Annotated in this window: 57 protein-coding genes and 1 other annotated feature (1 of these 58 running past the window's edge); of the genes, 46 read left to right on the top strand and 11 right to left on the bottom strand. The window is 41.4% G+C overall.

Translation table 11 applies throughout. The features are described from left to right. Positions 1–413, bottom strand: partial view of an ABC-F family ATP-binding cassette domain-containing protein gene (locus tag ACXM1Q_RS01485; RefSeq protein WP_458515528.1) — the 5' portion only. It extends 1,210 nt beyond the left edge of the window; the window shows 413 of its 1,623 coding nt (coding positions 1–413); its start codon is at positions 411–413; the stop codon falls past the left edge of the window. A gap of 85 nt (positions 414–498) precedes the next feature. Continuing rightward, positions 499–670, top strand: a binding site (T-box leader). A 56-nt stretch (positions 671–726) separates the two neighbouring features. Between ACXM1Q_RS01485 and trpS the strand changes: the two genes are divergently transcribed. Further along, the gene (gene trpS / locus ACXM1Q_RS01480) at positions 727–1,749 is read left to right on the top strand and encodes a tryptophan--tRNA ligase (RefSeq protein ID WP_458515527.1); all 1,023 of its coding nucleotides are present in this window, start codon (positions 727–729) and stop codon (positions 1,747–1,749) included. A 99-nt stretch (positions 1,750–1,848) separates the two neighbouring features. Then, positions 1,849–3,330 carry an IMP dehydrogenase gene (guaB, locus tag ACXM1Q_RS01475; RefSeq protein ID WP_135036749.1) on the top strand — a complete coding sequence of 494 codons (1,482 nt, stop codon included), beginning with the start codon at positions 1,849–1,851 and terminating at the stop codon, positions 3,328–3,330. Positions 3,331–3,369: 39 nt separating this feature from the next. Here guaB and recF read toward each other — a convergent pair whose 3' ends face one another. Together recF and yaaA are read right to left on the bottom strand one after the other, a co-directional pair. Further along, entirely contained in the window at positions 3,370–4,470 is a 1,101-nt protein-coding gene (recF, locus tag ACXM1Q_RS01470; RefSeq protein ID WP_458515526.1) for a DNA replication/repair protein RecF, read from the bottom strand. Between the two features lie 2 nt (positions 4,471–4,472). Then, on the bottom strand, positions 4,473–4,829 hold the full coding sequence (gene yaaA / locus ACXM1Q_RS01465) for a S4 domain-containing protein YaaA (protein ID WP_458515525.1): 357 nt from the start codon (positions 4,827–4,829) through the stop codon (positions 4,473–4,475). A 122-nt stretch (positions 4,830–4,951) separates the two neighbouring features. Between yaaA and yfmF the strand changes: the two genes are divergently transcribed. From yfmF to ACXM1Q_RS01425, 8 genes are all read left to right on the top strand, one after another. Then, positions 4,952–6,208, top strand: a complete 1,257-nt coding sequence (yfmF, locus tag ACXM1Q_RS01460) for an EF-P 5-aminopentanol modification-associated protein YfmF (protein ID WP_458515524.1) — start codon at positions 4,952–4,954, stop codon at positions 6,206–6,208. Continuing rightward, positions 6,205–7,470 (top strand): EF-P 5-aminopentanol modification-associated protein YfmH, encoded by a 1,266-nt coding sequence (gene yfmH / locus ACXM1Q_RS01455; RefSeq protein ID WP_458515523.1) that lies wholly within the window; start codon positions 6,205–6,207, stop codon positions 7,468–7,470. The genes yfmF and yfmH overlap by 4 nt, the downstream gene beginning before the upstream one ends. An 18-nt stretch (positions 7,471–7,488) precedes the next feature. Then, positions 7,489–8,388, top strand: a complete 900-nt coding sequence (locus ACXM1Q_RS01450) for a helix-turn-helix domain-containing protein (protein ID WP_458515522.1) — start codon at positions 7,489–7,491, stop codon at positions 8,386–8,388. A gap of 7 nt (positions 8,389–8,395) precedes the next feature. After that, a complete protein-coding gene (gene pgsA, locus ACXM1Q_RS01445; protein WP_135038536.1) occupies positions 8,396–8,935 on the top strand; it encodes a CDP-diacylglycerol--glycerol-3-phosphate 3-phosphatidyltransferase in 540 nt (179 codons plus the stop codon). Next, positions 8,935–9,762, top strand: coding sequence for an energy-coupling factor transporter ATPase (locus ACXM1Q_RS01440; protein ID WP_458515521.1), 828 nt, complete (start codon positions 8,935–8,937; stop codon positions 9,760–9,762). The genes pgsA and ACXM1Q_RS01440 overlap by 1 nt, the downstream gene beginning before the upstream one ends. Beyond that, positions 9,738–10,577 (top strand): energy-coupling factor transporter ATPase, encoded by an 840-nt coding sequence (locus ACXM1Q_RS01435; RefSeq protein WP_458515520.1) that lies wholly within the window; start codon positions 9,738–9,740, stop codon positions 10,575–10,577. Before ACXM1Q_RS01440 ends, ACXM1Q_RS01435 begins: the two co-directional genes overlap by 25 nt. Beyond that, positions 10,570–11,364, top strand: coding sequence for an energy-coupling factor transporter transmembrane component T family protein (locus ACXM1Q_RS01430; protein ID WP_458515519.1), 795 nt, complete (start codon positions 10,570–10,572; stop codon positions 11,362–11,364). Before ACXM1Q_RS01435 ends, ACXM1Q_RS01430 begins: the two co-directional genes overlap by 8 nt. A 116-nt stretch (positions 11,365–11,480) precedes the next feature. Beyond that, the gene (locus ACXM1Q_RS01425; protein WP_458515518.1) at positions 11,481–12,167 is read left to right on the top strand and encodes a lysozyme family protein; all 687 of its coding nucleotides are present in this window, start codon (positions 11,481–11,483) and stop codon (positions 12,165–12,167) included. A 301-nt stretch (positions 12,168–12,468) separates the two neighbouring features. Here the strand turns inward: ACXM1Q_RS01425 and ACXM1Q_RS01420 are convergent, their stop codons facing one another. Then, positions 12,469–13,092 (bottom strand): HAD hydrolase-like protein, encoded by a 624-nt coding sequence (locus ACXM1Q_RS01420; protein WP_458515517.1) that lies wholly within the window; start codon positions 13,090–13,092, stop codon positions 12,469–12,471. A gap of 159 nt (positions 13,093–13,251) precedes the next feature. Between ACXM1Q_RS01420 and apf the strand changes: the two genes are divergently transcribed. The 11 genes from apf to ACXM1Q_RS01365 all read left to right on the top strand — a co-directional run bounded on the left by apf (position 13,252) and on the right by ACXM1Q_RS01365 (position 23,849). After that, on the top strand, positions 13,252–14,043 hold the full coding sequence (gene apf / locus ACXM1Q_RS01415) for an aggregation-promoting factor (RefSeq protein WP_458515516.1): 792 nt from the start codon (positions 13,252–13,254) through the stop codon (positions 14,041–14,043). A 142-nt stretch (positions 14,044–14,185) separates the two neighbouring features. Then, positions 14,186–15,307, top strand: coding sequence for a tRNA 2-thiouridine(34) synthase MnmA (gene mnmA, locus ACXM1Q_RS01410; RefSeq protein ID WP_458515515.1), 1,122 nt, complete (start codon positions 14,186–14,188; stop codon positions 15,305–15,307). 130 nt (positions 15,308–15,437) lie between these two features. Further along, the gene (gene mnmG, locus ACXM1Q_RS01405; protein WP_458515514.1) at positions 15,438–17,366 is read left to right on the top strand and encodes a tRNA uridine-5-carboxymethylaminomethyl(34) synthesis enzyme MnmG; all 1,929 of its coding nucleotides are present in this window, start codon (positions 15,438–15,440) and stop codon (positions 17,364–17,366) included. A gap of 355 nt (positions 17,367–17,721) precedes the next feature. Beyond that, positions 17,722–19,695, top strand: coding sequence for a GGDEF domain-containing protein (locus ACXM1Q_RS01400; protein WP_458515560.1), 1,974 nt, complete (start codon positions 17,722–17,724; stop codon positions 19,693–19,695). Next, positions 19,692–20,144, top strand: a complete 453-nt coding sequence (rplI, locus tag ACXM1Q_RS01395; protein ID WP_135035857.1) for a 50S ribosomal protein L9 — start codon at positions 19,692–19,694, stop codon at positions 20,142–20,144. Before ACXM1Q_RS01400 ends, rplI begins: the two co-directional genes overlap by 4 nt. A gap of 22 nt (positions 20,145–20,166) precedes the next feature. Beyond that, positions 20,167–21,516: a replicative DNA helicase gene (dnaB, locus tag ACXM1Q_RS01390; RefSeq protein ID WP_458515513.1), complete on the top strand. Its 1,350-nt coding sequence runs from the start codon at positions 20,167–20,169 to the stop codon at positions 21,514–21,516. A gap of 2 nt (positions 21,517–21,518) precedes the next feature. After that, a complete protein-coding gene (locus tag ACXM1Q_RS01385) occupies positions 21,519–21,794 on the top strand; it encodes a Veg family protein (RefSeq protein ID WP_458515512.1) in 276 nt (91 codons plus the stop codon). 443 nt (positions 21,795–22,237) lie between these two features. Beyond that, complete coding sequence (gene rpsD / locus ACXM1Q_RS01380) at positions 22,238–22,849, top strand: 30S ribosomal protein S4 (protein WP_135035848.1); 612 nt, start codon at positions 22,238–22,240, stop codon at positions 22,847–22,849. A gap of 183 nt (positions 22,850–23,032) precedes the next feature. Then, a complete protein-coding gene (locus tag ACXM1Q_RS01375) occupies positions 23,033–23,329 on the top strand; it encodes a DUF4298 domain-containing protein (protein WP_458515511.1) in 297 nt (98 codons plus the stop codon). A gap of 64 nt (positions 23,330–23,393) precedes the next feature. Then, positions 23,394–23,684 carry a hypothetical protein gene (locus ACXM1Q_RS01370; protein ID WP_135035841.1) on the top strand — a complete coding sequence of 97 codons (291 nt, stop codon included), beginning with the start codon at positions 23,394–23,396 and terminating at the stop codon, positions 23,682–23,684. A 9-nt stretch (positions 23,685–23,693) separates the two neighbouring features. Further along, the gene (locus ACXM1Q_RS01365; RefSeq protein WP_458515510.1) at positions 23,694–23,849 is read left to right on the top strand and encodes a hypothetical protein; all 156 of its coding nucleotides are present in this window, start codon (positions 23,694–23,696) and stop codon (positions 23,847–23,849) included. Between the two features lie 92 nt (positions 23,850–23,941). Here the strand turns inward: ACXM1Q_RS01365 and ACXM1Q_RS01360 are convergent, their stop codons facing one another. After that, positions 23,942–24,493 carry a TetR/AcrR family transcriptional regulator gene (locus tag ACXM1Q_RS01360; protein ID WP_458515559.1) on the bottom strand — a complete coding sequence of 184 codons (552 nt, stop codon included), beginning with the start codon at positions 24,491–24,493 and terminating at the stop codon, positions 23,942–23,944. 85 nt (positions 24,494–24,578) lie between these two features. Between ACXM1Q_RS01360 and ACXM1Q_RS01355 the strand changes: the two genes are divergently transcribed. After that, positions 24,579–26,996 carry a YhgE/Pip family protein gene (locus tag ACXM1Q_RS01355; protein WP_458515509.1) on the top strand — a complete coding sequence of 806 codons (2,418 nt, stop codon included), beginning with the start codon at positions 24,579–24,581 and terminating at the stop codon, positions 26,994–26,996. 52 nt (positions 26,997–27,048) lie between these two features. On the opposite strand, the gene ACXM1Q_RS01350 is transcribed toward ACXM1Q_RS01355, so the two are convergent. The 5 genes from ACXM1Q_RS01350 to ACXM1Q_RS01330 all read right to left on the bottom strand — a co-directional run bounded on the left by ACXM1Q_RS01350 (position 27,049) and on the right by ACXM1Q_RS01330 (position 32,540). After that, positions 27,049–28,038 (bottom strand): LacI family DNA-binding transcriptional regulator, encoded by a 990-nt coding sequence (locus tag ACXM1Q_RS01350; protein WP_135035829.1) that lies wholly within the window; start codon positions 28,036–28,038, stop codon positions 27,049–27,051. Positions 28,039–28,049: 11 nt separating this feature from the next. Then, positions 28,050–28,841 (bottom strand): hypothetical protein, encoded by a 792-nt coding sequence (locus tag ACXM1Q_RS01345; protein ID WP_458515508.1) that lies wholly within the window; start codon positions 28,839–28,841, stop codon positions 28,050–28,052. Positions 28,842–28,881: 40 nt separating this feature from the next. Continuing rightward, a complete protein-coding gene (locus tag ACXM1Q_RS01340) occupies positions 28,882–29,724 on the bottom strand; it encodes a sugar ABC transporter permease (RefSeq protein ID WP_458515507.1) in 843 nt (280 codons plus the stop codon). Further along, complete coding sequence (locus tag ACXM1Q_RS01335) at positions 29,724–31,016, bottom strand: sugar ABC transporter permease (protein WP_135035820.1); 1,293 nt, start codon at positions 31,014–31,016, stop codon at positions 29,724–29,726. The genes ACXM1Q_RS01340 and ACXM1Q_RS01335 overlap by 1 nt, the downstream gene beginning before the upstream one ends. 270 nt (positions 31,017–31,286) lie before the next feature. Next, positions 31,287–32,540 carry an extracellular solute-binding protein gene (locus ACXM1Q_RS01330; protein ID WP_458515506.1) on the bottom strand — a complete coding sequence of 418 codons (1,254 nt, stop codon included), beginning with the start codon at positions 32,538–32,540 and terminating at the stop codon, positions 31,287–31,289. Between the two features lie 318 nt (positions 32,541–32,858). Between ACXM1Q_RS01330 and malQ the strand changes: the two genes are divergently transcribed. The 24 genes from malQ to ACXM1Q_RS01210 all read left to right on the top strand — a co-directional run bounded on the left by malQ (position 32,859) and on the right by ACXM1Q_RS01210 (position 57,064). Next, on the top strand, positions 32,859–34,367 hold the full coding sequence (gene malQ / locus ACXM1Q_RS01325; RefSeq protein ID WP_458515505.1) for a 4-alpha-glucanotransferase: 1,509 nt from the start codon (positions 32,859–32,861) through the stop codon (positions 34,365–34,367). 20 nt (positions 34,368–34,387) lie between these two features. After that, positions 34,388–35,491 (top strand): ABC transporter ATP-binding protein, encoded by a 1,104-nt coding sequence (locus ACXM1Q_RS01320; RefSeq protein ID WP_458515504.1) that lies wholly within the window; start codon positions 34,388–34,390, stop codon positions 35,489–35,491. A 39-nt stretch (positions 35,492–35,530) separates the two neighbouring features. Continuing rightward, positions 35,531–37,798, top strand: coding sequence for a glycogen/starch/alpha-glucan phosphorylase (locus tag ACXM1Q_RS01315; protein ID WP_458515503.1), 2,268 nt, complete (start codon positions 35,531–35,533; stop codon positions 37,796–37,798). Positions 37,799–37,923: 125 nt separating this feature from the next. Beyond that, positions 37,924–38,418: a DUF6287 domain-containing protein gene (locus tag ACXM1Q_RS01310; RefSeq protein ID WP_458515502.1), complete on the top strand. Its 495-nt coding sequence runs from the start codon at positions 37,924–37,926 to the stop codon at positions 38,416–38,418. 72 nt (positions 38,419–38,490) lie between these two features. Continuing rightward, positions 38,491–40,389, top strand: coding sequence for a DNA mismatch repair endonuclease MutL (gene mutL / locus ACXM1Q_RS01305; protein WP_458515501.1), 1,899 nt, complete (start codon positions 38,491–38,493; stop codon positions 40,387–40,389). 14 nt (positions 40,390–40,403) lie between these two features. Then, positions 40,404–40,988, top strand: a complete 585-nt coding sequence (ruvA, locus tag ACXM1Q_RS01300; RefSeq protein WP_458515500.1) for a Holliday junction branch migration protein RuvA — start codon at positions 40,404–40,406, stop codon at positions 40,986–40,988. Between the two features lie 11 nt (positions 40,989–40,999). Beyond that, a complete protein-coding gene (locus tag ACXM1Q_RS01295) occupies positions 41,000–42,253 on the top strand; it encodes a competence/damage-inducible protein A (RefSeq protein WP_458515499.1) in 1,254 nt (417 codons plus the stop codon). A 36-nt stretch (positions 42,254–42,289) separates the two neighbouring features. Continuing rightward, positions 42,290–43,465, top strand: a complete 1,176-nt coding sequence (gene recA, locus ACXM1Q_RS01290) for a recombinase RecA (RefSeq protein ID WP_458515498.1) — start codon at positions 42,290–42,292, stop codon at positions 43,463–43,465. A gap of 228 nt (positions 43,466–43,693) precedes the next feature. Further along, positions 43,694–44,092: a transcriptional regulator Spx gene (gene spx / locus ACXM1Q_RS01285; RefSeq protein WP_458515497.1), complete on the top strand. Its 399-nt coding sequence runs from the start codon at positions 43,694–43,696 to the stop codon at positions 44,090–44,092. Positions 44,093–44,180: 88 nt separating this feature from the next. Continuing rightward, positions 44,181–44,759, top strand: coding sequence for an SP0191 family lipoprotein (locus ACXM1Q_RS01280; protein ID WP_458515496.1), 579 nt, complete (start codon positions 44,181–44,183; stop codon positions 44,757–44,759). Positions 44,760–44,828: 69 nt separating this feature from the next. Beyond that, positions 44,829–45,098 carry an IreB family regulatory phosphoprotein gene (locus ACXM1Q_RS01275; protein WP_135035784.1) on the top strand — a complete coding sequence of 90 codons (270 nt, stop codon included), beginning with the start codon at positions 44,829–44,831 and terminating at the stop codon, positions 45,096–45,098. Next, positions 45,095–45,514 carry a Holliday junction resolvase RuvX gene (ruvX, locus tag ACXM1Q_RS01270; protein ID WP_458515495.1) on the top strand — a complete coding sequence of 140 codons (420 nt, stop codon included), beginning with the start codon at positions 45,095–45,097 and terminating at the stop codon, positions 45,512–45,514. Before ACXM1Q_RS01275 ends, ruvX begins: the two co-directional genes overlap by 4 nt. A gap of 9 nt (positions 45,515–45,523) precedes the next feature. After that, entirely contained in the window at positions 45,524–45,826 is a 303-nt protein-coding gene (locus ACXM1Q_RS01265) for a DUF1292 domain-containing protein (protein ID WP_135035778.1), read from the top strand. A 251-nt stretch (positions 45,827–46,077) separates the two neighbouring features. Continuing rightward, positions 46,078–47,292: a bifunctional folylpolyglutamate synthase/dihydrofolate synthase gene (locus tag ACXM1Q_RS01260; RefSeq protein ID WP_458515494.1), complete on the top strand. Its 1,215-nt coding sequence runs from the start codon at positions 46,078–46,080 to the stop codon at positions 47,290–47,292. A gap of 65 nt (positions 47,293–47,357) precedes the next feature. Then, positions 47,358–47,744: a hypothetical protein gene (locus ACXM1Q_RS01255; RefSeq protein ID WP_458515493.1), complete on the top strand. Its 387-nt coding sequence runs from the start codon at positions 47,358–47,360 to the stop codon at positions 47,742–47,744. Between the two features lie 36 nt (positions 47,745–47,780). Further along, positions 47,781–49,286, top strand: coding sequence for a cardiolipin synthase (gene cls, locus ACXM1Q_RS01250; protein WP_458515558.1), 1,506 nt, complete (start codon positions 47,781–47,783; stop codon positions 49,284–49,286). Between the two features lie 88 nt (positions 49,287–49,374). Next, positions 49,375–50,904 carry a heme transporter CcmD gene (locus tag ACXM1Q_RS01245; protein ID WP_458515492.1) on the top strand — a complete coding sequence of 510 codons (1,530 nt, stop codon included), beginning with the start codon at positions 49,375–49,377 and terminating at the stop codon, positions 50,902–50,904. A gap of 4 nt (positions 50,905–50,908) precedes the next feature. After that, positions 50,909–51,058 carry a hypothetical protein gene (locus tag ACXM1Q_RS01240; RefSeq protein WP_167758453.1) on the top strand — a complete coding sequence of 50 codons (150 nt, stop codon included), beginning with the start codon at positions 50,909–50,911 and terminating at the stop codon, positions 51,056–51,058. Between the two features lie 167 nt (positions 51,059–51,225). Beyond that, positions 51,226–52,677, top strand: a complete 1,452-nt coding sequence (gene cpsA, locus ACXM1Q_RS01235; protein WP_458515491.1) for an LCP family glycopolymer transferase CpsA — start codon at positions 51,226–51,228, stop codon at positions 52,675–52,677. Between the two features lie 2 nt (positions 52,678–52,679). Continuing rightward, on the top strand, positions 52,680–53,411 hold the full coding sequence (gene cps4B, locus ACXM1Q_RS01230) for a capsular polysaccharide biosynthesis protein Cps4B (protein WP_458515490.1): 732 nt from the start codon (positions 52,680–52,682) through the stop codon (positions 53,409–53,411). Positions 53,412–53,419: 8 nt separating this feature from the next. Continuing rightward, positions 53,420–54,115 (top strand): Wzz/FepE/Etk N-terminal domain-containing protein, encoded by a 696-nt coding sequence (locus tag ACXM1Q_RS01225; RefSeq protein WP_458515489.1) that lies wholly within the window; start codon positions 53,420–53,422, stop codon positions 54,113–54,115. A gap of 13 nt (positions 54,116–54,128) precedes the next feature. Beyond that, complete coding sequence (locus ACXM1Q_RS01220; RefSeq protein WP_135038717.1) at positions 54,129–54,908, top strand: tyrosine-protein kinase; 780 nt, start codon at positions 54,129–54,131, stop codon at positions 54,906–54,908. A gap of 16 nt (positions 54,909–54,924) precedes the next feature. After that, the gene (galE, locus tag ACXM1Q_RS01215; protein WP_458515488.1) at positions 54,925–55,944 is read left to right on the top strand and encodes a UDP-glucose 4-epimerase GalE; all 1,020 of its coding nucleotides are present in this window, start codon (positions 54,925–54,927) and stop codon (positions 55,942–55,944) included. 136 nt (positions 55,945–56,080) lie between these two features. Continuing rightward, complete coding sequence (locus tag ACXM1Q_RS01210; RefSeq protein WP_458515487.1) at positions 56,081–57,064, top strand: YeiH family protein; 984 nt, start codon at positions 56,081–56,083, stop codon at positions 57,062–57,064. 109 nt (positions 57,065–57,173) lie between these two features. Here ACXM1Q_RS01210 and ACXM1Q_RS01205 read toward each other — a convergent pair. Next, a partial coding sequence (locus ACXM1Q_RS01205; protein WP_458515486.1) for an IS630 family transposase occupies positions 57,174–57,671 on the bottom strand: 498 nt, incomplete at its 5' end.

Raw genomic sequence — 57,671 nt, 5'->3', positions numbered from 1 at the left:
AATTGGGCTGCTTCACTTTCAGCTTCCCAGCCTCCTAATTCTGCAAAGAGTCCTTCTAGTTCGGCTGCGCGGACACCATCTTCATCTGAAAAATCAGACTTCATATAGATAGCGTCTTTTTCTTTCATAATGCTGTAAAGATGCTCATTTCCCATAATGACAACATCAATGACACGCTCATCTTCATAGTCAAAGTGATTTTGACGAAGAACGGATAGGCGTTCGTCTGGTCCTAGGCTAACATGACCTGTTGTAGGTTCAATATCACCAGCTAAGATTTTGAGGAAGGTGGATTTACCGGCACCATTAGCCCCGATAAGCCCATAGGTGTTTCCTTCGGTAAATTTGATATTTACCTCGTCGAATAGTTTGCGATCACTAAATCGCAATGATACGTCTGATACTGTAAGCAATGGACTTCTCCTATTTTTAATATTATTTTCATTTTACTAGAAAGGAGGCTATTTATCAAATCTTGACTTAACATACGGAAGACTATAAAATAGTATGCATCAGAAAAGTAATCTTGTCTCCTCTAAAGAGAGCTTGTGGTTGCTGCAAACAAGTGTGGAACAAGGTGAAGATTGGGCTGATAACTGACATTTGTTAGAAATAAAAGGGATGGGGTTTTCCCATAAAAGAGGTGGCACCGCGGTAAATCGTCCTCACAGATTTTTTTCTGTGCGGATTTTTCTTTTTATTTCGCTAACTGTAGAAAGGGATTCTATGTCTAAACCAATTATTTTAACAGGAGATAGACCGACTGGAAAACTTCATATCGGTCATTATGTGGGAAGTTTGAAAAATCGTGTTCTTTTGCAAGAGCAAGGAGAACATCAATTGTATGTATTTTTAGCGGATCAACAAGCATTAACGGATCATGCTAAAGATCCACAGACGATTGTAGAGTCCATTGGGAATGTGGCTCTCGATTATTTAGCAGCTGGATTGGACCCAACGAAAACGACAATTTTCATCCAAAGTCAGATTCCAGAGCTAGCAGAGTTGTCCATGTATTATATGAATTTGGTTTCACTATCTCGTTTGGAGCGTAATCCAACTGTCAAGACAGAAATTGCCCAAAAAGGTTTTGGAGAAAGTATTCCGACGGGATTTTTGGTATACCCTATTGCGCAAGCTGCGGATATTACAGCTTTTAAAGCGAACTATGTCCCAGTTGGGAACGACCAAAAACCGATGATTGAGCAAACGCGTGAGATTGTCAGAAGCTTTAATCATGTGTATCAAACGGATGTCTTGGTAGAGCCTGAGGGAATCTATCCTGAGAATGAATCAGCAGGGCGTTTACCTGGCTTGGATGGGAATGCTAAGATGTCGAAGTCATTAGGCAATGGGATTTACTTGGCGGATGATATGGATACTTTGCAAAAGAAAGTTATGAGTATGTATACAGATCCAAATCATATCCGAGTGGAAGATCCGGGTCAAGTAGAGGGGAATATGGTCTTTTATTACTTGGATGTTTTTGGGCGTCCGGAGGATGCACAGGAAATTCAAGCCATGAAGGAACATTATCAACGTGGGGGTCTAGGAGATGTAAAAACCAAACGTTACTTATTAGAGATTTTGGAAAGAGAACTCGGACCTATCCGTCAACGCCGTTTAGAATTTGCTCAAGATATGGGACAAGTTTATGAAATGTTGAGAAAAGGGAGCCAGGTGGCTCAAGAAGTTGCAGCTCAAACTCTTGATCAGGTTAAAGAGGCTATGGGGATTCGTTATTTTTGAAACTAGTTTATATTAGTTGACAATTCATTTGAGAGTGATAAAATATGTTCAATCGATTGGGGATACCTAATATGAAGTTTAAGAAAGAGGAGAACAACCATGTCAAATTGGGATACTAAGTTTTTGAAAAAAGGATATACCTTTGATGACGTCTTGCTAATTCCAGCAGAGAGTCATGTGCTGCCAAATGATATTAATTTGCGTACGCAATTGGCACCGAATCTAACCTTGAATATCCCTATTATTTCAGCTGCTATGGATACTGTGACAGATAGCCGGATGGCTATTGCCATGGCAAGAGCTGGTGGACTCGGTGTAGTTCACAAAAATATGTCTATTGAAGAGCAGGCGGATGAAGTTCGTAAAGTAAAACGATCTGAAAATGGTGTTATCATGGATCCGTTCTTCTTAACTCCAAATCATTCTGTATCTGAAGCGAATGAGTTGATGGAGCGTTATCATATTAGTGGTGTACCAATTGTAGATTCTTTTGAGAGTCGCAAATTGGTTGGTATTATCACGAATCGTGATATGCGTTTTATCACTGACTTTGGTCAGGCTATTCGTGAACATATGACCAGTGAAAATTTGGTCACTGCTCCGGTTGGCACAGACTTGGATATAGCGGAACGGATTCTTCATCAAAACCGAATTGAGAAATTGCCACTGGTTAATGAAGATGGTTCCTTGGCTGGTTTGATTACCATTAAGGATATTGAAAAAGTCATTGAGTTTCCAAATGCTGCGAAAGATCAATATGGTCGTCTGTTAGTAGCAGGTGCGGTGGGTGTTACATCAGATACCTTTGATCGAGCAAGAGCTTTGTTTGAAGCAGGTGCAGATGCAATTGTTATTGATACGGCTCATGGTCATTCAGCAGGAGTTTTGCGGAAAATTCGTGAAATTCGTGAAGTATTCCCTGATAAGACTCTTATTGCAGGAAATGTCGCAACTGCTGAAGGGACACGTGCACTTTATGATGCCGGTGTAGACGTGGTTAAAGTTGGAATTGGACCTGGTTCGATTTGTACAACACGGGTTATCGCTGGAGTGGGTGTACCACAAGTAACAGCTATTTATGATGCTGCGGGAGTAGCACGTGAATATGGTAAGACGATTATTGCAGATGGTGGTATTAAATACTCAGGTGATATTGTTAAAGCCCTAGCTGCTGGTGGTCATGCTGTAATGCTCGGATCGATGTTAGCTGGTACGGATGAGGCTCCAGGTGAAACTGAGATCTTCCAAGGACGTAAGTTCAAAACTTATCGTGGCATGGGAAGTTTGGCAGCTATGAAAAAAGGCTCCAAAGATCGTTATTTCCAATCATCTATTAATGAGGCGAACAAATTGGTTCCAGAAGGAATTGAAGGACGTGTTGCCTATAAGGGAGCTGCTTCTGATATTGTCTTCCAAATGGTTGGCGGTCTTCGCTCAGGTATGGGCTATGTCGGTGCAGGTGACCTCTCTCAACTTCGTGAAAATGCTCAATTTATGGAGATGAGTGGTGCGGGTCTTAAAGAAAGTCATCCACATGATGTGCAGATCACAAATGAAGCACCGAACTATTCAATGCACTAATAATAACTAAAAAAGCCAGATTGTTGTAAATCTGGCTTTTTATAGTGTTTCTGGTAGAATTTCTCCCTGATGAATGTTGAAAATCTGTAAATCTATAGGTAAAGTTTGTAAATGATCTAGTGAAGTAGTTGTCAAGAATGTTTGTATATCCCCACTGATGGCTTCTAATAATTTTGTTTGTCTTTGATTGTCCAATTCACTCATGACATCATCTAGGAGAAGGATTGGGCTTTCTCGAGTAACCTCTTTAATAAGTTGAATTTCTGCTAATTTTAAAGATAGAATGAGGCTTCTTTGCTGTCCTTGACTTCCAAATTTAGCATCCATGCCATTGATTGCAAATTGCACATCATCCCGATGGGGCCCGACGCTAGTTGTTCTTTTAAGGATATCGGTTTGACGTTTTTGACGAAGTATTTCTGTCAATTCTTTGACAAGAAATTGCAAATCAAGCTGTAAATTAATCGAACTTTCGTATTGAATGGTGAGATGTTCATTTTCTTGAGACAAATATTCTTGTTGTTTTTTAGCAACCGTCTCTAAATCATTTAGAAATTGAAGACGGTGCTGGATAACCCTAGCTCCATATTGGGCTAATTGTTCATCTAATACATCCAAATAATGAGGGTCGATGCTTTGTGCAGACTTTAGGTAGGAGTTTCGTTGTTTAAGGATATGTTGGTAGTGAGAAAGCTCTGCTAAGTAAGTAGGTTTGATTTGTCCTAGATCGATGTCAATAAACTTACGACGGATATTGGGACTTCCTTTGATTAATTGTAAATCTTCCGGGGCGAATAAGACAACATTCATATGTCCAACGTAGTTTGAAAGTTTTGCTTGTCGGAGATGGTTGACTTTCGTCATTCGTCCTTTACTGGTCCAAGAGACTTCTAAAGGGAGAGTCCCTGTCAACTTAGAGAGGACACCTTGTAAACGGAAATTATCCGAATTAAATTGTGTCAATTCCTTGTCAAATCGAGTTCGATGGCTTCGAGTTAGGGCTAGAAAATAGATGGCTTCAAGAAGGTTGGTTTTTCCCTGAGCGTTTTGGCCTAAGAAAACGTTTAGTCCTGGTTGAAACTGAAGGTTGACATCCTTGTAATTTCGAAACTGGTGTATTTCAAGTTCTTTTAACCACATAGTTAGCGACCTGGGAATCGTACAGGCTTCTTTTTGTCCCGAGTAGGTTTAGTGGAAGGCTGTTTTTTATTAAGTTCTTTTACTAATTTAGCGATTCGTTCTTTTTCTTTTTTGGCTTCCTGATGTTCGAGGAGTTCCTCAGAACTTGGTGCTTGAAGCTGTATTGTCAAATTTAAATCTGGAATAGAAATGTGGTCGTTAAGATATAATTTTTTACCACGACGGTTTTCTTCCTGGCCATTTAAGAGGACTGTTTTTTCTGCTAGGAAGGCTTTGACAGCACCTCCACTTTGAATAATTCCAAGATCCTTTAGTAGTGCTTGTAACGTAATAAAATCATCAAATAATTTGTAGTTCATAATATACCTCTGGGGTTATTATAGCATACTGATTCTATTCCTGCTTTCTAGTATGAAAAGTGGGTTTTTAACGGGATTAGTGGTATAATGATATCCTATATAGAATTAATTTCGAGGTGGTTATGGAATTAGTAAATGGCGTACATTTACATGTCATAAATAGTCATAAATTCAAGAGCAATGTTATCAAGATTCGCTTTACATCTACCTTGTCTCGGTACTCTGTCTCAGCGAGAGCTATTGTGGCTGCAATCTTAGAAACTGCCAATAAATCCTATCCTCGGTTAAAGGATTTACAGAGATACCTAGCTTCCTTATATGGCGCTGAGTTGTCAACCTCTGTTCATGTTATTGGAAATTTACATACTGTTGACATTGATTTGCTTTTTGTAAAAGATCGTTTTTTGAGTAAGAAGCAGTTTTTAATTGAGGGAATCTTTGATTTGATTTACTCCGTATTGTTTACTCCCTTAATTGAAGAGGATGCGTTTGCTCCATCCTTGTTTCAAACTGAGCAAGAGAATTTAATAGAGATATTGGAGCGAGAGAAGGAAAACGATTTTAGTCAAGCTCGGAATGAAAGTTTTAAAGTTTTCTACAATGATCATCCGGACTTGTCCTTGTCAAATTATGGGAATAAGGAATTACTTGAGTCTGAAACGGCTCGCTCTACTTATCGAGAATTTAAACGGATGATGCGAGAGGACAGGATTGATTTTATCTTTTTCGGTGAATTTCCGGAAAAGGTGATTAGGGAGCGTATTCGGAGCTGGAATTTGAATGCTCGAGAAGAGTTGAGCACTTTTAATCATTTTCAGCCAGTCAATTCAATCGTACGAGAGAGATTCCAAAAGGCTATGGGGCAACAATCAGTTTTGGATTTGGCCTATTTTACGCCAATTTTTCGGGATGAAAAATCTTACCCAGCTTTAGTTTTGTTAAATGCTTTGTTAGGACAGTTTCCACATTCCTTTCTTTTCCAAAAAATTCGAGAAGAGGAAGGGTTGGCCTATACTGTGGGGAGTCAACTCCATGTATTTTCACATCTTTTTCGCATTTATGTAGGTTTTGAGGCTTCGAATCGCAATGTCATCTTTAAGCAGATTCGACAAGAGATGAATCGTATACGAAGAGGCTTCATTAGCGAGGAACAATTACTCATGAGTAAAAAGATGTTATTGGATCTCATGATCCAGGTAGAGGATTCGCCAATGGCTATGGTGGAGAGAACCTATCAAACGGCTATGTTTGGAGCAGCCTATGGGTTAGATGGTTCATTTCAAAAAGCTTTGGAAACAGTGACAGCGAAAGATATTCAAACAGTTGCTCGCAGTTTACAGCTACAGTCAATGATATTTTTAGAAGGGAGTAATGAATGAGAAATCTCGAAGAAAAACGTTTTTCTAGTATTGATGAGACTTTGTTTACCTATCGTTTTTCCAATGGTTTTTTATTACGGATGCTTCCCAAAAAAGAGTTCAAAGAACAAGCTGGTTTACTAACTGTCAATATTGGTAGCTTAGATTGGGATGAAAGCGAGCCTGCTGGATTAGCACATTTTTTAGAACACAAAATTTTCGAGACAGAGTCTGGAGAAGATTTTTTACTCAAGTTTACAGAGTCAGCAATTGATAGTAATGCCTTTACAAGTTTTGGATATACGGGTTACACATTTTCCTCTAGTAAGGAGATTTCTGCTAGTGCACGATTGTTGTTAGAAATGATATCTAGCTTTACAACATCTCCGAAAGCAGTGGACAAGGAGAAAGAAATTATCCTTCAAGAGTTAGAAATGTATAAAGCTGATCCAGATCAAGTTTTGTATACCGAGGCCTTGGCTAGAATGTATCCACATACGCCATTGGCGATGGAAATTGTAGGTAGTCGGGAGTCGATATCACAAATCGATTTAACAGATTTACAAAGAATTTACAGAGATTACTACCAAGCTCAAAACATGCAATTGTTTTTAATTGGTGATTTTGATCCTGTGGAATTGGTAGGGTTGTTGGAGGATAGTGTTTTGAGGTTGTCAAATCAGACGGATTCAAGACCTCTTCGAAATCCCCTTTCTTATCAATCTGTAAAGTCTGGAGAATCGATTCGTATGGATGTTTCAAAAGCAAAGTTGGCCATTGGCTTACGGGGGAATCAATCTTTACAACAAGAAGAAATCTTTGTCTACAAAGTCAAGTTGCAATTGTTTTTCTCCTTGTTGCTAGGTTGGACTTCACAACGTTACCAAGACTTACTGGATTCAGGGAAGATTGATTACTCTTTTCAATTTGAAATCGAAGTTCAAGAGCTTTATCACCATGTATTTTTTTTCTTGGACACTGATGAACCTGTTTCCCTCTCTCATCAATTGAGGACTATTGTGAAACGTTTTGAACAATCAGCTGATTTGTCGGAAGAACACCTTGATTTATTGAAGAATGAGATGTATGGCGATTTTATCCGACAATTGGATCACTATGATTTTATATTTAACAATTATTTAGTTGGGGTTGAGGGATTGAATCTTTTTGATCTTCCAGCAATCCTCCCTAATATTCATCTTGTCGATGTGCTTGAAGTTGGACGTGAATTTATTGAAACCTGCGACATGATGGATTTTACTGTTTTACCGAATTATACCTAGAAAGAGAAGGACCCTGATATGAGAAAAGTGACAATCGGTGAAGTACTGCGTCGTGAACGTATTCATCAAGGAAAAAAGTTGAGTCAAATTCAGAAAGCTGCAGATATTCAAGTTGAATATCTAGAGGCTCTTGAAAATAATGATTTTGACCAGTTACCTAGTCCATTTTATGCCCGTTCGTTTATCAAAAAATACGCTTGGGAACTAGGCTTAGACGATAAAATTTTACTTGCGGCTTATGAAAATGGATCGATGGTTGCCTATGATGAAATTGAAGTAGATGAGGAATATGGACGTACGACACGGATTGAAAGACGTAAGATAAAATCTTACCTACCTGTATTTTATTTTGTTCTTATATCTTTGGGAATTCTTGGGTCAGTTGGTTACTTTGTATGGAATTACTCGACCAATCATGTTTCTGAAACCCCGATAACGAGTTCTAGTACGAGTCAGGAAGAGAAGGTTGCAGATAAAGAAAAGCAACAGGAAAAATTAGACATTTCTGTTTCCACTCATGCTGGGGTTACTTATGTAACAGCAGCAGGAGCTAGTGAATCTGTTGAATTGAAGATTAGTCGGTCTCAAAACACAGACACTTGGGTCAGTGTTTCTGAAACGGCAGCTGCAAGTGGAATAGCCTTAACCTCAACGAATCCAAGCTTCACAGAGGAGTTGGTAACCAATTACGAATTTTACATTGGACTAGGAGATCCGAGCCTAGTAGAAATGACTCTAAATGGAGAAAAAGTCTCACTCGAGAATCTACCTGTGGAAACAATCACACTCGTCTTGCGAACAAGTTCAACAGCTATTCAAAATTCATCCGAAGATAGTTCATCAGAAAGTAGTTCCACATCTGATGAAGTTTCAACTAATACAGAATCAAGCCTTCAAGATGGGGGCTTAGAAGAGTGAGTTATTTATGAAAAAAGAAAATATCCCTAACCTTTTAACCCTCATAAGAATCGCCATGATTCCTATCTTTATTCTGATTCTTAGTCTACCGAATCGCTCCGATTTACATTGGATTGCAGCTTTGATTTTTGCAGTAGCTAGTTTTACAGATTATTTGGATGGCTACTTGGCTCGTAAGTGGCAAGTGGTTTCGAATTTTGGCAAGTTTGCAGACCCTATGGCTGATAAACTCCTGGTTATGTCTGCCTTCATTTTGCTGGTTGGACTTGGGTTTGTTCCAGCTTGGATTGCAGCTCTCATTGTTTGTCGGGAGCTAGCTGTGACAGGCTTGCGTTTGCTTCTTGTTGAGCAGGGAGGAACGGTTTTGGCTGCGGCAATGCCTGGTAAAATCAAAACCTTCTCCCAAATGTTTGCCATTATTTTTTATCTATTCCATTTCACTCTATTAGCTGACATTACGCTTTACATCGCCTTATTCTTTACCCTTTATTCAGGTTATGATTACTTTAAAGGCGCTTCCTTCTTATTTAAGGATACATTTCAATAATGAAAAAAAATAGTATTGAGGTTCGCAATCTTAGTTTTCGATACCAAAAAGAAGATGTTCTCCCTACCCTGGATCAGGTAGAGTTCCACGTGAAACAGGGGGAGTGGTTGTCAATCGTAGGACATAATGGTAGTGGGAAATCTACCTTGGTACGCCTATTAAATGGGCTATTAGAAGCCGATCAAGGACAAGTCTTGATAGATGACCAAGTATTAACCCCTGAAAATATTTGGGAAAAACGGCAAGAAATGGGGATTGTTTTCCAAAATCCCGATAATCAGTTTGTCGGTGCGACAGTCGAAGATGATGTCGCTTTTGCCTTGGAAAATAATCAAGTTAGCCCTGAAAATATGCACTTGCGAGTAGAGGAAGCACTTAAGACTGTAAATATGTGGGAATTTCGAGATCGAGAGCCTGCTCGCTTATCTGGAGGACAAAAGCAACGGGTAGCCGTTGCAGGTGTCCTGGCCTTACAGCCTAAAATCCTTATTCTTGATGAAGTGACCAGCATGCTAGATCCAGAAGGTCGTAAAGAACTGATGGAGACTATCGCGGCGATTCGAAGACAGCAAGATATTACAGTTTTATCCGTCACTCATGATTTGGAAGAAGTAAGCCTAAGTGACCGGGTCTTGGTTATGAAAAAAGGGCGAGTGGAATCTATTCAAACACCTAATGAGCTCTTCCAACGACCAGATTTAGAGGATGTAGGGTTAGATCTTCCTTTTACACGCCAATTACTAGAACTACTAGATTTAGATGTATCTAGCTACCTATCAGAAGAAGAATTGCAGGACTATTTATGGGAATTACAGTTTCCAAAGTAAGCTATAGCTATCAAGCTGGAACACCTTTCGAAGGACCAGCCTTGTTTGATATTGATCTAGAACTTGCTGAAAAAAATTACACAGCTATTATTGGTCATACAGGAAGTGGAAAGTCAACACTTCTCCAACTACTTAACGGCCTCTTACTACCGACTAGTGGACAGGTTCGAGTTGGAACTCTTATTTTAGAGGCTGGAAAAAAACAAAAGGACATTAAACAGGTTCGAAAACGGATTGGTATGGCCTTTCAGTTTCCAGAAAGCCAGTTGTTTGAAGAGACTGTCTTAAAAGATGTTGCCTTTGGCCCCCAAAATTTTGGTGTTTCTAAAGAAGCAGCCGAACAATTAGCTAGAGAAAAACTAGCTCTAGTGGGGATTGATGGAGAACTATTGGAGCGTAGTCCATTTGAACTTTCTGGTGGACAAATGCGTCGTGTAGCTTTAGCAGGAATTTTAGCTATGGAACCAGAAATACTGGTTCTTGATGAGCCAACTGCTGGTTTGGATCCCGCAGGTCGGAAAGAGTTTATGCAGTTATTTGCTAAATTACATGCAGAAGGGATGGGAATTATCCTAGTGACTCATCTCATGGACGATGTAGCCAATTATGCTGACTATGCCTACCTTCTTTCAAATGGGCGACTTGAAGCACAAGGACATCCTAGAGATCTTTTTCAAGATGTGGAGCGAATGAATGAACTCCATCTAGGTCTGCCGAAAGTAACCCAGTTTGCTCTAGGACTAAGAGAAAAAGGAATGATGTTTGATTTCCTCCCCACAACACTAGCAGAATTTAAGGAGTCCTATCATGGATAAGCTTATTTTAGGTCGCTATATTCCCGGTGATTCCGTTATTCATCGCTTAGATCCCAGAGCTAAATTACTAGGGATGTTTGCCTTTGTTCTCATGATATTTTGGGCCAATAATTTTATGACGAATGTTGTCATTCTATTGGTTACAGGGCTTCTCTTATTACTGTCAGGTTTACCCATTAAAGTCTATTGGGATGGCTTAAAACCGATGTGGTTTCTCATCTTCTTTACGATTAGTTTCCAGTTGTTTACCTTGAATTCAGGAGAAGCATTGTTTCAGTTTGGTTGGTTGACAGTTACAGATACTGGATTGACTCAAGCCGGAATCATATTTGTCCGTTTTCTAGCGATTGTCCTCTGGTCAACTGTTCTAACCTTGACAACAATGCCTCTTACACTTGCAAGAGCGATTGAATCTCTCTTAAAGCCTTTAAACCTATTTCATTTCCCAGTCCAGGAAGTTGGTTTAATGTTGTCAATGAGTTTACGTTTTATTCCAACCTTGATGGATGATACGGTCAAGGTTATGAATGCTCAGCGAGCGCGTGGAGTTGACTTTGGAGAAGGGAATTTAGTCCAAAAGGCCAAGTCCTTCATTCCTATTTTGATTCCATTATTTGCTTCGAGTTTTAAACGTGCAGATGCCTTAGCGACAGCTATGGAAGCCCGTGGTTATCAGGTCGGTTTACCACGAACAAGCTATCGTAAACTTCAATGGCACTTTCGAGATACCTTGTCACTTCTTTTACTAATCTGTCTAGCATTAGCTCTCTTTTTCCTTAAAAATTAGCTTTTATTACAAAAAAATGGTGTAAATATCATCTCCTTGTAACAAACGTTACTTTTTCTATAAGAAAAGGTAATAAACAGCCTGTATGATAGGTTGTAGGAAAAAAGGAGAAAAGAATGCGTAAAGATCAAAAACAAAAGTATAGAAATTTTGGAATCCTGTCAGCGGCTTCTGCCCTTGTAATTGGTGGGACTGTATTGGCAGAAAACTATACTGGAAGTCAAGAAACTACGTCTTCAACTATTAAAAAGACAGAAACTGTAGCTTCATCGAGCTCAGTAAGAAAATCTACATTTTCAGATAAAAAAGCAGCCTCTAGAGAAGAAAACAACGAGGTTACTACAGAAAAAGTGGGAGAGGTATCTGAATTCACAGAAGAAGGCATGGGTGTTCAAGCGCAGGCTAGTACACCTGCTTCACGGCAGGAAGCCATTGAAGTGACTTCTCTTTCAAATACTGCAGAAACGTATACTTATGCAGCACCCGCAAGTTTGCCAGCTGCTCAAGGAAATTATTCAAACGCAGTAGCTGGCTCAGCTGTATTGGCTAATGGAAATACTGCTGGAGAGCATGGAATCTATGCTGCAGCCCGTATGGCAGAGTTGACAGGTGTATCCGCTTCAACGTGGGAAAACATTATTGCTCGTGAATCAAATGGGAATATTTATGCAGCCAATGCATCTGGTGCCAGCGGACTTTTCCAGACTATGCCAGGTTGGGGATCAACTGCTAGCGTAGATGATCAAATTCAAGCGGCTTACAATGCTTACAGTAATCAAGGCCTAGCTGCTTGGGGATATTAATAGGAAAATTGTAAAAAAGAATATCTAAGATTGGGAATTCTTACTTAACGAGAAAGATTTCTTTTAGTGATTCTGTTTGAAATCTAGCGTAGTATGAAACTGCTCAAGAAGTCAATTATTAAAAAAGGGAACATACACTTGGTATGTTCCCCTTTTTTAGGTTCTTATTTAGATAAGATTTGCTGTTTTAGGTTTTTAAATTTAAAGATACGTCTTGTCCTTAAGAGCCCTACAATTTCTATTTAGAGCTTTCACCCATTATAGAGTCGATAGGGCTTATAATTGTATCTCAGTTGCTTCCTTACTTCAAAAAAGAGGTTAAGTCTTGTGTTTTTGCTAGTAACACTTGTGCACCGTTTTCGGTTAGGGAATCAGATGTTCCATAGCCCCATTCCACTCCAACGCATCCGATTTGGAGATCCCGGCCAGCTGCCATATCAAAGCGTGTGTCTCCAATGATAAAGCTTTGTTCTTTAGGTGCTTTTGCGACCTCTAGGCCTCGTTTGAGAACATCGATTTTATCATGGGAATCTGGAAGAGCTCCAAAGACTTCTTGGAAATAAGGTTGGAATTCGAAGTGCTGGACCATAACCTGGGCCATGGGTTGGTTTTTACTAGTGGTAATAGCTAAGTAGTGACCTTGCTCTTTTAACGTCTGTAGAGCTTCCTTTATCCCAGGATAGGGGTCGGCCTGGTAAACTCCTTTTTCCTTATAGTAGTTTCGGAAGAGGCGAATAGCTTCTTCAACTTTATCTTCAGAGAGATATAGGGCAAAGGATCGTTCGAGTGGAGGTCCAATTAAGGTGTCTAACTCTGAATCATTGGGAACTGTAAGATTCAGTTTTGAGAATGCATATTGAAATGCTGCTCTAATTCCTGGTCCACTATCAACCAGGGTTCCATCTAAATCAAAAAATAAAAACATAAATCCTCCTTTACGATAAGTATACCATAAGGCAAAAGCACTAGGAATGTAAAGAATCTAACCAATCTCTTTTACATAATTGTAAAACTATCTCATTTCCTGCTATCTTCCCGTAATATTACTGGGATAGAATAAGTACAGATAAGAAAGGAAACCTACATGAAACGAAAGAATTATTATCTATTAACAGGGTTAGCGACTCTTCTTGTCGCAGGTTCTGCAAGTGCTGCGTCAGCAGATACCTACACTGTAAAATCAGGAGATACTCTCTCAAAAATCGCTACAGAAAAACAAACAACTGTTGACACCATTGTAAAGCTAAATCATCTTAAAAATCCAAATTTGATTCACATTGGTCAAGTATTGGAGTTAACAACAGGAACTTCAAATGACTTTAGTGAACAAACAGTTTCGGAAGAAAATTCTGTCAATCAGACGCAAGATTCTGTTGTTATAGAAGCAAGTTCGGGGCAAGAAAAGTCTTCTCAAACCGTTATTCAAAGTTCAGAAGTATTGGAAGAAAAACAAGTAGCTAGTGGTGAAACAGTGAATTTGCCAGAAGCTTCAGATAAGGCTATTTCAGAACAAACGTCTACTCAGGAGACTGAGATGACACCAGCAAGTTTAGAACAGGCCCCAGTCACTGCAGCTGAGCCAGAAGGGCGGACAGAAGAGTTAACAGCTAGTCAGGAATCATCCACTTTGACAACAACGTCAAGTTTGTCAAGTGATGAGCAAGCAGCAAAGGAATGGATTGCCCAAAAAGAATCAAGTGGTAGTTACACAGCCCAAAATGGTATTTACTATGGACGATACCAATTGACTCTTTCCTATCTCAATGGAGATCTATCTCCTGAGAATCAAGAGCGAGTAGCGGATGAATACGTAAAAAACCGTTATGGTTCATGGGTTCAAGCCCATCAATTCTGGCTAGCGAATGGCTGGTACTAAGGAGTTAAAAGGGTTCTTCACTGAACATGTAGTTTAGTGGAGGATTTTTTTGATTCATGTTATAATAAGCCTTGCTCAAAACGACCTTCAAATCGTTGAAAGCGCGCACGGAAACGTGACAAACGAAAGATGGGAGAAAACTATGAGTGTTCCTTCAAAAACACGAGTTGTCGTGGGCATGAGTGGAGGAGTTGACTCCTCTGTGACAGCTCTTTTACTAAAAGAACAAGGTTATGATGTCGTTGGTATCTTTATGAAAAACTGGGATGATACCGATGAAAATGGCTTTTGTACGGCAACTGAAGATTATAAAGATGTTGCTGCAGTAGCAGATCAAATTGGAATCCCTTACTACTCTGTCAATTTTGAAAAAGAGTATTGGGATAGGGTTTTTGAATATTTCTTGGCAGAATATAGAGCTGGGCGGACTCCTAATCCAGATGTAATGTGTAATAAGGAAATCAAATTTAAAGCTTTCCTTGACTACGCTATGGAACTAGGAGCTGATTATGTAGCAACAGGTCATTACGCACAAATTGAACGTGATGAAAATGGTCAAGTTCGGATGCTTAGAGGTAAAGATCAGAATAAAGATCAAACTTATTTCCTCAGTCAACTATCACAGGAACAGCTTCAGAAGACAATGTTTCCATTAGGTCACTTGGAGAAGGCAGAAGTTCGTAGAATTGCAGAGGAAGCTGGCTTAGCAACAGCCAAGAAAAAAGATTCAACTGGAATTTGCTTTATTGGCGAGAAAAATTTCAAAGAATTCCTAAGCAATTATTTACCAGCCACACCAGGTCGAATGATGACAATGGAAGGCCGTGATATGGGATCTCATGCTGGACTCATGTATTATACGATTGGACAACGTGGGGGTCTGGGTATCGGAGGACAGGAAGGTGGAGATAATAAGCCTTGGTTTGTAGTTGGAAAGGATCTTGAACAGAATATCCTGTATGTAGGCCAAGGATTTTATCATGAACATTTATTGTCAACCAAATTAACAGCTAGTCAAGTTCACTTTACAAAAGATATGCCAGAATCATTTGAAATGGAATGTACAGCTAAGTTTCGTTATCGTCAACCTGACGCAAAGGTGACAGTTTCCGTCAACGGAGACAAGGCGACTGTCAAGTTTGCGGAAGAGCAACGAGCAATTACTCCAGGACAAGCTGTTGTATTCTATGATGGGGATGAGTGCCTGGGAGGTGGCTTGATTGATCAAGCCTATAGTGGAGATCAAATCCGCCAGTACATATAAATTGACAAGTTGTAAAGATATGCTACAATACTAACAAGCAAATACATTGATGGTCAAAGCTCATGGATTTGCAGGCTTTTTTGGCCTGCAATAGATGAAGCCTTGGCCTTTTTTGTGAAAGGAAGAAAGAATGACAAGACAGTTTGCAGAAACCTATGATGTAATTGTTATCGGTGCTGGCCATGCTGGAGTGGAAGCCTCTCTAGCTGCGGCTCGGATGGGGTGTAAGACTCTCTTAGCGACTATTAATATTGAAATGTTGGCTTTTATGCCTTGTAATCCTTCTATTGGAGGATCTGCTAAGGGGATTGTTGTCCGTGAGGTGGATGCTTTAGGTGGTGAGATGGCAAAGAACATTGATAAAACCTATATCCAAATGAAGATGTTGAATACAGGTAAGGGACCTGCTGTAAGGGCCTTACGTGCACAGGCTGATAAAGAATTATACGCTAAGGAAATGCGTAAAACAGTTGAAAATCAGAGTAATTTAACGCTTCGACAAACAATGGTTGATGAGATTTTAGTTGAGGATCATAAAGTCATTGGGGTTCGGACTGCAACCAATCAAGAGTTTGGTGCAAAAACAGTAATCGTAACCACCGGTACAGCTTTGCGTGGAGAAATTATCATTGGTGATCTAAAGTATTCGTCTGGTCCCAACCACAGCATTGCTTCCGTCAAATTAGCGGATAATTTAAAGGCCTTAGGTTTTGAAATTGCTCGCTTTAAAACAGGGACTCCTCCTCGTGTGAAAGCTTCTTCCATTGACTATAGTGAGACGGAAATTCAACCTGGTGATGAAGCACCGAACCATTTCTCTTATCGATCAAAAGATGAAGACTACTTAAAAGATCAAGTTCCTTGTTGGTTAACGTATACGAATAATGAGAGTCATCAAATTATTCAAAACAATCTTCATCGTGCTCCTATGTTTACAGGGGTCGTTGAAGGAGTTGGTCCTCGTTATTGTCCGTCTATCGAAGATAAAATTGTTCGGTTTGCGGATAAAGAGCGTCACCAACTTTTCCTAGAACCAGAAGGTAGAGATACGGAAGAAGTCTATATCCAAGGATTATCAACCAGTTTACCAGAGGATGTGCAGCGAGAGTTAGTGCATTCTATTAAAGGATTAGAGAAGGCTGAAATGATGCGGACAGGTTATGCGATTGAGTATGATATGATTCTTCCGCATCAATTGAGAGCCACTTTGGAAACGAAGAAAATCTCAGGTCTCTTTACAGCAGGTCAAACGAATGGTACTTCTGGGTATGAGGAAGCTGCTGGACAAGGAATCATGGCAGGAATCAATGCCGCTCTAAAAGTTCTTGGGAAACCCGAACTAATTTTGAAACGGAGTGATGGTTATATTGGTGTTATGATTGATGACCTGGTGACCAAAGGAACGTTAGAACCGTATCGTTTATTGACGAGTCGTGCAGAATATCGCTTGATTTTACGCCATGACAATGCCGATATGCGTTTAACAGAAATTGGCCGCTCTATTGGTTTAGTAGATGATGAGCGCTGGGAAGATTTCAAAAATAAAAAAGCAAGTTTCCAATCAGAAATGGAGCGCTTGGAAGCTCATAAATTGAAACCTACTGCAGAAACCAATAAGCAAGTGATGAATTTTGGTTTCAAACCGTTATCAGATGCCTTAACTGCCAAAGAGTTTCTAAGAAGACCAGAGGTTAGCTATGATGATTTGGCTCACTTTATCGGAGCAGCTCCTTTTGAGGTAGACGATAAGGTCAAGGAATTATTGGAAACGGAGATTAAGTACGAAGGCTATATTCAAAAAGCTCTTGATCAAGTTGACAAGATGAAACGGATGGAAGAAAAGCGGATTCCAGCCGATATTGATTGGGATGACATTGATTCAATTGCAACCGAAGCTCGGCAAAAATTTAAGCAAATTAATCCAGAAACAATTGGTCAAGCGAGCCGAATTTCAGGGGTTAACCCAGCCGATATTTCGATTCTGATGGTTTATTTAGAAGGTAAATCCCGTAGTATTTCTAAGCGTCAAGAACAAGTCAAGATACAGACAAATAAATAGTAAGGTAGAGGTTGGGCTATTTGGCCCGACCTCTATTTTTTACGAATGGTCCTTGTATTGAGTAGCCGGGTTTAAGAAGCCATAAGCGATGATGAATGCTTCATGCCTAGCAGTAAAATTCTGTAAAGATAACTTGTCAATCTAAACTAGCTAAGCAATGGTGGGATCTGGGTTTTGTTGCATAAAAGCAATTGATTTCAATCAAGTTTGTTTACAAATTATTGACTACAGATTGACAAAGGTAGTCATTGATTTCATTGAAAAGTCGTCTTTTTTTCTGTAGTCTATCCCAATTTTACGGTGAACAGTTGGTGTCAAACTCCCTTTATGGTAAAATATCAAGAAGAGGTTTATGATGAAAAAATTTCCATTATCCCCTTTCCATTACTTTATGATTGGGATCATTTTTTTAGGGATACTCTCTGTCGTCTGGCAGCATTCCATGAACGGCATTCCTATAGCGATTACCATCATTTTAATGGGGGCTTTGATTCTATTACTTTTACTGGACCAAGAAGTGACGGTTGCTAAAGAAGATGAAGAGCATCAACGACAGCTTGAAGATCAAGTTGAAACAAGCTTGACGAACCTACTCAGTAAAATTCCGATTGGTATTCTTAAATTGGGTGAGGATTCTGGGAAGATTGATTGGTACAATCCGTATGCAGAACTTATTTTTGCCGGTGAAGATGGCGTATTGGAAATGCAAACGGTTGAGTCTGTTCTAGAAGCAGCACAATCAGATCAAGGGCATTATCTGACAATTGGTGAGCGAACCTATGCTGTCCACCTAGACCAATCAGGTCATATGGTCTATTTCTTTGATGCTAGTAATGAATATAGTGCAGCTGAAGAATTAGCGACAACCCGCCCTGTTATTGGTGCGATCTCTCTAGATAATTATGATGACTTTAGAGATGGCCTATCAGATTCTGAAATTAGTAGTACTAATAGTTTTATAGCTGATTTTGTATCCCGATTTGCGGAGGAGCATCAGATATTTTACCGGCGTGTGGATGCCGATCGTTATTACCTTTTTACAGACTATACCGTTTTGGATCGACTAATGGCGGATAAATTTGCTATTATCGATGTTTTCCGTCATGAAGCAAAAGAACGGAATCTTCCCCTAACCCTTAGTATGGGTTTTGCCTTTGGAGATGGGGATCATGCTTCGATTGGAAAAACAGCCCTCGAGAATTTAAATCTAGCCCTCGTGCGAGGTGGAGACCAGGCGGTTGTTCGTGAAAATCGAGAAAATAAAAATCCGATTTACTTCGGAGGCGGAAGTGTTTCAGCTGTAAAAAGGACTCGTACCCGTACCCGGGCTATGATGACCGCCATTTCAGATAAGATTCGATCAGCAGATCAGGTCTTTATCGTTGGACATCGGAATTTGGATTTAGATGCTCTTGGAGCTTCAATTGGGATGCAAAAATTTGCTGAAAGTTTGACGGATCAGTCCTATGCAGTTTATGATCCAGAGCAGATGTCTGCGGATATCCAGAGAGCTATCTCGAGTCTACAGGAAGAAGGGAAGACCCAGCTTTTATCATTGACAGAGGCTATGCCGCGCGTAACGCGACAGTCTTTGTTAATCATGGTAGACCATTCCAAAATTAGCTTGACCTTATCGGAGGAATTCTATCAAGAATTTAGTCAGACAATCGTTATTGACCACCATCGACGGGATGAAAATTTTCCTGAAAATGCGGTGATTACTTACATTGAAAGCGGAGCTAGCAGTGCCTGTGAATTGGTGACGGAATTGATTCAGTTCCAAAACGCTAAGTCAAACCGTCTCAGCAAAATTCAAGCCAGCATTTTGATGGCTGGTATTATGCTGGATACCAAGAATTTTTCTGTTCAGGTAACTAATAGAACCTTTGATGTAGCTAGTTATTTACGAAGTCGAGGCAGTGATAGTACCTTGATTAAGGAAATTATGGCCAATGATTTTGATGAATACAGACGGGTCAATGAGTTGATTTTACAAGGTCAACGTCTAAGTCCAACGATTGTTCTTGCGGTTGCCCCAGAAGACCATTTCTATTCGACTGTGGAACTGAGTAAGGCAGCTGATACAATTCTTAATATGTCAGGCATTGAGGCGACCTTTGTTGTGAGTTACTTAGATGCCGAAAGGATTGGTATTTCAGCGCGTAGTCGTAGTCGAATCAATGTTCAGAGAATGATGGAGGAGATGGGCGGAGGTGGTCACTTTAACTTGGCTGCAGCCCAACTGCGGGGTGTAGATCTTTCCTTGGTGACGACTCGATTAAAAGATGTTATTATAAATGAAACGCAAGAAAAGGAGACTGAAGTATGAAAGTTATTTTCTTAGAAGATGTAAAGGGAAAAGGTAAAAAAGGAGAAATCAAAGAGGTACCAACTGGTTACGCACAGAATTTCCTTATTAAGAAAAACCTAGCTAAAGAGGCAACTGCCCAAGCGATTGGTGAACTCCGTGGAAAACAAAAATCTCAGGAGAAAGCCCATGCTGAGTTGATTGCAGAGGCGGAAGCTGTCAAAGCACAATTAGCAAAAGAAGAAACAGTTGTTCGTTTTACAGAAAAAGTTGGTCCAGATGGCCGGACCTTCGGTTCTATCACTAGCAAGAAAATTGCAGAAGAATTGCAGAAACAGTATGGAATTAAAGTTGACAAGCGGAATATCCATTTAGACCACCAACTTCGTTCGATCGGTTCTGTTGAAGTTCCTGTCAAACTCTACCAAGATGTAGCAGGGGAAATTAAAATTTATATCCAAGAAGCTTAGTGCGAGGATTTAAGGAGGAGAAATGGCCAATCTGGAAGAATTGCGGACACAACCGCAAGACATTTTAGCAGAACAATCTGTTCTAGGGGCTATTTTTTTGGATGAGAGTAAGCTGGTTTTTGTACGTGAGTACATTGAACCAGCTGACTTTTTTAAATATGCGAACCGCCTTATTTTTCAGGCTATGATTGACTTGAATGATCGGGGAGATGTCATTGATGCGACTACCATGAGAGCCATTCTGGAAGCCCAAGGAGATCTGGAAAATATTGGTGGTTTTTCTTATTTAGTTGAAGTTGTCAATGCGGTTCCAACTAGCTCGAATGCCGAGTATTATGCTCAAATTGTGGCCGATATGGCCATGCGTCGCCGTTTTATATCACGCTTAACCGAAACAATCAATCAGGCTTACGAAGGAGCCATGGGGACTGATGAACTGATTGCAGGTGCAGAAAAGACCCTGATTGATTTAAACGAAAATCATAAAAGAAATGGCTTTAGAGCTATCAAGGATATCTTGAACATTAATTTCGAGAATCTGGAAATTCGGTCCCAGCAAACATCTGATGTTACGGGGGTTCCAACAGGATTTATCGAGTTAGATAAGATGACCACAGGACTCCATGAAGATCAATTGATTATTCTTGGTGCTCGACCTGGGGTCGGAAAAACTGCTTTTGCACTGAATATTGCTCAAAATATTAGCACTAAAACGGGATTGACGGTTGCCATCTTTTCTCTAGAGATGGGGGCTGAGAGTATGGTTGATCGAATGCTTTCAGCAGAAGGTCTAATCCATAACCATTCTATTAAGACAGGGAATTTGACGGATGAGGAATGGCGTAAAGTCACCATTGCCCAGGCAAATTTAGCTTCCGCTCCCATCTATATTGATGATACTGCAGGTATCAGAATTACTGAAATCCGATCAAGGGCTCGAAAACTGGCTAAGGAAACAAATAACTTAGGACTTATCTTAATCGACTACTTGCAGTTGATTACAGGAACCGGTCGAGAAAATAGACAACAAGAAGTATCGGAAATTTCACGTCAATTAAAAATTCTGGCCAAAGAGTTAAAAGTACCTGTTTTGGCTCTCAGTCAGCTCTCACGGGGACTTGAACAACGTCAAGACAAGCGCCCAGTACTTTCAGATATTCGGGAATCTGGTTCTATTGAGCAGGATGCGGATATCGTAGCCTTCCTCTATCGTGATGACTATTACCGCAGTGAAGGTGAGGAAGAGGTAGAACCTAATAACAAGATTGAAGTTATTATCGAGAAAAACCGGAGTGGGGCGCGTGGAACCGTTGAACTCCTATTTCAAAAAGAATATTTCAAGTTTTCAAGCATATCCAAAAGGGAGGAATAACTATGAGTGATGCATTTACAGATGTTGCTAAAATGAAAAAAATTAAAGAAGACATTAAAAACCACGAAGGGAAGATGGTTGAAATGACCCTTGAACACGGCCGTAAACGCCAAAAAACCAAAATCGGTCGTCTTATCGAAGTCTACCCATCTCTTTTTATTGTTGAATACAATAACGTCGGAAGCCTACCTGGTGAAATTACCAACACCTATGTCGAATCCTACACCTACTCTGATATCCTTACTGAAAAAACACTTATTAAATATCTGGATGAGTAAGCGAGGCTGTCCAGTGGACATTTTCAGTTCGAGCCCAGAAATGAGTAAGCGCGCTTGTCCAGAACTGAACCCGATGATGCGGGTTCTTTAGTGGTATTTCTTGCAGTAGATGAAATCTGGAAAATTGGACGGATCGGTCTAGAATTATCAAATAGAATTGTTTATAGAAAAGTTAAACCATCGTCTTGTGTATGTAATTCGATGGTTTTTGCGAATCAGGAAATGACTGAGGCCTTTTCTTTTAAAAAATGATAAAATCCTTTACAGAGCTACTTGGGTATGTTACAATAGAGAACGTGCGAAATAGCAGCAGAAAAATATGGAGCTCGTCAACAGGAAGTCCCAGTAAGTAACCCTTGCTGTTGGGGCGAAGGTTTCCTGCACGAATCAGGATTTTTCAAGTGACTATTTCCTCAAGCAATATTTTAGAGGAGGACATTTATATGTCACGTTATACAGGACCATCATGGAAAAAATCTCGTCGTCTTGGTTTGTCTCTATCAGGAACTGGTAAAGAACTAGCACGTCGTAACTACGTACCAGGACAACACGGACCAAACAACCGTAGCAAGCTTTCAGAATACGGTTTGCAATTGGCTGAAAAACAAAAACTTCGTTTCATGTACGGAGTTGGTGAAAAACAATTCCGTAACTTGTTCGTACAAGCTACAAAAATCAAAGGTGGAATTCTTGGTTTCAATTTCATGCTTCTTCTTGAGCGTCGTTTGGACAACGTTGTTTACCGCCTAGGTTTGGCTTCAACTCGTCGTCAAGCTCGCCAATTTGTTAACCACGGTCACATCCTTGTTGATGGTAAACGTGTTGACATCCCAAGCTACCGCGTTGAAGTTGGTCAAGTAATCTCAGTTCGTGAAAAATCAGCTAAAGTTCCAGCAATCTTGGAAGCTGTTGAATCAACTCTTGGACGTCCAGCATTCGTATCTTTTGATGCAGAAAAATTGGAAGGTTCATTGACTCGTCTACCAGAACGCGATGAGATCAACCCAGAAATCAATGAAGCACTTGTCGTTGAATTCTACAACAAAATGCTTTAATTTTAAATTTTATTTTGAAAAAGCCCGAATTTATGGGCTTTTTCTTTTTAAATTGTTTCAAGTGACTTTGTCTATAAAGGGTTACCTGTCTCAAATCGGGTATCAACTCCTTTAGAGGTATCAGTTGTCCCTGATTCTCTTCTTCTGTGGAGATGAGAGGGCCTTAAACGAAAGAGGGTATATATGGAAGCATCAAAGCTTAAAAAGCTTCAGGAGATGGAGGAAGCCTATGCAGCCTTTCTGCCACATTTAGAAGCATTTAGTAGAGAGTTAGAACAGTTTCAAGAGGCTTATCAAGAATATGCACAGCTACGGGAATATTATGGAAGTGAGGATTGGTGGAGCTTATCTGAGAAACTTTCCGAGGACTATAAGTGTGGAGTTTTGAGTCAAGATCGTCTCTACAATTTGATTCAAGATCATGATGAACTGATTGCTGATCTTCTTGAACTCAGTCATCGCATGTATCGAAATCGTTAATTTTTTTCTTTGCTTTCGAATTAAAAGATGAGGGCCCCAAAAAGAAAGAAAGTGAGGATAGAGAATGGAAAGAATTCAACAGGTAGAAACAGCGAATATAGAGGGAGGTAGCCACACCTGGTGTCCTGGTAAGGTGCTAGTACCAGGTTTTCCTTATCCGTATCCAAGTGGTCCACTGGGACCAGTTCCGACCTGTCCTGAAGGCCAAGTTCTTGATAGCGTAGATTTGCAAGTCATTACTGGAGGAGCAGGTTATATCAGTGAAGCAGGGAGTGCGATTGGTAAAACGTGGGCTATGATTTACAAAACCGGTCGCGACTTTGGTCGTAGCCTTGTTAATGCCTTGATTCCTTAGGAGGTTAGTATGCAGAAAGAACTGAGACAGACGGAACTGCAGTCTTTGACAGGAGGAGTCGTTAATCCGCTAGTGGTAGGAGCAGCCTTGATTTCGATTCCCTTTGTATTTGGGGCTATTGCGGGAGCAGCAGATGAATATTCCCGTAAGCACGGGCATTCCTAAGTAGAATAATCGCTTGATAAAAGGACTAGTAGGGATTGCTACTAGTCCTTTTATAGAGCTTGTATAATCAAATTCGTAGTCATGTTGAAGTATTAGTCTTCAATCCCACTGAACTTCAACATTTTCATTAAAAAACGGGCCATGCTGTGGGGAGTTTCTTTCTTTCCTTGGGCAATCCAAAGTTGGTAAACACCTAGGAAGGCGTTGGAGAGATAGATGGCCGCATACTTCTTTTCCTTATCCTGAAAAAGCTTGTGGCTATATCGGCCTTGCCACTCATTTTCCAACAGTACTTGGAGGCGTTTCCGAATGAATTGCTGGATTTCTTGTGTGCCATTTTCTGACAGAAGGGCAGCAAGGAGAGGTTCTCTTTTGAGAAATTCAAATATTTCTGTAATGGTGGCTTCCAGATGTCCTTCATGTTTATCAAAAATATAATCTAGGGTATGGAAAAGGCGGTCTTGATAATGGTCAATCATATCGAATTTGTCTTTATAGTGGGTATAAAAACTGGACCGACTGATATCAGCTTCCTGCGTTAATTTAACGGTTGTGATTTGGTCAAAGGTATGGTCCGATAGAAGCTTAACCATAGCATTTTCGAGGCATTTTTTAGTCTTTTGTCTCTTATTGCTTTCCATCAGTTTATCTCCTTGCATTTAAAATTTGAAATGGTATAATCTAGTATATCAAAAATAGACACTGTGTGCAAAAAATGGAGGGTAAGTTATGTTTAAAGAATGGAAAGCCATTTTTAAACGACCTAAATTTATTATTGTGATGCTAGGAGTTTCTCTGATTCCTTTCTTATATAATGTTATTTTTCTCAGTTCCATGTGGGATCCTTATGGAAAATTGTCTGATTTGCCGGTGGCTGTTGTCAATAAGGATCGATCAACAGTTCTAAATGGCAAAACTTTAGCTATTGGGGACCAAATGGTTGAGAATATGGAGAAGGGGAAAGCTCTAGATTTTCATGTAGTTGCTCAAAACGTAGCTGATAAGGGTTTAGAAAATGGGGATTATTACATGGTTGTGGAGTTACCAGAAGATCTTTCTGAAAAAGCTGCTTCCATCATGACAACAGATCCTCAACAAATGAAGATTCACTATAAAACCTCTAGTGGACATGGTTTTGTTGCAGGAAAAATGAGTGATTCTGCTATGAACGTGTTGAAGCAATCCGTTCAAAAGAATATCATTAACAACTACACCTCTACCCTCTTTAGTAGTATGAAAAAACTCCAGACAGGTATGGGAACTGCTAGTGCTGGAAGTAGTCAGTTGGTAGATGGAGGAAAAAAACTCCAGTCTGGAACAGATCAACTCAATGCTGGCTTACAACGCTTGGCGAGTTCAACTCTTGTTTTCTCAAATGGAGCTAACCAACTAGCAACGGGTCTTGGACAATATACAGCTGGAGTTCATCAGCTAGCTGGCGGGGTCGGTCTGTTAGCAACTGGTGTGAATCAGTATACAGGAGGTGTTGCTCAGGTTTCAGCTGGAGCGGATCAATTGGATGCAGCTTCTGCGGAATTACAAGCGGGTGTTCAAGCACTTCAAGATGCGGCGCGTGGTGGTGACTTGAATGCTCTGGTGGATGGTTCAAATCAGGTAGCCATTGGAATGGGACAATTGGCAAATCAGTTAGCAGGAATGACCGTTTCTTCAGAACAAACTGAAACAATCAACCAAGCTGTTTCACTTTTAACCAATCTTCAAAGTAAATTGGGGCAAGGACAGGATCCAACGGCCGGTATTAAAGCAGGGTTGAGTCAGCTAGAAACGGATTTATCGGCCTTGATTGCTGCAGGGGGTACTGGTACGTCGACTGGTGTGGATGCTGCAAGTGCAGTAGCGGCAACAGCAGCTTTTCAAAAATTGGATGCGGCAGAGCAGGCTGAAATTTTAGCAGCGTTGCCAGCTGCTCCATCAACTACCGCTACTGATACGAGCCATTTACAGGCCTTATTGGGAGGTGTGCAAGCCCTCTCTCTTGCACTTGATCAAAATAGTGTAGGTTTGGGGCAGGAATTAGCGCCATTGGTAGATCAGGCCTTGGCAGATTTACAAACCCTTCAGGTTGGAATTGGTCAATTTAGTCAGTTACAAGCTGCAACGCAGACTTTGGCACAGGGATCTTCTGATGTAGCAGCTGGTTTAGGTCAATTACAAGGTCAGCTTCAAACGGGTGCTGACGGCCTGGTTAGTGGTGTCTCTGCTTATACATCGGGTGTTGCAGAATTGGCACAAGGTGCTCGGACTTTGAATGAGAATTCTGGTCAATTGCAAGCAGGTGTTGCCCAATTACAAGACGGTGCTAGTCAATTAGATGCTAATTCAGGTGCTCTCTTAGATGGAGCTGGGCAGTTGGCTTCAGGAGCCAGTCAATTACAAGAGGGTTCGCAGACACTGGCTCAAGGGGGAGATCAGCTTGGTACAGGGATGACATCGTTAGTGGATGGATTGGCGAGTCTTCAAACTGGTTTGGATAAGGCTAATCAACAATTGCAACAAGCCAATGTAGAAGAAAGTAATGCCAATACCTTGTCTGAACCGATTGCTTTGGAGAAAACGGAGCAGGATCAAGTTAAGGTCAATGGAGTTGGAATGGCTCCGTATATGATTTCTGTGGCACTTTTCGTTGCCGCGATTGCAACCAATACCATTTTCCAAACTCTTCCCTCAGGTAGACAACCATCCACTCGTTGGTCTTGGTTAAAGGCTCGTTTAGAGGTGAATGGAGTGATTGCTTTGGTAGCAGGTTTTCTGGTTTATGGTGGTATTCACTTAATTGGTCTTACTGCTAATCATGAGATGGCAACACTTGGCGTTATCTTACTGACTAGCGCAGCATTTATGGCTTTGGTAACGACCTTGGTGACCTTAGACAATAAGGTGGGAGCTTTCTTGGCTCTGATTCTCCTATTGCTTCAATTAGGAGCTAGTGCAGGAACTTATCCAATTCAATTGTCTAATTCCTTTTTTGAAGCCCTTCACCCTTGGTTACCTATGTCCTACTCAGTATCTGCTTTACGAGAGACTATCTCAATGACAGGCCAAATTGGTAGTCAGGTGGCCTTCCTCAGCATGACTTTGGTTCTCTCCATTCTTGCTGGATATTTTAGTTATAGACCTAAAAAATAGAAATCTGAGAAAGTAACATCATAAAAAGACTGGGAATTCAACTCCAGTCTTTTTATGATTTTTCCAATAAGTTATGGTCGACAATTTTTTGATAGGCAGTTTGCTGCTCTTTTTTGTGGTCTTGGATAATTTGAAGAAGAGTTTCAACACATTCTTGTCCTAATTCCAAGGCCTGAATATCGATATAGGCTGTAACATCGTAGGTAGGGGGGAGTGATGTGAAGCTCAGGCAAGGTAGATGAAGGTGGTGATCTTGGAGGTAACTAGCCACACCTTCGGCCAATAGACTATCGGTGACAATAATGGCATCCAGTGGAATTTGTTTTTCGAGCATATTTTCCATCACCTGATAGCCTTCATGGAAGAGCAAATCCTTGGCAAAGTAGAGGAGACGTTTGTCCATTTTGACTCCTTTTTCTTCAAGAGCTTCTTGATAGCCTTGGAAGCGGTCTTGATTGACAAAGTAATCCATACTTCCAGCTAAAAAAGCGATGCGCTTGTAGCCTTTGGCGAGCAGGAAATGGGTAGCATCCGCTCCTGCCTGTCGGTTATCATTATCGACTAGCGATGTGAAGGGATCTGTTGACTTCCCTAAAATTAGGAAGGGGAAGTGCTGTTCGCGAACGAATTGTACCAGAGGATCTTGGGGTTTGGCATAGAGAAAGATTAAACCATCAACCCGTCGTCCCCGAACCATCTGGGAAATTGATTCAAGACGCTCAGCCTCCGTTCGACCAGTTGATAATAAAATAGCATAGTGGTATTCGGAACTGATTTGGCTGATTCCCCGCAATACAGTCGGGAAAAAGGAGTTTTGGTAAAAGGCATCCGAATCGTCCGGTAGGACTAATCCTAATACCTTCGTTTCACTACTAACCAAACTCCGAGCATTGAGGTTGGGATGGTAGTCCAATTCCTTCATAATGCGGCGCACTCGTTCCTTGGTCGCTTGACTGATGGTCGGTTTATCTTGAATGACGCGCGTGACGGTAGAGGGAGAAACCCCTGCCCGTTCCGCAACATCCTTAATAGTGACACGCATGATGAACCTCCTTAGTGATCACGGAATTGTGTTTGGTAAAAAACCAAAGCGAGGGTGAGTAAGAAAAGACTATTTTGAACCAAAACGGAGGTGGCCAGATCTAGACCCAGTAAGCCTAGTAAACAGGTTACCAATGTTGGGATTCCCAGGGAATAAAGAATGATATGAAGAGACTCTTTGAAGCCTTTCAGAGAGTTAAAGCGCGATTTGCTGACCAAGTATAGGAGTGCTGCACTCCCTAGGGTTAGTAAGAAGAAGTTCAAACTAAGCAATCCCCAGGAAAGTAGCAATATAAAAAGACTGATGACCAAGCGATTATGATCAAACCAAGCTTTATTTAGGGACTGGATCCAAGTATCTGAACTGCTTAAAGCCTTGGTCTCTAGTCCTCCATAAGAAAAACGTGCAACTTCCTGATTTGACTGCATTAACCGTGCCATATCTTCCTGAAATTCCCAGACAAAGCCCGAACTTTGTGGCACCTTTTCCCCAATAATAATCCAATCTTCTCCTACCTTCCAGGAGGTTTTCTGACTAATTTGAGCCTGTCCCTGGTCAAAGGTAATTCCTGTAGCAGCGATTCTATCCACTTGTTCTTGATCAAAGGCTCGATAGGCTTGAGGAACCAGTTGCTCCAAAGGATAGGAAGTTCGTTGTAAGTTTATCCAACTGACGGGGATACATGTAAGAGCTAAGAGGAAAATCCAGGTAAAGAGGAGCTGCGGCCAGGTTAGGCATTGACGCTTCTCAAAGGCTCGGCGAAAGGGGAAAAGATTTTGGAAATAACTAAAGGGGTAGGGCAAGGTTGTGTCCTTTCTAATGGGTGAAAAAGGTGGGACAAGCTTATCCCTTGTCACCACCACTCGTTAAACCAGAAACAAAGTTCTTTTGTAGGAAGAAGAATAAAATACAGATTGGCAAGGCTGTTAACACGGCTCCGGCAGCGAAGAAAGAAATCTTTAGATTTTTAGGATCGCTGACAAAGGTACGGAGCCCAACTGCCACGGTATAGTATTCTTTTTCCCGTAAAAGGAAGCTAGAGAGGATGTAGTCTCCAAAAGGTCCCATAAAGGCCCAAAGAGCTTGAACTGCAACCATAGGACGAACGAGGGGAAGAACAATCTGCCAAAAGCGGCGGAAGTGTCCAGCTCCATCAATCTTGGCGGACTCATCCAAAGAAATTGGTACCGTATCAAAGTAGCCTTTCATCAACCAAGCATTCATTGGAATACCACCTCCGACATAGAGGAAAATGAGGAACCAGCTTTGGTTTAGTGCATTGAGCATCAAGGCCATAACGAAGAAGGCAGTGAGAGCTGCAATAGTAGGTACCATTTGAATAATGAGGAAGAATACCAAACTTTGTTTACGAGCAATAAAATTGTAGCGGCTATAGGCATAACCAGCTAATACTACAATAGAGGTTTGAATCAACATTGTCAATACAGCAATTAGTAAAGTATTGGTGTACCACGTTCCAAAGAGAGTATCGGTGAAGAGACCGCTAAAGTTGTTTAAGGAAAGTTGGATATTGCTGTCTAATTTAAAGGCAACCACGTTCCCAGATTTGAAAGCTGAGGAAATGGTGATGGCCAAAGGATACAAAATAATGACTGATAGGAGGCCCAAGTAAAGATAAGTTAATCCTTGATTGAGGCGTCTTTTAAAGGTAATGGAACGTTGCATTATACATCCTCCATGTCAAAAGCGTGCAATTTCTTGAAGGCAATCATAGAGATACCGATTACGATAATGGAGATAATAAGGGTAACGGCAGCCGCCATCGAGTATTGCGGAGCAGTACCAGTAGTAAGTCGATAAATCCAAGAAATCAAGATGTCTGTAGAACCAGCACCTCCACCCACACTTCCAGGTCCCCCTTCATTGAAGAGGTAGATAATCGAGAAGTTGTTGAAGTTGAAGGTATATTGACTAATCAAAGTTGGAGCAGCAACGGCCAAAATCATTGGAAAGGTAATCTTGGTAAATTTTTGCCAGCTATTAGCTCCATCAATATAGGCTGCCTCATATAAGTCATGTGGAATAGATTGTAGGATACCTAGAGTGAGGACATAAATATATGGGAAGCCTAACCAGCCCTGCATCAGAATCAGAGCTACCTTGCTCCAGAAAGGATCGGTTTTCCAAGGAATGAGAACGCCATCTAAGAAAGGCACTACCTTGGAAATAGCTGGGATAACTTGGGTATTGATAGCTCCGATGGAATCATTAAACATGTTGGAGAAGGTCATGATCGTAATGAAGGCAGGAACCGCCCAAGGGAGAAGGAAAATAACCCCAAAAATTCGTTTTCCTTTGATAAATGGTTGATTGGAAATAATAGCGGTAAAAATGCCAAGGGTAATTTGTAACGTAGATGCCGCCAAGGCCCAAATAATGGTCCAGCTCAAGACAGAACCAAAGGCCGATCTGAATGTAGATAGTTGCCAAATATTCATGAAGTTGGTCAAACCTACCCATTCCAAGAGTTTTGCTGGGGGCAAATGCTTGAAATCATAGTTGGTAAAGGCGATTAAAATTGTCACCAGGACCGGAAAAACAATGGCGAAAATCATAGCCACATAGGAAGGGACAATCAATAAATAAGGGAATCCATTTTCATAAATAGAACGACTCATTTCATGCCAAGTTGTAGCAACAGGTAGCCCTTGGTTCCAACGATTGGCAGTCTTGTGAGCATCCCATAGATTAAAGCCATAAAAAACAAAATAGGCAAGAACAAAAATGAGGTGGAAGGTCCCTTGAATTAGTAAGAAGAGGGAATTGTCTCTTCCTCGCATAGATCCCAGTGTGACCAAGCCTTGTAATTGAAAGAGAGCTGTTGTAAAGAAATAAATTAAGAATACAAGTGTAATCCCTAAGAAAATTCCTCCTTTAACCTTTTGGCGATTATACATCTGCCCCAGTCCGGGAATAAGGGATAAGAGAAGTGCTTTTTTTGCGTTTTGTTGTTCCATAAATCAGTCCTCGTTGAGATAGGATTGCATTGGGATAAAGAGCGACCGTTTTCAAAAATCAAAATCCTTGTTGTCAGTTTCACCGTGCCCGATCAAGCGATCTTCTCCGGTATATTTCGACTGCTAGTGAGCCTTCATCATGATGACGAAACCTTGTCAAAGCAAGTTCTAAAATAACAGAGAGGCTAAGACTTAGAGTCCCAGCCTGCTCTCGCTAACAGATAAGGGCTTTGAGAAAAGATCTCTTTTCACCCGGTATAGAGAGATGGGTTACTCTCCGAATTTTTGATCAATGCTATCTTTGATGAGTTTCACAGCATCATTGGCAGCTGCTTTTGGTTCTTTTTTACCACTTACGGCTTCAAAAAGCATAGTTGCTGCTGGATCCCAAACAGTAGACATTTCAGAGATGCTTGGCATTGGCTGAGCAGAATCGAATTGTTTTACAACGGCATTTGCCAGCTCATCCTTGCTATCAATCGCATATTTACGAGCTTCAGTGTTGGCAGGAACTTCATGGTTCTTGTCATAGAAAGCTTTTTGCTGATCGGTTGAAGTCAAGAAGTTTAGGAATTCTTGAGCTCCATCGATGTTCTTAGAAGCTACAGGAATAACCCAAGCTTTACCACCAGCAAAGGCTTCGTAATTCATTCCACCAGGAAGAGTTGGGATTGTTGCAACACCATAGTTGATACCTGCATCTTTATAAGCTGCAGCTTTCCAAGGTCCGTCGATAACAGCTGCTGTTTTCTTTTCTTGGAATTGAGACTCAATTAAGTTGGCTGCACCTTTTTGGTCCTGCATTCCTTTAGGCCATTTTGCATACCATGTTTTAGCGTATTCCAATCCTTTGATGGAGCCGTCATTGGCAAGACCGATATCTTTAGCATCGGTACCGTCTTTACCAAAGACATAACCTCCATTACCGCCTAGGAGTCCATAAGCATAGTAGAAGTTGACCCAGTCAGCAAGGAAGGCCGTATTTTTACCTTCTTCCCCCTCAAAGTTGTAGGCTGGATCTTCCGCTAATTTTTCAACTTCTTCAAAGGTCTTAGGCGCTTCTGAAATCAGATCTTTGTTATAGTAGAGCACCAAGGTTTCAATAACAGCAGGTGCACCGTAAACATGACCATCAGCAGCCGTTACCAATTTTTTAGTAGTATCGTCGGTTTTGCTCTCTTCAGATAAGGTTACTTCTGCCAATTGCCCATCATTTCCAAGACTTCCTACACGGTCGTATGGCGCCATCATGACATCCACAACCTCACCAGATTGGTTATCTAGAGAAAGGTTATCCAAGCCAGTCAATTGGTCTCCAGTTTTAATGCTGACTTTTGTTCCACTTTCTTTTTCAAAAGCTTGAGCAGCCTCTTCAATATATGGTTTATATTGTTCTTCTACATAAACTGTTAGTTCTTTACTACCGGAATCAGAATTTTGTGAACCATTGCTGCAGGCTACCAAAACACCAGCAAAAGCAATCGTTGAAAGAAGTGCGGTTGTTTTAAGAATTCTCTTCTTCATGATGGGTGTCTCCTTTATCTAGCTCATTAGAGCAAACGTTTTCTTTTAACAAAGAAATTATATCAAAAAATGCAAGCGGTTGCAAGCGGTGAGGAAAAATTTTTTATGATAAAATAAAACAAGGGAAAACTTCTTTATATAAAGGGATTTCCAAGTCAATCCCCGGTGATTTTTTCAAGAAATTTTCAATCAAAAATGAAAGTGAAAAAATTGCCTAAATTTATCTTGCTTTTGGCAGGTAAAAGGGATATAATAGCTGTGCAAACGTTTTCGCAAATTGTGCGTAAACGAAATGGAAAAAACAGGTGAGGTATACTTATGAAGCAACGTCAAAGTGGTGTATTGATGCACATCTCTTCCCTACCTGGGAAATACGGGATTGGATCTTTTGGTCAATCAGCCTATGACTTTGTGGACTTCTTGGTCCGTACAAAACAACGCTATTGGCAGATCCTTCCATTGGGAACAACGAGCTATGGAGATTCTCCCTACCAATCTTTCTCTGCTTTTGCAGGAAATACCCATTTCATTGATTTGGATTTGTTGATTCAAGATGGTTTGCTAACAGAAAGTGATCTTGAAGGTGTTGATTTTGGTCAAGATCCAGAAAAAGTAGATTACGAAAAGATTTTTTATAACCGTCGTCCTATTTTGGAGAAGGCTGTAGCTAATTTTATGGCTAAAGGTTACAACTCTGACTATCAACATTTCTTGGTAGATGCTGCTGGTTGGTTGGATACTTTTGCCGAATATATGGCCATCAAAGAACATTTTGATCAAAAATCATGGTTAGATTGGCCGGATGAAGCCGCTAAGAGCCGTGAGCCACGAGCAATTGCAGAGTATCGTGAAAAATTGGCTCCTGCCCTCAATTATCATCGTGTAACCCAATATTTCTTCTTTAAACAGTGGTTGGCTCTTAAAGCATATGCTAATGAGAATTACATTGAGATTGTTGGGGATATGCCAATTTATGTGGCAGCTGACTCCTCTGAAATGTGGTCACAACCGCATTACTTCAAAACGGATGAAGAAGGTCGTCCGTCTTGGATTGCCGGAGTACCACCAGATGCCTTTACAGCGGAAGGTCAACTTTGGGGAAATCCAATCTATGATTGGGATGCCATGAAAGCAGACAACTATGCTTGGTGGATTAAGCGTTTAGAAGAAAGTTTCAAAGTTTATGATGTGGTTCGGATTGACCACTTCCGTGGATTTGAATCTTACTGGGAAGTTCCAGCTGGAGCGGAGAATGCCATCGGTGGTCGTTGGGTTAAAGGTCCTGACTATGATCTCTTCAAGACCGTTAAAGAAAAATTGGGTGATTTGAATATTATCGCGGAAGATCTTGGTTACATGACTCAAGAAGTATATGATTTTCGTGAGAAGACAGGTTTCCCAGGCATGAAGATTTTGGAATTTGCTTTTGATCCAGAAGGTGATAGCCAAGACATGCCGCATCATGCTAAGAACAACTCTGTTATGTATACAGGAACCCATGATAACGATACGGTTATGGGATGGTATGAGAATGAAGCGGATGAAGCTACACGTCACTTTATGGAATTATATACCAACAAGCGAGCGGACGAATCAGTTCCAGCTGCAATGTTGCGGACAGTATACTCTTCAGTCAGCTTTATGGCTATCGCAACCATGCAAGACCTTTTAGGTTTGGGAAGCGAAGCACGGATGAATACCCCTTCTACACTTGGTCAAAACTGGGTATGGCGCATGACAGAAGAGCAATTGAGCCAAGAGGTTGAGGCTCTTCTCACGTATCTCACAATGACCTATCGTCGTTCTAACGAGAACCTGTCGAACTAAGAAAGGTAAGGACATTTCCTATGGCAACTTTATCCCTTAAAAACATTTTTAAACGTTATGACAATGGGTATGAAGCCGTTAAGGACTTTAATTTGGAAGTGGCTGACAAGGAGTTTATTGCTCTTGTTGGCCCATCCGGATGTGGAAAATCTACAACCCTCCGTATGATTGCTGGTTTGGAAGATATCACCCAAGGTGAGTTTTACATTGATCAAGACTTGGTGAATGATGTAGAACCTAAAGATCGTGATATTGCCATGGTTTTCCAATCTTATGCTCTTTATCCCCACATGACGGTCTTTGAAAACATGGCTTTTGCTTTGAATTTACGCAAAGAACCTAAAGAAGAAATCAAGAAAAAAGTGGAGGAAGCGGCTGAAATCTTAGGCCTCAGCCATCTTTTAGATCGACTACCGAAAGCCTTGTCTGGTGGACAACGGCAACGGGTTGCTTTGGGACGGGCCATTGTCCGAGCTCCAAAAGTTTTCTTGATGGATGAGCCACTTTCAAACTTGGATGCTAAGTTACGGGGTGATATGCGGGCTGAAATCATCCGTATCACGCAACGCCTTGGAGCAACGACCATTTATGTAACCCATGACCAGACGGAAGCCATGACAATGGCAGATCGCATTGTGGTTATGAATATTGGTGAAGTGCAACAAATTGGAACTCCAAAAGAAATTTATGAAAATCCACGCAACTTGTTTGTGGCTGGTTTCGTAGGAGCTCCAACGATGAACTTTATCAGTGGCCGTATTCAAGGAGATCATTTCATTGCCGAAGATGGAACAGATTTCAAATTGGCTCAAGGGCAATATGCTCAACTCAAAGCCAAAGGCTATGATGGTAAGGAAGTCATCTTGGGAATTCGTCCAGAAAACATTTCCAATGATCCGCTTGTCTTGGAAACCTATCCGCAATCGCAATTTGAAGCTGATGTGGATTTTGCGGAATTGTTAGGTGCTGAGTACATTGTACATACGCACTTAGGGAATACCAATCTGAAAGCGATTGTTCACAGCCGACAAGATGTCCATATGGGCCAAAAAATGGCTCTAGCTCTTGATATGAACCGTGCACACTTTTTTGACAAAGAAAACGAAGAAAATATTTTACATTAACGTATAGAAAATCAACATTTAGGAGAATAGAAAATTATCATGCTAGATTTTAAAGACTATGTAAGTCAAGTCCAAAATAAAAATTTGGCTGACTGTTCAAATGAAGAGATTTATGTGGCTCTTTTGAACTATACCAAAGAGTTCTCTGCAGAACTACCTTACAATGATGCTAAGAAAAAACTCTACTACATCTCAGCTGAGTTTTTGATTGGTAAACTATTGTCTAACAACTTGATTAACCTTGGTTTGTATGAAACGGTTAAGGATGAGTTGGCTGCTGCAGGTAAGAGCTTGGCAGAAGTGGAAGATGTTGAATTGGAACCATCCTTGGGTAACGGAGGATTGGGACGTTTGGCAGCCTGCTTCCTAGATTCCATCGCAACTCTGAATTTGAATGGTGACGGTGTTGGTCTAAACTACCACTACGGTCTTTTCCAACAAGTCTTGAAAAATAATGAGCAAACAACGATCCCAAATCACTGGATTGAAGATCAAAACTGGTTGATTCGTTCAGAACGTACTTATAATGTGCCATTTGCTCACTTTAGCCTTCGTTCAACCCTTTATGATATCGATGTGCCAGGTTATAAAACGGGCAAGAGAAATCGTCTACGTCTCTTTGATTTAGATACAGTTGACGGTGCTATTATTCATGACGGTATTCAGTTTGATAAGACGGATATCTTGAAAAACTTGACCCTCTTCTTGTATCCAGATGACTCTAACCGTCAAGGTGAATTGCTTCGTATTTTCCAACAATACTTCATGGTCAGCAATGCAGCTCAGTTGATTTTGGATGAAGCAGTTGAAAAAGGAAGTAACTTGTATGACCTTCCAGACTATGCTGTAATCCAAATTAATGATACTCACCCATCTTTGGTTATTCCAGAAATGATTCGTTTATTGCAAGAACGTGGGTTGAGCTTTACAGATGCTGTAGCGATTGTGAAACGCATGACTGCTTATACAAACCACACTATTCTTGCAGAAGCTTTGGAAAAATGGCCATTAGAATTCCTTGAAGAAGTAGTTCCACATCTTGTTCCAATCATCAAACAATTAGATGCGGATGTGAAAGCCAATTATAAAGATGAATCCGTTGCTATTATCGACAAGGATGATCGTGTGCATATGGCTCATATGGATATCCACTACGGATACTCTGTTAACGGGGTAGCAGCTCTTCACACAGATATCTTGAAAGATACTGAGTTGAACAACTTCTACAAGTTGTACCCAGAGAAATTCAACAACAAGACAAACGGAATCACTTTCCGTCGTTGGTTGATGCATGTGAACCCAGAGTTGACCAAATTGATTGATCAAGAAATTGGCCGTGACTGGCATCATGATGCAGAGCTCTTGCAAGGTCTTCTAGATGTTGAAAATCGTGCTGCTGTAAAAGAACGTTTAGAAACGATTAAACGTGAAAATAAAGAGAAATTGGCAAAACACTTGAAGGAAAAACAAGGAATTGAATTGAATACCAATGCCATTTTTGATACTCAAATCAAACGCCTTCATGAGTACAAACGCCAACAAATGAACGCTCTTTATGTGGTTTACAAGTATTTAGACATCAAAGCTGGGAATATTCCGGCTCGTCCTGTAACCATGCTCTTCGGTGGTAAAGCGGCGCCTGCCTATACCATTGCTCAAGATATCATCCACATGATTATGACACTTTCTGAAATTATCAAAAATGATCCAGAAGTGGCACCACACTTGCAAGTAGTTATGGTGGAAAACTACAACGTTACAGAAGCAAGCTACCTCATTCCTGCAACTGATATTTCTGAACAAATTTCCCTTGCTTCTAAAGAAGCATCTGGTACTGGTAATATGAAATTCATGTTGAACGGTGCTCTTACCTTGGGAACATCAGATGGAGCGAATGTGGAAATTCATGAATTGGTTGGCGATGATAATATCTTTATCTTCGGTCAAGATAGCCAAACTGTTATCGACCTTTACGAAACACATGGCTACGATTCTTATCACTATTATGAAAAAGAAGCAATCCGTCCATTAGTAGACTTCATTGTTAGCGATCAAATGCGAGAAACTGGACATCCAGAACGCTTGGAGCGTCTCCACAATGAGTTGATGAATAAAGACTGGTTTATGACCCTTCTTGACTTGGAAGATTATATCCAAGTTAAAGAGGCAACCTTGGCTGCTTACGAAGACCGTGATAGCTGGTTGGATAAAGTCTTGGTAAACATCGCCATGGCAGGATTCTTCTCATCTGACCGTACTATCGCTCAATACAATGAGCAAGTTTGGCATTTGGAACCAACGAAATAATATGAGAAAAAAAGAAAAAGGTTTGAAAACGTTGTTTTCAAACCTTTTTCAAAATAGGACTCTGCCTTTACAAATAACTAGGCAAGGGTTAAAATAGTAATAGAAAGTCTACCAGGAGATTTCACATGCGAACACGATTCTTTTTGTTCTTAGCTAGCTTATTATTCATTCTCACTGCTTGCGGGACCAAGCCTGCATCTGAGTCAAAAGAGAGCTCGTCTACCAGTTCAAGACAAGAAGCTTCAAGTAGTTCGAAGACCTCTTCAAGTGCAACACCGAGCTCCAATGAAATCCAGGAATCCACTATCAATCTCCAAGGAATTTTAGAAGGTGATTATTCCAGTTTGGTAGGGACTTGGGTGAATGATAAAGGGGAGGCTCTCCGTATTGAGGCAGACGGCAGTAGTGATCGTTTTGATGCTTCAATTTTTAACGGACTAGAGGAGAAGGAGGGAACCCTGGTATCTGATCATTATAAGATTGGCGGGGCTTCATCTGCTCTTACCATTGTTCCAGCAGGGCAAAAACTGCCCTTTCATGACCAAGTCGCTACGGCAGATAGCTTGGTTATCGGGACGAGCTCAGAGGCAGCCCAGCATGCTTTTAAGCGAGCACAGTAACTATTGTCATATTTAAAGAGGCTGGATCCTACAATCCCGCCTCTTTCTTGCTATTTAGAAAGAGGATTTGTTGTGACAGAAATTCTTGAATTACCAGAGGTCCTAGCCAACCAAATTGCTGCTGGAGAAGTAGTCGAACGTCCCAGTAGTGTGGTTAAGGAGCTCTTAGAAAACGCCATTGATGCAGGCAGTCAATCGATTGAAATTCGTTTGCAGGAAGCTGGGCTTAAACTAATTGAAATCCGAGATGATGGTCGTGGGATTGCCTTTGGAGAGTTAGCGCTAGCCCTGAAGCGTCATGCAACCAGTAAAATTAAACGTCAGGCTGATCTGTTTCGAATTCGGACCTTGGGTTTCCGAGGGGAAGCTCTCCCTTCTATCGCATCCGTCAGTCGTCTAACCCTGGAAAGTTTGGAAGCTGGGGCTAAGAAAGGCCAGAGATTGGTGACACAGGCAGGTGAGATTTTGGAAGAGGAGACCATCAGTCGTGCTCAAGGAACAACTGTCCGAGTGGCTGATCTTTTTTATAACACTCCAGCTCGCCTCAAATATATGCGTAGTCCCCAGTCGGAGCTTTCTCATGTTGTAGATGTGGTCAATCGTCTCAGTCTGGCCCATCCAAGGATCTCGTTTACCCTGATTCATGAGGATAAGCAGCTCCTCCAAACTAGTGGTCAGGGCGATCTGCGTCAGGTGTTAGCAGCTATTTATGGCTTAACAACTGCACGTAAGATGGTCGAAGTGGAGGCCCATGACCTAGATATTTCCGTTCATGGTTATGTGAGTTTACCAGAATTAACCCGTGCCAATCGTTCCTATATTACCCTGCTTGTCAATGGCCGCTATATCAAAAATTTCTTGCTCAATCGTGCGATTCTCGAAGGTTATGGCAGTAAACTCATGATTGGGCGCTTTCCCCTAGTTGTTTTAGACATTGAATTGGATCCTTTCCTAGCGGATGTGAACGTCCATCCAACTAAGCAAGAATTGCGTTTGTCAAAAGAAAAAGAGGTCATGGACCTGATTCGCCAGGCTATTCAAGAGGCCCTAAAAGAGCAGGATCTGATTCCCGATGCTTTGGAAAATTTAGCCAAATCCGCTGTTCAGAAAGTCGATAAGCCGGTACAAACCAGCCTAGTTTTGGAAGAGAATCCGGTCTATTTCCAACCGAGTCCTAAAGAGGAACCTGACTCCTCCGCTCCTCTTGCAGTAGAAGAAGAGTCTGTTGCGACTAGTTCAGTTCACTTTGCTCAACGACAAGATACAGATTACGGTGATTTGGACCACCCTGAGTTGGATTTGGCAAGTCTGGAAAAAGCTTACGGCAAGCTAGATGGAGAGGAAACCGCAACCTTCCCCCAACTAGAGTATTTTGGGCAAATGCACGGAACCTATCTTTTTGCTCAGGGGAAAGAGGGGCTTTATATCGTGGACCAGCATGCAGCTCAGGAAAGAGTCAAATATGAGGAGTACCGTCAATCCATTGGTGAAGTTTCGGGGGATCAGCAACAATTATTGGTACCCTATATCTTCGAATTTTCAGCAGGAGATGCCCTTCGTTTGAAAGAGCAACTGCCTATTTTAAGGGAGGTCGGTATTCACTTGTCTGATTATGGGAACAATCAGTTCATCTTGCGGGAACATCCTATTTGGTTTAAGGAAGAGGAGATCGAAGCGGGTGTTTACGAGATGTGTGATATGCTGCTACTGACCAAGGAGGTCTCAATTCATAAATATCGAGCTGAATTGGCCATTATGATGAGTTGCAAACGGTCGATTAAGGCTAATCATGCCTTGGATGAGCAGTCTGCTCGTCATCTCCTCTATCAATTGAGTCTTTGTCAAAATCCTTATAATTGTCCTCATGGACGACCTGTTTTAGTGCATTTTACGAATAGAGATATGGAGAAGATGTTTCGACGTATTCAGGAGAATCACAAGAGTCTCCGAGAATTTGGGAAATACGAATAGAAAGTAAGAAAATCATGTTTGAATATATGAAAGGTCAGCTGACCAAGATTCGCACCAATGCTCTTGTTTTAGAGGTTTCGGGGATTGGTTATTTAATCCATGTGGCAAATCCGTATGCCTATAGCGGGCAGGTCAACCAAGAGTTGACCCTTTATCTCTACCAAGCGGTTCGAGAAGACGCCCATACCTTGTATGGTTTTCGAGATGAGGCGGAGAAGGAACTCTTTTTACACCTGATTTCGGTTTCGGGGATTGGACCTACTTCAGCCCTAGCTATTATTGCGGCTGATGATCATGAAGGTCTTGTTCAGGCCATTAGCGAAAGAAATAGCACCTATTTAACTAAATTCCCTAAAATTGGAAAAAAGACAGCCCAGCAGATGATTTTGGATTTAGAAGGCAAGTTGCAAGCGGGTGAGTCTCAACCACTCAAAACTACAGCAGCAGCTGCTAATCAAGCTTTGGACGAGGCTATGGAAGCCTTGCAAGCCTTGGGATATAAGGCTGCGGAATTGAAGAAAATTCGTAAATTCTTTGATGGAACTACGGATACGGCTGAAAATTATATGAAATCAGCTTTGAAAATGTTGGTGAAATAAAGGAGACGGTCATGAAGGCAGAGATCATTGCAGTAGGGACGGAGCTTTTAATGGGGCAAATTGCCAATACCAATGCCCAATTTCTTTCTCAAGAATTAGCAGGTTTGGGAATTGGAGTCTACTACCATACGGTTGTAGGGGATAATGTGGAACGCTTGACAGAGGTGCTGGCTATTGCACAAAAGCGGGCGGATTGGGTGATTCTTTCTGGAGGTCTGGGGCCGACAGAAGATGATTTAACCAAACAAACCTTGGCTGCTTTTTTGGGACGGGAGTTAAGACCTGATCCAGCAGCTATGGCCAAGTTAGACGCCTTCTTTGCTAGCAATCCTAAGCGAATCCGGACGGCTAATAATGATCGCCAGGCTGATATGATTGAAGGAGCGCGTGCCCTGCCCAACCGAACAGGCTTGGCTGTAGGGAGTTTGATTGAAGATCAGGGTGTTACATATGTAGTCCTGCCTGGTCCACCGAGCGAACTCCAGCCCATGTTCTTGGAACAGGTAGCCCCTCTGTTGAAACAGGAACAAGCTCTCTATTCGAGAGTTCTCCGTTTCTTTGGGATTGGTGAAAGTCAATTGGTGACCCATCTGGCAGATTTAATCGCCAATCAGACAAATCCGACTCTGGCTCCCTACGCTAAGGTAGGAGAAGTGACCTTACGGTTGACTGCTCAAGCTGCTGCTCCAGAAGCAGGAGAAGAACTTTTAGATCGTTTAGAACAAGCGATTCTTCAAGAGGGAAATTTGAAAGACTATCTCTATGCTTATGGAGATGATCAAAGTTTAGCTCAGACAGTCCTTGATTTGTTGAAGGAAAATCGCCTGACCTTGACAGCAGCAGAAAGCTTAACAGCTGGTCTTTTGCAAGCTGAGTTGGCGCAGTTACCTGGTGCTTCTGCGGTTTTCCCTGGTGGTTTTGTCACTTACAGTCTAGAGCAGAAAAGCCAGATGTTGGGAATCCCTCAAGAAGAATTACAGGCGGCTGGTGTGGTTTCAGCATGGACTGCTGAACAGATGGCTGAAGGTGCCCGCGCCCGTACAGGAGCAGATTTAGCCATTAGCCTGACTGGGGTTGCGGGTCCAGACCAGCTGGAAGGACAAGAAGTAGGGACAGTTTGGCTAGGTCTGGCTGGCCCTACAGGGACCAGTAGCCATCGTCTTTACCTAGGAGGTCGGGGCCGCAATACCATACGCCAAATGGCTGTTCTAGAGGCTTTTAATTTAATACGGAAAACTTTAATCAAACAAGGGAATTTGCTATAATAGAAGCAGTGTCTTGTATTAGAATAAGGAGAAAAAATGGCAAAAAAACAAAAAAAATTACCTGAAATTACCAAGAAATTTGGTGATGAACGGAAAAAAGCCCTTGATGACGCGATGAAAATAATTGAAAAGGATTTCGGTAAAGGATCCATTATGCGTTTGGGCGAACGGATGGACCAAAAGGTCCAAGTGATGAGTTCAGGAAGTTTGGCCTTGGATATTGCGTTGGGAGCTGGTGGCTATCCTAAAGGTCGGATTATCGAGATTTATGGACCGGAGAGTTCTGGTAAAACAACAGTAGCTCTGCATGCGGTAGCCCAAGCTCAGAAAGAAGGGGGGATTGCAGCCTTTATTGATGCTGAGCATGCCTTGGATCCAGCTTATGCGAAAGCTCTAGGGGTTAACATTGATGAACTTCTACTTTCTCAACCAGACTCTGGGGAACAAGGATTGGAAATTGCTGGGAAACTGATTGATTCTGGAGCTATTGATTTAGTGGTTATCGACTCGGTTGCAGCCTTAGTTCCACGAGCTGAGATTGATGGAGATATCGGAGACAGCCATGTTGGTCTGCAAGCTCGGATGATGAGTCAGGCTATGAGAAAACTGGGAGCTTCCATTAATAAAACTAAGACGGTTGCCATCTTCATTAACCAACTTCGGGAAAAAGTTGGGGTTATGTTTGGAAATCCTGAAACTACACCGGGTGGTCGTGCCCTTAAATTCTATGCCTCTGTTCGTTTAGATGTTCGTGGAAATTCCCAAATTAAAGGGACTGGCGACCAGAAGGATGAAAACATTGGTAAGGAAACCAAGATTAAGGTTGTAAAGAACAAGATTGCACCACCATTTAAAGAGGCTGTTGTTGAAATCATCTATGGAGAGGGGATCTCTGCAGCTGGTGAGCTGGTTAAGATTGCCAGTGATTTGGATATTATTAAAAAATCGGGAGCTTGGTATTCTTATGGAGATGATAAGATTGGTCAGGGTTCTGAGAATGCTAAGAAGTTCCTTAAAGAAAATCCAGCTATTTTTGAAGAGATTGATCGCAAGGTTCGTCAACACTTTGGCCTACCAGTAGCAGAATTGCCAGAAGGAGAGGCTGTAGACAGTCCCGCACAACCAGAGGTGGATGAGAAGGTTTTAGAAGAGGCTGCGGACATGGCTCAAGATTTACCTTTAGATTTAGAAGCGATTGAAATCGAAGAATAAATGTTTATCTAATTGGAAAATCAGAATACACGTAAAATTTCAAACAGGACTGGTCTGAAAGGCTTGGGGCACCGTTGCATATGCTGCTTTTAGAACTAAAATTCCTGCTAGGGGATTGATAAAGTCAGATTTTGATAGTTATGAGTGTGAAAAGTCGGTCTAGGGACCGATGGCCTATTGCCCAAAATTCGTTAAACTAACAGTAGTGTAGCGAAAGGAGGATTTTGTATGATCAAAATTTACACAGTTTCAAGTTGCACAAGCTGTAAAAAAGCAAAAACCTGGTTAACTCAACATCAACTAAGCTATAAAGAAAAAAATATTGGAAAAGATGGTATCACAAGGGAAGAGCTTATGGCAATTCTCGCTAAGACCGATAACGGTATTGCCAGCATTGTCTCTTCTAAAAATCGCTATGCCAAGAGTCTAGGGATTGATTTAGACGAGCTACCACTTAGCGAAGTCGTAGATATTATTTTGGAGAATCCACGGATTTTGAAGAGTCCCATTATGCTAGATAACAAACGTCTTCAAGTGGGTTACAAAGAGGATGATATCCGAGCTTTTCTTCCACGATCGGTTCGTAATGTGGAAAATGCAGAAGCCCGTTTGCGTGCGGCTCTTTAATTCCCAAAAGCTGGTGCTGTTTCGCACCAGCTTTTTTGTCAGTAGAAAGACAGTATGATAAAATAGAGGCTGAGAGGAGACTCAAATCATGAAAAAACTTTTAATAACAGCTACGGCTAGTTTGTTGGTGCTAGCTGGGTGTGGCCAAGCTAAAAAAGCCAGTAAGCTCGGAGAGGAAACGGTGAAAATTACGTCGACCCTTCCCATTCTAACTGAGAAAGTTGATGAGAATGCTGTTCAGAAAAAACGTTTGGAATTCCCAACAGCTGAGGATGGCACTACGACAGTCCAAACCTTAACTTACCAAGGGGATCAGTATCTAACCTTTGAAGTCGAGGTTATTAGTCCACTAACCGATGAATTAAAACAGTCTGTCGAAGAAGTTGGGGTAGAAGAGACCAATAATCGTCTGAAAACAAGTTTGGAAGAAGATGAGAAATATAAATCGGCTACAGCTGTCCGAGGATTTACCAATACTATAGAGATTCTTGAAGATCAACGCTTGAAGAATTTATCAACTTATAATTTCCAAGATTTAGACTTGGAAGGAATTCGAAACAACTCATATTTCCAAGGAAGTGGGATTGTTGAAATGAGTGAGGTGAAACCAAGTAAATTCTTGGAAATTCGCCAATCCAATGGAGCTGTTGTAACCGACGCTCCCTAAGCTTTGATTGTGTTCCCTCTTTGAGTATGATATAATGAGGAAATACTAGATGAGAAAGAAGGTGTAATAGTGAGTTTTACAGATGAAACAGTCCGTTTTAATCTTGATGATTCGAACAAAAAGGAAATCAGCGAGACTTTGACCCATGTTTACACGTCCCTAAGCGAAAAAGGCTACAATCCCATCAACCAAATCGTTGGGTATGTTCTAAGCGGGGACCCAGCTTATGTGCCCCGTTACAATGATGCTCGCAATCAAATCCGTAAATACGAACGCGACGAGATTGTTGAAGAACTGGTCCGCTATTACTTGAAAGGACAAGGAGTCGATTTCGAATGAGAATTATGGGCCTTGATGTAGGCTCCAAAACGGTTGGAGTCGCTATCTCAGATCCCTTGGGCTTTACCGCTCAGGGATTAGAGATTATTCCCATTGATGAAGAAAAAGGTGAGTTTGGTTTTGAACGCCTCTCTCAACTTGTCCAAGAATATAAAGTAGACCAATTTGTGATTGGTCTACCCAAAAATATGAATAATACGAGCGGACCTCGAGTTGAAGCGAGTCAAGCTTACGGGGCAAAACTAGAGTCGGAGTTTGGCAAGCCTATTGCCTATCAGGATGAACGTTTAACAACTGTTGCGGCAGAACGTATGTTGATTGAGCAGGCGGATGTCAGTCGTTCCAAACGTAAGAAAGTTATTGATAAATTAGCGGCTCAATTGATTTTGCAAAATTACTTAGACCGCCATTTTTAGGAGGAAACCATGTCACATTCACATGAAGAACACGAACGCGATGTTATTACCCTGGTAGATGATGCTGGGAATGAGAGCTTGTTTGAGATTATCTTGACCATTGACGGACGCGAAGAATTTGGAAAGAACTATGTTCTATTGATGCCTGTCGGTGCAGAAGAAGATGAAGAAGGTCAAATTGAAATCCAAGCCTATTCATACACTGAAAATGAAGACGGTACAGAAGGCGATCTCCAACCAATCCCAGAAGACTCAAACGCAGAATGGGACATGATTGAAGAAGTCTTTAACAGTTTCATGACAGAGGAGTAAAAAGGTCCAGTGGACCTTTTTAGCAGCTGACGAGAAATAGAGACTCGGCTAGGTCCAGTGGACCTTTTTAGCAGCTGACGAGAAATAGAGACTCAGCTAGGTCCAGTGGCTCCTGCCCGAATTGAAATGGGCTGTTAGCTTTCAGAGTTAGCGTTAGAAAATAGTTAAATAAGGAGGAAGTCAAGGCGGGTACTGATGGTATGTGTCTGGGCTTTTTCTTTTTTTATTCGGTTTAGGATAGTGGAGGAACAATGAATCAGAAGGAGTTAGAAGCGTGGTTTGAAAGCCGTATCGGTTTAAATTTTCCCAAAGGACAGGAGAGATTTTTACAAGCTCTGGACTTACTGGGGCATCCTGAGCGGGATTTTGCCAGTATTCAAATTGGAGGAACGAATGGCAAGGGCTCGACTCAGGCGTTTTTGGGTCAGTTGCTTCAAGATCAAGGATTGAAAGTTGGAGCTTTTACATCCCCTCATTTAGAGGATATGCGGGAGCGGGTTCGTCTAAATGGAGCTTTGATTCCCTTGGCGAGTCTATGGGAAATTGTGCAGCAAATTCAGGCAGTAGAGGCTCAAATGGATGCCGGCCCCTTATCCTATTTTGAACTGTGGACCTGTGTGGCTTTTATGTATTTTTCCAGAGAAGCGGTGGATGTTGCACTGCTGGAGGTGGGGATTGGTGGACGTCAGGATGTCACCAATCTAGTGGAAAGCGATTTGGCACTGATTACCTCAATTGGTTTGGATCATCAAGAGGTTTTGGGGAATAGCCTGGAAGCTATTGCTAGGGAGAAAGCTGGTATTATCAATCGTGCCCAACGTCTACTTTTGGGGCCTGTGTCCACAAGTTTACTTCCTATTTTTGAGGAAGAGGCTGGTCTGTATGGGAATCCTATTTATCAGTATGGTCGAGATTTTTTCTGGCAGGATCAGGTTTTTTTGGCGGGTGATATTTGTTTGGAGGGGCTGCAACTGGGTCTTTTGGGAGCCTTTCAACAGGAAAATGCAGCTTTAGCCTTGATGGCAGTATTTTGTTGGGCTGATATCAAGGGCTTAGAGCTTGATCAGGCTCAGATGCGGGTTTCGCTGGAGCGCGTGAACTGGCCTGGTCGTCTAGAAGAACTTGAGGCTGGGGTTTATTTGGATGGGGCTCATAATGTGCCTGCCATGGAGCGTTTACTCCAGTTTGTTAAGAGCCATGCGTGGGAAGCGCCGATTTTTCTTTTAGGTTTTTTACCGAGAAAAAATTATACAGATATGCTGGTCTATTTACGGGAACACTTGCCGCAAGCCGAATTTTATCTAGTGCCGTTTGAGGGTGGACTAGAGGATGGAACATCCTTGGGGTTAGAGCGTCTGGATAGGGATTTGGTCTCTTTTATTCGAAATGAGAAAAAACGTCCGATTTTCATTACAGGTTCATTACATTTTGTCGGTCAGGTGCGAAAAGGTTGGATAAGTGAGTAAAAAACCTAACATTTTGATAAAAATGGTGTATACTAGATGGGAAAAAGTAGTTTAGGAGTAGCAAAATGTCCAAGAAATGGCTGACCATAGGGATGGTTTTACTTCTTGCCCTAGGATTGACAGCCTGCTCGACAAAATCGAAGCAAGAGCAACCTGTAGAAGAAGAAACAGTTTTAGCGATTCCAGAGAATTTAGATGGTACCTATATGTCATCAGCTGAGGAAGAAAATTATCACTTGACCATGAAAGATGGGCAAGGGACCTTAATCTCAGATGATATGAATGGCAATAAAATTGTTCGACATGTGGAAATTATCGATTCGGAAGGCATGATGGTTGACGAGGAATATATGCTCTATCGTGTGGAGAATCACCAATTATACATTACAGATACTGAATACGATTATGACGGAGAGTTAGAGCCTGAGAAGGTTTTTAAACGAACTGGATAAGTAAGAGGGAAAACTGTGCGTAAATTACGATTAATCATGTGGAAATATGGCTTTAGTATTGCAATTATGTTGGCAGAATTAACTCTGGTTTTTACTGCCTTCTTTTATTTCGGCAGCATGTTTCCCTATGTTTGGTTAGGATTTATTGTATTGATCACACTTGCCACTGTTATTTCAATCTTTAATCGAAATATGGCACCAGATAGTAAGGTAACTTGGTTATTGGTGGCCATGATACCCGTCTTAGGCCCTTTACTTTACATTATGTTTGGTGAAAGACGGCTCTCCAAAAAAGAAATCCAACAGTTGGAGGCTATTGGCAAATATGATTTTTTCGTCCCTTCCTCTCAGTCCAAGCTGGAGGAGATTCGGGAAGACAATCAATCTGTGGCTGGCATTATGCAAGCCCTGCTTAAAACGGATACGAATGCTGCTATCTATACGGGAACTCAATCAGAGTATTTTGCTTTAGGGGAAGAGTATTTCCACTCGCTTTTACAGGACTTAGAAGCTGCCCAGAAATTCATTTTTTTGGAATATTACATTGTTGAACCCGGTCTGATGTGGGACCAAATATTGGAAATCCTTAAACGTAAGGCAGCTCAAGGGGTAGAGGTTAAATTTCTCTACGATGATATCGGTTGTATGGCTACCCTGCCAGGAGACTATGTTCGGCAATTACGAGCGATGGGCATTGAAGCCCATCGCTTCAACAAAGTAGTCCCACGAATGACTGTTGTTTACAATAACCGCGACCATCGTAAAATTTTGGTTATAGATGGAGAAGTCGGGTACACTGGCGGTGTGAATTTGGCTGATGAGTACATTAACCAACGCTTACGCTTTGGACATTGGAAAGACGGTGGTATTCGTTTAGAAGGGCAAGCTGTACAGGCTCTTGTTCGGCTCTTTTTGATTAACTGGTATATCAACCAAGGTCAGTTGGAGGCGATTGATCGTTACCACTTTTTGGAAGAAAAAAAAGAAGGGCAAGGTTATTACATTCCCTATGGTTCTGGGCCAAAGCCTATGTATAGAGATCCTGTTGGGAAAAAGGTTTATCAGAATTTAATTACACAGGCTCAAGATTATGTTTATATCACGACCCCTTATCTGATCATGGATTATGACTTGACCGAGGATATCAAAAATGCAGCTTTAAGAGGAGTGGATGTCCGTATCGTGACCCCTTATATCCCTGATAAAAAGGTGATTCAGCTGGTCACTCGTGGAGCCTATCTCGATTTATTGAGTGCCGGCGTTCGTATTTTTGAATATGAACCGGGCTTTGTGCATTCAAAAAATGTTTTGGTTGATGATTACTTGGGTGTGGTAGGAACCATCAATTTTGATTACCGTAGTCTAGTCCATCACTATGAAAATGCTGTGCTCATGTATAAAACGAATAGTTTAGAAGACATGGGCAAGGATTTTCAATCCATTTTTGACCAATCTATTGAAGTGACGGATCAAACCTTTAAACCGGTTTGGTATCAGCGCTTGATTAAGGAAGTGGTCCAGATTTTTGCGCCACTCCTCTAGTGAAAAGAAGGACAAGGAATTTCGATTGGAAGTTCCGAGTGCCCTTCTTTTTTGGTATACTAGAAAGGAATGAAAAAAGGAGTATGCTATGATGGAACAACATGCGAAATCTCGTTGGGAACGTCGGTCCAAACATCGAATCTCACACGATGATTTGAAGGAAGATATTCACCTTCCCTTTGTCAGCCCCTTGATTTGGAGTTTTTTGCTGGCCTTTTTCAGTGTGGCGAATCCCTTTCTTACAAATGTTGCGACGAATCTACAGGAACAAATCCTTTATGCGGCTTGGGCCTTGCAGCAGGGGCAACTGCCTTATGCGGACTTTTATGGTACAGCTGGGATTTTATTTTATGGATTGATTTGGTTGGGTTCCTCTTACCAGGGGACAATTCTTTTGATTGGTCTTCAGTTTCTTGTTTTGTATGTGAGTGGGCGTAAGGCCTTTGCCTTGGCTCATCGCTTATCAGGCAAGGCAGAGGTAGCTGGAGCATCGACCCATTTCTTTTATTTTTTAATCCTCATTTTAGGGTTCGGAGGTCTCTATCCTCTTCTCTTTACGCTTCCTTTTTTGTTACTTGCATGTAATTTGTTATTAGATTTGAGCCAGGACGAAGAAGCAAACAAGGGATTCTTTAAATATGGAGCACTTGCTGCCGTAGTGGTAATGATTGATCCTTTTACGGGGCTCTTCTTTTACGGGGTTAATTTCCTTTATCTTTTCTATCGCAATCTTCGGGCTAAAAAGTCTGCTAGAGGTCTGTCACAATTATTAGCCGCTTTAATCGGTTTTTCGCTTGTGTTTTATCCATTAGGTTATATCACTGTTTGGAATGGGACCTTTGGCCAGGCCTTGAATCAGACTTCCTATACGTGGCAGAGCCTGCAGTTTGAGGGGCTTAGTCAATTACAACCGGCTCTCTTTTATTTCCTTGTAGTGCTAGGTCTCGGTTTACCTATGGGATTGATTGGGTTAAGTCAAGCCCCTCGTACGGAGAAAGGTCTTTTCTTCTTGCCATTGGGAATCTTGGGAAGTTTGGGGATTTGGCTTGTTGCGAGCACCCAGGGGGAATTTGGTTTTCATCAATTACTGCCAGGTATTCTTTACTTCTGGTTGCTACAGGTATTTATTTTTGATCGCATACAGAGTGGGCTTCAATATGGTCGACATCAGAAGATGCGGAAGGAGACTTCTCTTTTCCGGAGATATGTGACCAATCTGTTTTACCTACCGTTACTGTTAGGGGCTGTTTTGGTTTTTCTTCCTTTAGGAGTAAGAGTAATTGGGGAGAGAGCACTGAATGCAGAGCGTCAAAATGTGTTAGCCTATTTACAACAAGAATCCAACAGATCGGATATCATTTATGCTTGGGATAGTCGAGCTAACTGGTACCAAGCGTCTGGTAAATGGTCAGCATCAGCTCTTCTCAGTCCAGCCTATTACTTACATTTACCAGAAAATCAACTACGTTTGGCGAATGATTTAGAAAGTGTTCGTCCGCGTTATATGGTAGTGAATTCCAATCAACCTCTCCTAGAAGATGTGGAGAAGGAATTGGCAACGACTTACACGGAGTTGGAGACAGAACTTCAAACTCTCAAGCTTTATGAAAGAAAGTAAGATTATGGGAAAATATCAACTAGATGATAAGGGTAAAGCCCAGGTACGACGCTTCCATGAGAAAAACGCTCGTAAACAAGGTGCGTTGAAAAATAGTAAGACAAATCTTTTGGAAAAAATGAAAAAAATTCAAGAATCACAGAAAATGCCTTAGAATATTTTCTTAAATTTCTATATTTCCACCATAAGTAGAGTCCGTAAGGGCTCTTTTTTCGGTCTTAAAGCTTGACAATTCTTGATTTGTGGTATAATAGGAGAGATATAATGACTAAAAAATAAAAAGGGAGGACTGGGCTGTCCCAGTATCCTATTGAGGAAAACATGTCTAGAAGTAGAAGAAATCGGATTGAGACGAATCCTATTTTGAAAATCATCAACTGGATCCTTTGGGGGTTGGTCGTTCTGCTAACTGCCTATTTGGTATATAGTCTTTTTCGTTATGGTATTTTAGCTGTATATAATCTGAACTGGATTTTAATGCTTGTATCCCTTGTGGTGCTCGGAATTCTGCTTTGGGTTTTACTGCGTTTCCCAGCGCGTGCCTGGGTAACCTTTATCTTAGTGCTGGGCTTAGCAGTTACGGGCGTAGCTTCTATTGGAGTTCGGCAATTGGTGGGCTTTTCTTCTCGACTCAACAATCAAGCGAATTATACTGAGTATGAGTTAACAGTCTATGCACCTGAAAACAGTAACATTAAGGACATCAGTCAGGTTGAAAAAATCCTAGCGCCAATGGAGACGGATAAGGAGAACTTGACGAAATTGCAGGAAGATTTGGCAACTACAAAGCAAGTCAGTCCAAATTTTGAAAGTTCTAGCTCCTATGTGGATGCCTACAAGCAATTGAAGGAGGGACAAGCACAAGCGATTGTGGTAAATAGCATTTTTGCAGATACCATTCAGAGTGAGTTTCCTAATTTTATGGATGGCTTGACTCCACTTCATACTTACAAGGTACGGCGGAAATTGGAGACTGGTCGGCAGGATCCAAACGCTCAAGCGTTCACAATTTATGTCAGCGGAATTGATACTTATGGGCCAATTACTTCTGTTTCTAGATCCGATGTCAATATTCTTATGACGGTTAATCGTGAGAGTCAAAAAATTCTATTGACGACAACACCACGGGATGCTTATGTACCGATTGCGGATGGAGGGAATAACCAGCAAGATAAACTAACCCATGCGGGTATTTATGGAGTTGATGCTTCCATTCATACATTAGAAAATCTTTATGAAACCCCTATTCACTATTATGTCCGGCTTAACTTTACTTCTTTCCTCAAGTTAATTGATTTAGTTGGTGGTGTGGATGTCGAGAATGAGCAAGCCTTTACGAGTTTACACGGGAATTATGAATTCCCGGTAGGTACCGTTCATTTGGATTCTGAGAAGGCTCTAGCCTTTGTTCGGGAACGTTATAGTCTTGAAGGAGGGGATAATGACCGTGGAAAAAACCAAGAGAAGGTCATTGCTGCGGTACTTCGCAAGTTGATGTCAGCGGATGCCTTGAAGAATTATCCTCAAATCATTCAAGGGCTTCAAGATTCTATTCAGACAGATATGAGTTTAGAGACGATGATGACTTTGATTAATAGCCAATTGGAGTCAGGTGGTCAATATCAGATTGAATCTCAGGCTTTGGAAGGTACTGGTAGCATGGACAAACCGTCTTATGCTATGCCAGGCTCTCAACTTTATGTAATGGAAGTGAATCCTGATAGTCTTGCCAACGCTAAAGCGAACATTCAGTCTGTTTTGGAGGGACAATAAGCATGATTGATATTCACTCTCATATTATTTTTGATGTGGATGACGGTGCTGAAACCTTGGAGGATAGTCGCGCTTTATTGGAAGAATCCTACCGACAAGGTGTGCGTACGGTGATTGCTACTTCTCACCGTCGTAAGGCTCTTTTCGACACACCAGAAGAAAAATTTGCGGAAAATTTTCAAAAAGTTAAGGCTTTGGAACCTGAGATCGGTCCAAATTTCACCATTCTCTATGGTTCGGAGATTTACTTTAATTCTGAAGCTTTGCGAAAATTAGAAGATGGGATATTCCCAACTCTAGGGGATACCGGGTATGCCCTGATTGAATTTAGTATGGATACTCCTTACCGAGATATTTATAAGGCTCTCTCAGCGGTTTTACACTTGGGGATTACCCCAGTGGTGGCCCATATTGAGCGTTACCATGCCTTGGATATGGATGCCGAGAAGGTAGAGGACCTGATTAAGATGGGCTGCTATATGCAGATTAATTCCTCATCAGTGCTTCCACCTAAGCTCTTTGGGGATAAGTACAAATTTATGAAAAAACGGGCCCGCTTCTTTTTGGACCAAGATTTGGTCCACTTTGTCGCAAGTGACATGCACAATCTGGAGAAGCGTCCCCCTTATATGGATCAGGCCTATAAGATTATTCGGAAGAATTATGGCCTAGAAAGAGCTCACAAGCTCTTTATCACCAATCAAGAATTGTTATTAGAAGACGAATTTATTTAGGAGAACTCATGAAAAAGCAAAATAATCAAGTGGAAGTTGATATCCTAAGTCTGTTACGGACGGTTTGGAAACGGAAATTCTTAGTGATCTTCTTTTCCCTTTTGACAGCTATCTTAGCTCTAGGATATAGCCTCTATGTGGCGACTCCCATGTACCAAAGTACAACTCGGATTTACGTGGTAAATCGCCATCAACAAGACAATCCAGGTTTGACCAACCAAGACTTGCAAGCGGGTACTTATTTGGTTAAGGACTACAAGGAAATCATCCTTTCTCAGGATGTTATGAGTCGAGTGATATCAGACTTGGGCTTGGATATGGGAACTTCACAATTGGCTTCTAAAATCAATGTGACTGTCCCAGCAGATACGCGTATTGTATCTGTCAGTGTGCAAGACGAATCTGCGGAAGAAGCGGCTCGGATTGTCAATGGAGTTCGTCAAGCTGCGGCAGATAAAATTATTGAGGTTACCAAAGTATCTGACGTAACTACCTTGGAAGAGGGACAAGTCAATGGTCAACCGGTTTCACCAAATATTCGTCGTAATGTTCTGCTCGGATTTGTAGCAGGTGGAGCACTGATGGTTGTGATTATCTTGGTTGCGGAAATTGTGGATGACCGCGTGAAAAAACCAGAAGATGTTGAAGAAATGATGGGCTTGACACTTTTGGGTGTGGTACCAGACTTTACGAAACTAAAATAAGGGAGTTAACTGCATGCCAACATTAAAATTAAATCGGACGCGTCGGGAAGATGCGGAAAGAACCGAAGAATACTACAATGCTCTACGGACGAATATCCAGTTGAGTGGAGATAGCATTGATGTTATTTCTATTAGCTCTGTACAGCCAGGGGAAGGAAAATCAACCACTTCTGTGAATTTGGCCATTGCCTTTGCGCGTTCAGGTTACCAGACTCTATTGGTGGATGCGGATATTCGGAATAGTGTTATGTCCGGTGTCTTTTCTACCCGGGATAAGATTACAGGTCTGACAGATTACCTAACGGGGAAAAAGGATCTTTCAGAAGGTCTTTGTGACACAGATATTGAAAACCTCTATGTCATTCAATCTGGTCCAGTATCGCCGAATCCAACGGGTCTTCTTCAGAGTCAAAATTTCAATAAGATGATTGACATTCTACGCAAGTATTATGATTACATCATCATTGATACCCCACCGATTGGAATGGTAATCGATGCGGCCATTATTGCTCAACAAGGAGATGCAACCGTTCTTGTTGTTGAATCCGGATCTAATAAGCGTAAAGCTGTAGAAAAAGCAGTTGAACAACTAGAGCAGACCGGTACCTCTTTCCTTGGCGTAATCTTGAATAAAGTAGATACCACAATGGAACGCTATGGTTCTTATGGAGACTACGGAAATTACGGAAACTACGGAAAAAAAGCTCAAAAATCTAAGAAGAAAGAAAAGAAAAAATCTAAGAAAGTTAAAGAAGAACGCAGTCGTTCACGTCGAAACCGCGATAAAAAATAAAACAAGGGGGTAGCGGATGACTGAAACTATCTTGGTGACTGGAGGAGCCGGTTTTATCGGCTCCCATACAGTTCTGGAACTATTAGAGGCTGGTCATAAAGTCCTAGTTCTAGACAATTACAGCAATTCACATCCCAAAAGCCTGGAAGTGGTCAAAGAATTGACCGGCCAGGCTTTCCCTATTTACGAGGGAGATGTTCGGGATCGAGCTTTGTTGCGACAAATTTTTTCCCAGCATAATGTGACGGGAGTGATTCACTTTGCTGGTTTTAAAGCAGTCGGGGAATCTGTCCAGCAACCGTTAATCTACTACGATAATAATGTGGTAGGGCTACTACGGTTATTGGATGTCATGGAAGAAGTCGGTTGTAAAAACCTAATTTTTAGTTCTTCAGCTACGGTTTATGGACATCCGCACAAACTACCTATTCGAGAAGATTTTCCCCTTTCAGTCACCAATCCCTATGGTAGAACCAAGCTCATGAGTGAAGAAATTCTTCGTGACCTCCATGCTAAGGATCAGACCTGGAATTTGGTTATTTTACGCTACTTTAATCCTATTGGAGCTCATCCCAGTGGACGTCTAGGGGAGTATCCTCAAGGCGTCCCTACTAACTTGGTCCCCTATATTACCCAAGTTGCCAGTGGATGTCATGACCATGTTCGCGTTTTTGGAGATGATTATGATACCCCTGATGGGACAGGTGTGAGGGATTATATCCATATTGTTGATCTTAGCCAGGGTCATGTGGCCGCTATGAAAAAGTGGCTTCCAGGATCAGGCCTATCCCTTTATAACTTAGGAACAGGTAAGGGCTACTCTGTTTTGGAGATGATTCAGGGACTCAGCCAAGCAGTGGGCCATGAGATTCCCTATAAAATCTACAAAAGACGTCCAGGGGATATTGCTAGCTGCTATGCCGATCCGAGTAAGGCCCAGCAAGAATTGGGCTGGACAGCTAAAATGACCTTGGAGGATATGTGTCGCCACGCTTGGAATTGGCAATGCTTGAATCCCAAGGGATTCCAAGATTAAGGATTTTAAATATCCCTTAATCTGACGTTTTTGGACTCTAGGACGGTTAGCCATTCGTTTTCCCTCTATGTTAAATGTTCCCTCTCTCTGAATCCTGTTTTTCAAGAGTGAGGGATTCTTTTTTAGAAAGGATTTTATGACACGTAATCACCTGCCTGGCCTTGCGGCCTCACTCTTTGTAACCTTGCTAGCTTTTACCTTGGCCCAATTTATCCCGTTGATTGGAGTTGCCCCGCTAGCTCTAGTATTGGGGATGATTTTGGGCAATACCTTACTCCGTTCTCCTAAACTAAGTTTAGGAACTAAATTGGCGGAGAGTCGTTTCTTGGAGTATGCTATTATCCTACTAGCTTTTACAATGGATACCCAAAACTTTGGTCAGATGGGACTCCCTTCTCTAGCTTTTGTTAGTCTAGTATTTATGCTTTCCTTGATAGGGAGTTACAGACTGGCTCAGAGGTTAGGATTTTCGCGGGATGCCTCGACCCTTTTGGCTGGTGGAACGGCTATTTGTGGTTCATCAGCTATTGGTGCTCTAGCTCCACTGACCAAGGCTTCTGAGCAGGAGAAGGGTACAGCCATTGTTTTGGTGAATCTTTTGGGGACTCTGCTGATGTTTCTCTTTCCTTTAGCCGCTGTCCTACTCAATTTGCAGGATCTCCAACAAGCTGCCCTCATTGGTGGTACCTTGCAATCAGTGGGGCAAGTCGCAGCAGCGGCTAATCTTCTTTCCCCAGCCGTCCTTCCCTTGGCAATGCTGTTTAAGCTGACTCGTATTTTGTACCTAGTCCCTGTTCTTTTTTTCCTTGAATTTTGGACAAAAGAAAAAGAAATGGCACCAGTCAAGAAGGCTAATCCTTTGAAAAAAGTTCCGTATTACCTCTACGGATTTATCTTGGCAAGTCTGCTCAATATTTTATTGGATTTACCAGATCCGCTAACTGTCAGTCTCCAAAGTTTAATGACCTGGTTGGAATGGCTTGCTCTGGCAGCCATCGGCCTCCGGCTAGATTTACGCACCTTTATGAAAAACGCCCCAGTCTACGGCTCCTATATCCTGATTATTGGGCTGGTACAATTTGTTTTAGCCCTTGTTGGAATTTGGATGTTTGGGTTGTGACAAGGATTTTGAAATATGCTATAGGTGAACGAAATTCCAAGGGATAGTTTGACATCTGAAGGGGTAGATAGACTCCATCCTGAATTTTGAGTATCCTTGCTATTTATAGTCATTTAGTTTTTAAATAGTATGTTATTGCATCAGTTATAGAGTCCATTTTACGAAGTAATTCTGTAACTGATTTTTTTAAAATAGCCCAGCTTTTTTCAATAGGATTTAATTCTGGAGAATACGGTGGTAGAGGTAAAAAGAAATGACCAGCATAGATAGAAAGTTTATCTAATATTTTCTTAGGGTGAAAACTTGCATTGTCCATAACAATAACATGAGGAGTCTTTAAAGATGGTAGAAGCTCTTGTTTAAACCACTCTACAAAGAAATCGCTAGTCATACTCTCTTTGTAAATCATTGGAGCTATAAAAGTCTGACCAACTTGTCCTGATACAATAGAAGTTCGTTCAAAACGACGACCACTAATTTTCGAATGGATCTTTTCGCCTCTGGGTGCACGGGCATTTTTACGATATAGATAAGTATCAATACCTGTTTCGTCAATATAGACAATTGGAAAGTCTTTCAAAACTGCTAGTGATTCAAGATATTGTTG

It is taken from the genome of Streptococcus sp. 10F2 (assembly GCF_054331515.2).
This window is presented reverse-complemented; position numbering and strand designations above follow the sequence as displayed.

What these genes read in the sequence shown, in the direction of transcription:
- trpS (WP_458515527.1), top strand. Translation starts at nt 727, where the DNA reads ATGTCTAAACCAATTATTTTAACAGGAGATAGACCGACTGGAAAACTT.
- guaB (WP_135036749.1), top strand. Translation starts at nt 1,849, where the DNA reads ATGTCAAATTGGGATACTAAGTTTTTGAAAAAAGGATATACCTTTGAT.
- recF (WP_458515526.1), bottom strand. Translation starts at nt 4,470, where the DNA reads ATGTGGTTAAAAGAACTTGAAATACACCAGTTTCGAAATTACAAGGAT.
- yaaA (WP_458515525.1), bottom strand. Translation starts at nt 4,829, where the DNA reads ATGAACTACAAATTATTTGATGATTTTATTACGTTACAAGCACTACTA.
- yfmF (WP_458515524.1), top strand. Translation starts at nt 4,952, where the DNA reads ATGGAATTAGTAAATGGCGTACATTTACATGTCATAAATAGTCATAAA.
- yfmH (WP_458515523.1), top strand. Translation starts at nt 6,205, where the DNA reads ATGAGAAATCTCGAAGAAAAACGTTTTTCTAGTATTGATGAGACTTTG.
- ACXM1Q_RS01450 (WP_458515522.1), top strand. Translation starts at nt 7,489, where the DNA reads ATGAGAAAAGTGACAATCGGTGAAGTACTGCGTCGTGAACGTATTCAT.
- pgsA (WP_135038536.1), top strand. Translation starts at nt 8,396, where the DNA reads ATGAAAAAAGAAAATATCCCTAACCTTTTAACCCTCATAAGAATCGCC.
- ACXM1Q_RS01440 (WP_458515521.1), top strand. Translation starts at nt 8,935, where the DNA reads ATGAAAAAAAATAGTATTGAGGTTCGCAATCTTAGTTTTCGATACCAA.
- ACXM1Q_RS01435 (WP_458515520.1), top strand. Translation starts at nt 9,738, where the DNA reads ATGGGAATTACAGTTTCCAAAGTAAGCTATAGCTATCAAGCTGGAACA.
- ACXM1Q_RS01430 (WP_458515519.1), top strand. Translation starts at nt 10,570, where the DNA reads ATGGATAAGCTTATTTTAGGTCGCTATATTCCCGGTGATTCCGTTATT.
- ACXM1Q_RS01425 (WP_458515518.1), top strand. Translation starts at nt 11,481, where the DNA reads ATGCGTAAAGATCAAAAACAAAAGTATAGAAATTTTGGAATCCTGTCA.
- ACXM1Q_RS01420 (WP_458515517.1), bottom strand. Translation starts at nt 13,092, where the DNA reads ATGTTTTTATTTTTTGATTTAGATGGAACCCTGGTTGATAGTGGACCA.
- apf (WP_458515516.1), top strand. Translation starts at nt 13,252, where the DNA reads ATGAAACGAAAGAATTATTATCTATTAACAGGGTTAGCGACTCTTCTT.
- mnmA (WP_458515515.1), top strand. Translation starts at nt 14,186, where the DNA reads ATGAGTGTTCCTTCAAAAACACGAGTTGTCGTGGGCATGAGTGGAGGA.
- mnmG (WP_458515514.1), top strand. Translation starts at nt 15,438, where the DNA reads ATGACAAGACAGTTTGCAGAAACCTATGATGTAATTGTTATCGGTGCT.
- ACXM1Q_RS01400 (WP_458515560.1), top strand. Translation starts at nt 17,722, where the DNA reads ATGAAAAAATTTCCATTATCCCCTTTCCATTACTTTATGATTGGGATC.
- rplI (WP_135035857.1), top strand. Translation starts at nt 19,692, where the DNA reads ATGAAAGTTATTTTCTTAGAAGATGTAAAGGGAAAAGGTAAAAAAGGA.
- dnaB (WP_458515513.1), top strand. Translation starts at nt 20,167, where the DNA reads ATGGCCAATCTGGAAGAATTGCGGACACAACCGCAAGACATTTTAGCA.
- ACXM1Q_RS01385 (WP_458515512.1), top strand. Translation starts at nt 21,519, where the DNA reads ATGAGTGATGCATTTACAGATGTTGCTAAAATGAAAAAAATTAAAGAA.
- rpsD (WP_135035848.1), top strand. Translation starts at nt 22,238, where the DNA reads ATGTCACGTTATACAGGACCATCATGGAAAAAATCTCGTCGTCTTGGT.
- ACXM1Q_RS01375 (WP_458515511.1), top strand. Translation starts at nt 23,033, where the DNA reads ATGGAAGCATCAAAGCTTAAAAAGCTTCAGGAGATGGAGGAAGCCTAT.
- ACXM1Q_RS01370 (WP_135035841.1), top strand. Translation starts at nt 23,394, where the DNA reads ATGGAAAGAATTCAACAGGTAGAAACAGCGAATATAGAGGGAGGTAGC.
- ACXM1Q_RS01365 (WP_458515510.1), top strand. Translation starts at nt 23,694, where the DNA reads ATGCAGAAAGAACTGAGACAGACGGAACTGCAGTCTTTGACAGGAGGA.
- ACXM1Q_RS01355 (WP_458515509.1), top strand. Translation starts at nt 24,579, where the DNA reads ATGTTTAAAGAATGGAAAGCCATTTTTAAACGACCTAAATTTATTATT.
- ACXM1Q_RS01350 (WP_135035829.1), bottom strand. Translation starts at nt 28,038, where the DNA reads ATGCGTGTCACTATTAAGGATGTTGCGGAACGGGCAGGGGTTTCTCCC.
- ACXM1Q_RS01340 (WP_458515507.1), bottom strand. Translation starts at nt 29,724, where the DNA reads ATGCAACGTTCCATTACCTTTAAAAGACGCCTCAATCAAGGATTAACT.
- ACXM1Q_RS01335 (WP_135035820.1), bottom strand. Translation starts at nt 31,016, where the DNA reads ATGGAACAACAAAACGCAAAAAAAGCACTTCTCTTATCCCTTATTCCC.
- ACXM1Q_RS01330 (WP_458515506.1), bottom strand. Translation starts at nt 32,540, where the DNA reads ATGAAGAAGAGAATTCTTAAAACAACCGCACTTCTTTCAACGATTGCT.
- malQ (WP_458515505.1), top strand. Translation starts at nt 32,859, where the DNA reads ATGAAGCAACGTCAAAGTGGTGTATTGATGCACATCTCTTCCCTACCT.
- ACXM1Q_RS01320 (WP_458515504.1), top strand. Translation starts at nt 34,388, where the DNA reads ATGGCAACTTTATCCCTTAAAAACATTTTTAAACGTTATGACAATGGG.
- ACXM1Q_RS01315 (WP_458515503.1), top strand. Translation starts at nt 35,531, where the DNA reads ATGCTAGATTTTAAAGACTATGTAAGTCAAGTCCAAAATAAAAATTTG.
- ACXM1Q_RS01310 (WP_458515502.1), top strand. Translation starts at nt 37,924, where the DNA reads ATGCGAACACGATTCTTTTTGTTCTTAGCTAGCTTATTATTCATTCTC.
- ruvA (WP_458515500.1), top strand. Translation starts at nt 40,404, where the DNA reads ATGTTTGAATATATGAAAGGTCAGCTGACCAAGATTCGCACCAATGCT.
- ACXM1Q_RS01295 (WP_458515499.1), top strand. Translation starts at nt 41,000, where the DNA reads ATGAAGGCAGAGATCATTGCAGTAGGGACGGAGCTTTTAATGGGGCAA.
- recA (WP_458515498.1), top strand. Translation starts at nt 42,290, where the DNA reads ATGGCAAAAAAACAAAAAAAATTACCTGAAATTACCAAGAAATTTGGT.
- spx (WP_458515497.1), top strand. Translation starts at nt 43,694, where the DNA reads ATGATCAAAATTTACACAGTTTCAAGTTGCACAAGCTGTAAAAAAGCA.
- ACXM1Q_RS01280 (WP_458515496.1), top strand. Translation starts at nt 44,181, where the DNA reads ATGAAAAAACTTTTAATAACAGCTACGGCTAGTTTGTTGGTGCTAGCT.
- ruvX (WP_458515495.1), top strand. Translation starts at nt 45,095, where the DNA reads ATGAGAATTATGGGCCTTGATGTAGGCTCCAAAACGGTTGGAGTCGCT.
- ACXM1Q_RS01265 (WP_135035778.1), top strand. Translation starts at nt 45,524, where the DNA reads ATGTCACATTCACATGAAGAACACGAACGCGATGTTATTACCCTGGTA.
- ACXM1Q_RS01260 (WP_458515494.1), top strand. Translation starts at nt 46,078, where the DNA reads ATGAATCAGAAGGAGTTAGAAGCGTGGTTTGAAAGCCGTATCGGTTTA.
- ACXM1Q_RS01255 (WP_458515493.1), top strand. Translation starts at nt 47,358, where the DNA reads ATGTCCAAGAAATGGCTGACCATAGGGATGGTTTTACTTCTTGCCCTA.
- cls (WP_458515558.1), top strand. Translation starts at nt 47,781, where the DNA reads ATGTGGAAATATGGCTTTAGTATTGCAATTATGTTGGCAGAATTAACT.
- ACXM1Q_RS01245 (WP_458515492.1), top strand. Translation starts at nt 49,375, where the DNA reads ATGATGGAACAACATGCGAAATCTCGTTGGGAACGTCGGTCCAAACAT.
- ACXM1Q_RS01240 (WP_167758453.1), top strand. Translation starts at nt 50,909, where the DNA reads ATGGGAAAATATCAACTAGATGATAAGGGTAAAGCCCAGGTACGACGC.
- cpsA (WP_458515491.1), top strand. Translation starts at nt 51,226, where the DNA reads ATGTCTAGAAGTAGAAGAAATCGGATTGAGACGAATCCTATTTTGAAA.
- cps4B (WP_458515490.1), top strand. Translation starts at nt 52,680, where the DNA reads ATGATTGATATTCACTCTCATATTATTTTTGATGTGGATGACGGTGCT.
- ACXM1Q_RS01225 (WP_458515489.1), top strand. Translation starts at nt 53,420, where the DNA reads ATGAAAAAGCAAAATAATCAAGTGGAAGTTGATATCCTAAGTCTGTTA.
- ACXM1Q_RS01220 (WP_135038717.1), top strand. Translation starts at nt 54,129, where the DNA reads ATGCCAACATTAAAATTAAATCGGACGCGTCGGGAAGATGCGGAAAGA.
- galE (WP_458515488.1), top strand. Translation starts at nt 54,925, where the DNA reads ATGACTGAAACTATCTTGGTGACTGGAGGAGCCGGTTTTATCGGCTCC.
- ACXM1Q_RS01210 (WP_458515487.1), top strand. Translation starts at nt 56,081, where the DNA reads ATGACACGTAATCACCTGCCTGGCCTTGCGGCCTCACTCTTTGTAACC.